General features: G+C 64.2%; 53 protein-coding genes (2 of these 53 cut by a window edge). 23 read left to right on the forward strand and 30 right to left on the reverse strand.

The window, feature by feature from the left end; translation table 11 throughout:
* Positions 1-640, forward strand: partial view of a succinyldiaminopimelate transaminase gene (gene dapC / locus M2395_RS15745; protein ID WP_123430122.1) — the 3' portion only. Its footprint begins 560 nt before the window's first position; the window shows 640 of its 1,200 coding nt (coding positions 561-1,200); the start codon falls outside the window, past its left edge; it ends in the stop codon at positions 638-640.
* Between the two features lie 55 nt (positions 641-695).
* On the opposite strand, the gene M2395_RS15750 is transcribed toward dapC, so the two are convergent.
* Positions 696-2,342, reverse strand: coding sequence for a Na+/H+ antiporter (locus tag M2395_RS15750; RefSeq protein ID WP_041116206.1), 1,647 nt, complete (start codon positions 2,340-2,342; stop codon positions 696-698).
* A gap of 237 nt (positions 2,343-2,579) precedes the next feature.
* Here M2395_RS15750 and M2395_RS15755 point away from each other — a divergent pair, with 237 nt between their 5' ends.
* The 4 genes from M2395_RS15755 (at position 2,580) to M2395_RS15770 (ending at position 5,699) form a co-directional block, all read left to right on the forward strand.
* The gene (locus tag M2395_RS15755; RefSeq protein WP_011059519.1) at positions 2,580-2,942 is read left to right on the forward strand and encodes an ArsC family reductase; all 363 of its coding nucleotides are present in this window, start codon (positions 2,580-2,582) and stop codon (positions 2,940-2,942) included.
* Positions 2,943-2,975: 33 nt separating this feature from the next.
* Positions 2,976-4,010, forward strand: a complete 1,035-nt coding sequence (gene dapD, locus M2395_RS15760) for a 2,3,4,5-tetrahydropyridine-2,6-dicarboxylate N-succinyltransferase (protein WP_015634328.1) — start codon at positions 2,976-2,978, stop codon at positions 4,008-4,010.
* Positions 4,011-4,086: 76 nt separating this feature from the next.
* On the forward strand, positions 4,087-5,292 hold the full coding sequence (locus tag M2395_RS15765; RefSeq protein ID WP_123430121.1) for an aminotransferase class V-fold PLP-dependent enzyme: 1,206 nt from the start codon (positions 4,087-4,089) through the stop codon (positions 5,290-5,292).
* Positions 5,289-5,699: a SufE family protein gene (locus M2395_RS15770; RefSeq protein WP_065364552.1), complete on the forward strand. Its 411-nt coding sequence runs from the start codon at positions 5,289-5,291 to the stop codon at positions 5,697-5,699. The genes M2395_RS15765 and M2395_RS15770 overlap by 4 nt, the downstream gene beginning before the upstream one ends.
* A gap of 82 nt (positions 5,700-5,781) precedes the next feature.
* On the opposite strand, the gene tcdA is transcribed toward M2395_RS15770, so the two are convergent.
* A complete protein-coding gene (gene tcdA, locus M2395_RS15775; protein WP_015634325.1) occupies positions 5,782-6,597 on the reverse strand; it encodes a tRNA cyclic N6-threonylcarbamoyladenosine(37) synthase TcdA in 816 nt (271 codons plus the stop codon).
* A gap of 217 nt (positions 6,598-6,814) precedes the next feature.
* Here tcdA and M2395_RS15780 point away from each other — a divergent pair, with 217 nt between their 5' ends.
* The 4 genes from M2395_RS15780 to M2395_RS15795 all read left to right on the forward strand — a co-directional run bounded on the left by M2395_RS15780 (position 6,815) and on the right by M2395_RS15795 (position 12,015).
* Positions 6,815-9,406 (forward strand): glycosyltransferase, encoded by a 2,592-nt coding sequence (locus M2395_RS15780; RefSeq protein WP_011059514.1) that lies wholly within the window; start codon positions 6,815-6,817, stop codon positions 9,404-9,406.
* 185 nt (positions 9,407-9,591) lie between these two features.
* Complete coding sequence (gene dapE, locus M2395_RS15785) at positions 9,592-10,743, forward strand: succinyl-diaminopimelate desuccinylase (RefSeq protein WP_015634323.1); 1,152 nt, start codon at positions 9,592-9,594, stop codon at positions 10,741-10,743.
* Positions 10,743-11,552 (forward strand): putative RNA methyltransferase, encoded by an 810-nt coding sequence (locus M2395_RS15790; RefSeq protein ID WP_123430120.1) that lies wholly within the window; start codon positions 10,743-10,745, stop codon positions 11,550-11,552. Before dapE ends, M2395_RS15790 begins: the two co-directional genes overlap by 1 nt.
* 85 nt (positions 11,553-11,637) lie before the next feature.
* A complete protein-coding gene (locus M2395_RS15795) occupies positions 11,638-12,015 on the forward strand; it encodes a hypothetical protein (RefSeq protein WP_011059511.1) in 378 nt (125 codons plus the stop codon).
* A 103-nt stretch (positions 12,016-12,118) separates the two neighbouring features.
* Here M2395_RS15795 and M2395_RS15800 read toward each other — a convergent pair whose 3' ends face one another.
* Positions 12,119-12,328, reverse strand: coding sequence for a cold-shock protein (locus M2395_RS15800; RefSeq protein ID WP_011059510.1), 210 nt, complete (start codon positions 12,326-12,328; stop codon positions 12,119-12,121).
* A gap of 247 nt (positions 12,329-12,575) precedes the next feature.
* Between M2395_RS15800 and plsB the strand changes: the two genes are divergently transcribed.
* From plsB to M2395_RS15815, 3 genes are read left to right on the forward strand one after another with little or no spacing between them, the layout of a single operon-like run.
* Positions 12,576-15,080, forward strand: a complete 2,505-nt coding sequence (gene plsB / locus M2395_RS15805) for a glycerol-3-phosphate 1-O-acyltransferase PlsB (RefSeq protein ID WP_011059509.1) — start codon at positions 12,576-12,578, stop codon at positions 15,078-15,080.
* A 51-nt stretch (positions 15,081-15,131) separates the two neighbouring features.
* On the forward strand, positions 15,132-15,530 hold the full coding sequence (locus M2395_RS15810) for a YbaY family lipoprotein (protein ID WP_123430119.1): 399 nt from the start codon (positions 15,132-15,134) through the stop codon (positions 15,528-15,530).
* A 24-nt stretch (positions 15,531-15,554) separates the two neighbouring features.
* Complete coding sequence (locus M2395_RS15815; protein WP_011059507.1) at positions 15,555-16,244, forward strand: DUF4197 domain-containing protein; 690 nt, start codon at positions 15,555-15,557, stop codon at positions 16,242-16,244.
* Between the two features lie 122 nt (positions 16,245-16,366).
* Here M2395_RS15815 and M2395_RS15820 read toward each other — a convergent pair whose 3' ends face one another.
* Both M2395_RS15820 and M2395_RS15825 read right to left on the reverse strand, forming a co-directional pair.
* Complete coding sequence (locus tag M2395_RS15820; RefSeq protein WP_011059506.1) at positions 16,367-19,423, reverse strand: efflux RND transporter permease subunit; 3,057 nt, start codon at positions 19,421-19,423, stop codon at positions 16,367-16,369.
* Between the two features lie 6 nt (positions 19,424-19,429).
* Entirely contained in the window at positions 19,430-20,518 is a 1,089-nt protein-coding gene (locus M2395_RS15825) for an efflux RND transporter periplasmic adaptor subunit (protein WP_011059505.1), read from the reverse strand.
* Positions 20,519-20,612: 94 nt separating this feature from the next.
* Here M2395_RS15825 and M2395_RS15830 point away from each other — a divergent pair, with 94 nt between their 5' ends.
* Entirely contained in the window at positions 20,613-21,248 is a 636-nt protein-coding gene (locus M2395_RS15830; RefSeq protein ID WP_123430118.1) for a TetR/AcrR family transcriptional regulator, read from the forward strand.
* Between the two features lie 98 nt (positions 21,249-21,346).
* On the opposite strand, the gene M2395_RS15835 is transcribed toward M2395_RS15830, so the two are convergent.
* A complete protein-coding gene (locus tag M2395_RS15835; RefSeq protein ID WP_011059503.1) occupies positions 21,347-22,129 on the reverse strand; it encodes a class I SAM-dependent methyltransferase in 783 nt (260 codons plus the stop codon).
* A gap of 94 nt (positions 22,130-22,223) precedes the next feature.
* Between M2395_RS15835 and M2395_RS15840 the strand changes: the two genes are divergently transcribed.
* The gene (locus tag M2395_RS15840) at positions 22,224-22,841 is read left to right on the forward strand and encodes a hypothetical protein (protein WP_015634318.1); all 618 of its coding nucleotides are present in this window, start codon (positions 22,224-22,226) and stop codon (positions 22,839-22,841) included.
* Between the two features lie 8 nt (positions 22,842-22,849).
* On the opposite strand, the gene M2395_RS15845 is transcribed toward M2395_RS15840, so the two are convergent.
* From M2395_RS15845 to ppc, 7 genes are all read right to left on the reverse strand, one after another.
* The gene (locus M2395_RS15845) at positions 22,850-23,548 is read right to left on the reverse strand and encodes an extensin family protein (protein ID WP_015634317.1); all 699 of its coding nucleotides are present in this window, start codon (positions 23,546-23,548) and stop codon (positions 22,850-22,852) included.
* Between the two features lie 13 nt (positions 23,549-23,561).
* Positions 23,562-24,392 carry an oxaloacetate decarboxylase gene (locus tag M2395_RS15850; RefSeq protein ID WP_015634316.1) on the reverse strand — a complete coding sequence of 277 codons (831 nt, stop codon included), beginning with the start codon at positions 24,390-24,392 and terminating at the stop codon, positions 23,562-23,564.
* A gap of 33 nt (positions 24,393-24,425) precedes the next feature.
* On the reverse strand, positions 24,426-25,286 hold the full coding sequence (locus M2395_RS15855; protein WP_026020060.1) for a DUF72 domain-containing protein: 861 nt from the start codon (positions 25,284-25,286) through the stop codon (positions 24,426-24,428).
* The gene (locus M2395_RS15860; RefSeq protein ID WP_011059498.1) at positions 25,283-25,585 is read right to left on the reverse strand and encodes a hypothetical protein; all 303 of its coding nucleotides are present in this window, start codon (positions 25,583-25,585) and stop codon (positions 25,283-25,285) included. The genes M2395_RS15855 and M2395_RS15860 overlap by 4 nt, the downstream gene beginning before the upstream one ends.
* 186 nt (positions 25,586-25,771) lie before the next feature.
* Positions 25,772-26,446: a tRNA (adenosine(37)-N6)-threonylcarbamoyltransferase complex dimerization subunit type 1 TsaB gene (gene tsaB / locus M2395_RS15865; protein WP_019093910.1), complete on the reverse strand. Its 675-nt coding sequence runs from the start codon at positions 26,444-26,446 to the stop codon at positions 25,772-25,774.
* A gap of 90 nt (positions 26,447-26,536) precedes the next feature.
* Positions 26,537-27,184 carry an adenylate kinase gene (adk, locus tag M2395_RS15870; RefSeq protein ID WP_015634313.1) on the reverse strand — a complete coding sequence of 216 codons (648 nt, stop codon included), beginning with the start codon at positions 27,182-27,184 and terminating at the stop codon, positions 26,537-26,539.
* A 289-nt stretch (positions 27,185-27,473) separates the two neighbouring features.
* A complete protein-coding gene (gene ppc, locus M2395_RS15875) occupies positions 27,474-30,104 on the reverse strand; it encodes a phosphoenolpyruvate carboxylase (RefSeq protein WP_011059495.1) in 2,631 nt (876 codons plus the stop codon).
* Positions 30,105-30,308: 204 nt separating this feature from the next.
* Between ppc and M2395_RS15880 the strand changes: the two genes are divergently transcribed.
* From M2395_RS15880 to M2395_RS15890, 3 genes are all read left to right on the forward strand, one after another.
* On the forward strand, positions 30,309-30,653 hold the full coding sequence (locus M2395_RS15880) for a hypothetical protein (RefSeq protein WP_015634311.1): 345 nt from the start codon (positions 30,309-30,311) through the stop codon (positions 30,651-30,653).
* A gap of 288 nt (positions 30,654-30,941) precedes the next feature.
* Entirely contained in the window at positions 30,942-31,355 is a 414-nt protein-coding gene (locus M2395_RS15885) for a DUF4398 domain-containing protein (RefSeq protein WP_011059493.1), read from the forward strand.
* Between the two features lie 53 nt (positions 31,356-31,408).
* Positions 31,409-32,197 (forward strand): OmpA family protein, encoded by a 789-nt coding sequence (locus M2395_RS15890; RefSeq protein ID WP_011059492.1) that lies wholly within the window; start codon positions 31,409-31,411, stop codon positions 32,195-32,197.
* A gap of 112 nt (positions 32,198-32,309) precedes the next feature.
* Here M2395_RS15890 and M2395_RS15895 read toward each other — a convergent pair whose 3' ends face one another.
* The 7 genes from M2395_RS15895 to prfB all read right to left on the reverse strand — a co-directional run bounded on the left by M2395_RS15895 (position 32,310) and on the right by prfB (position 39,157).
* Positions 32,310-32,636, reverse strand: coding sequence for a hypothetical protein (locus M2395_RS15895; RefSeq protein WP_011059491.1), 327 nt, complete (start codon positions 32,634-32,636; stop codon positions 32,310-32,312).
* Positions 32,633-33,559, reverse strand: coding sequence for an alpha/beta hydrolase (locus tag M2395_RS15900; protein ID WP_053156526.1), 927 nt, complete (start codon positions 33,557-33,559; stop codon positions 32,633-32,635). Before M2395_RS15900 ends, M2395_RS15895 begins: the two co-directional genes overlap by 4 nt.
* A gap of 118 nt (positions 33,560-33,677) precedes the next feature.
* Positions 33,678-34,955, reverse strand: a complete 1,278-nt coding sequence (locus M2395_RS15905; RefSeq protein WP_011059489.1) for a flavohemoglobin expression-modulating QEGLA motif protein — start codon at positions 34,953-34,955, stop codon at positions 33,678-33,680.
* A 35-nt stretch (positions 34,956-34,990) separates the two neighbouring features.
* Complete coding sequence (locus tag M2395_RS15910) at positions 34,991-35,536, reverse strand: hypothetical protein (protein ID WP_015634309.1); 546 nt, start codon at positions 35,534-35,536, stop codon at positions 34,991-34,993.
* A gap of 88 nt (positions 35,537-35,624) precedes the next feature.
* Complete coding sequence (locus tag M2395_RS15915; protein ID WP_065364558.1) at positions 35,625-36,341, reverse strand: TetR/AcrR family transcriptional regulator; 717 nt, start codon at positions 36,339-36,341, stop codon at positions 35,625-35,627.
* Positions 36,342-36,446: 105 nt separating this feature from the next.
* Positions 36,447-37,949, reverse strand: coding sequence for a lysine--tRNA ligase (lysS, locus tag M2395_RS15920; RefSeq protein ID WP_011059486.1), 1,503 nt, complete (start codon positions 37,947-37,949; stop codon positions 36,447-36,449).
* Positions 37,950-38,061: 112 nt separating this feature from the next.
* Positions 38,062-39,157, reverse strand: a protein-coding gene (gene prfB / locus M2395_RS15925) for a peptide chain release factor 2 (RefSeq protein ID WP_100255254.1) whose coding sequence is annotated in 2 segments (ribosomal slippage) — positions 38,062-39,084 and positions 39,086-39,157 — 1,095 coding nt in all. Because the reading frame shifts where the segments join, the coding sequence is not laid out codon by codon here.
* Positions 39,158-39,345: 188 nt separating this feature from the next.
* Between prfB and M2395_RS15930 the strand changes: the two genes are divergently transcribed.
* The gene (locus tag M2395_RS15930) at positions 39,346-39,861 is read left to right on the forward strand and encodes a hypothetical protein (RefSeq protein ID WP_123430117.1); all 516 of its coding nucleotides are present in this window, start codon (positions 39,346-39,348) and stop codon (positions 39,859-39,861) included.
* Positions 39,862-39,866: 5 nt separating this feature from the next.
* On the opposite strand, the gene M2395_RS15935 is transcribed toward M2395_RS15930, so the two are convergent.
* The 8 genes from M2395_RS15935 to M2395_RS15970 all read right to left on the reverse strand — a co-directional run bounded on the left by M2395_RS15935 (position 39,867) and on the right by M2395_RS15970 (position 49,299).
* Positions 39,867-40,868, reverse strand: coding sequence for a PleD family two-component system response regulator (locus M2395_RS15935; protein ID WP_011059483.1), 1,002 nt, complete (start codon positions 40,866-40,868; stop codon positions 39,867-39,869).
* Between the two features lie 48 nt (positions 40,869-40,916).
* Positions 40,917-41,927: a chemotaxis response regulator protein-glutamate methylesterase gene (locus M2395_RS15940; protein ID WP_011059482.1), complete on the reverse strand. Its 1,011-nt coding sequence runs from the start codon at positions 41,925-41,927 to the stop codon at positions 40,917-40,919.
* The gene (locus tag M2395_RS15945; protein WP_123430116.1) at positions 41,924-44,248 is read right to left on the reverse strand and encodes a hybrid sensor histidine kinase/response regulator; all 2,325 of its coding nucleotides are present in this window, start codon (positions 44,246-44,248) and stop codon (positions 41,924-41,926) included. The genes M2395_RS15940 and M2395_RS15945 overlap by 4 nt, the downstream gene beginning before the upstream one ends.
* Entirely contained in the window at positions 44,245-44,931 is a 687-nt protein-coding gene (locus M2395_RS15950; RefSeq protein ID WP_015634305.1) for a chemotaxis protein CheW, read from the reverse strand. Before M2395_RS15950 ends, M2395_RS15945 begins: the two co-directional genes overlap by 4 nt.
* Positions 44,928-46,202: a protein-glutamate O-methyltransferase CheR gene (locus M2395_RS15955; RefSeq protein ID WP_123430115.1), complete on the reverse strand. Its 1,275-nt coding sequence runs from the start codon at positions 46,200-46,202 to the stop codon at positions 44,928-44,930. The genes M2395_RS15950 and M2395_RS15955 overlap by 4 nt, the downstream gene beginning before the upstream one ends.
* Entirely contained in the window at positions 46,199-46,735 is a 537-nt protein-coding gene (locus M2395_RS15960; RefSeq protein ID WP_123430114.1) for a chemotaxis protein CheW, read from the reverse strand. Before M2395_RS15960 ends, M2395_RS15955 begins: the two co-directional genes overlap by 4 nt.
* The gene (locus M2395_RS15965; RefSeq protein ID WP_011059477.1) at positions 46,735-48,357 is read right to left on the reverse strand and encodes a methyl-accepting chemotaxis protein; all 1,623 of its coding nucleotides are present in this window, start codon (positions 48,355-48,357) and stop codon (positions 46,735-46,737) included. Before M2395_RS15965 ends, M2395_RS15960 begins: the two co-directional genes overlap by 1 nt.
* A 216-nt stretch (positions 48,358-48,573) precedes the next feature.
* Positions 48,574-49,299 (reverse strand): tellurite resistance TerB family protein, encoded by a 726-nt coding sequence (locus M2395_RS15970; protein WP_015634302.1) that lies wholly within the window; start codon positions 49,297-49,299, stop codon positions 48,574-48,576.
* Positions 49,300-49,571: 272 nt separating this feature from the next.
* Here M2395_RS15970 and M2395_RS15975 point away from each other — a divergent pair, with 272 nt between their 5' ends.
* The 4 genes from M2395_RS15975 to M2395_RS15990 all read left to right on the forward strand — a co-directional run bounded on the left by M2395_RS15975 (position 49,572) and on the right by M2395_RS15990 (position 52,829).
* A complete protein-coding gene (locus tag M2395_RS15975) occupies positions 49,572-49,982 on the forward strand; it encodes a hypothetical protein (RefSeq protein ID WP_053156518.1) in 411 nt (136 codons plus the stop codon).
* Positions 49,972-50,415, forward strand: coding sequence for a hypothetical protein (locus M2395_RS15980; protein ID WP_053149225.1), 444 nt, complete (start codon positions 49,972-49,974; stop codon positions 50,413-50,415). The genes M2395_RS15975 and M2395_RS15980 overlap by 11 nt, the downstream gene beginning before the upstream one ends.
* Before the next feature lie 50 nt (positions 50,416-50,465).
* Positions 50,466-51,488: a hypothetical protein gene (locus M2395_RS15985; RefSeq protein WP_233447049.1), complete on the forward strand. Its 1,023-nt coding sequence runs from the start codon at positions 50,466-50,468 to the stop codon at positions 51,486-51,488.
* Between the two features lie 147 nt (positions 51,489-51,635).
* Positions 51,636-52,829, forward strand: coding sequence for a DUF418 domain-containing protein (locus M2395_RS15990; protein WP_053149219.1), 1,194 nt, complete (start codon positions 51,636-51,638; stop codon positions 52,827-52,829).
* Here the strand turns inward: M2395_RS15990 and M2395_RS15995 are convergent.
* Entirely contained in the window at positions 52,826-53,359 is a 534-nt protein-coding gene (locus tag M2395_RS15995) for a GNAT family N-acetyltransferase (protein ID WP_041116160.1), read from the reverse strand. The genes M2395_RS15990 and M2395_RS15995 overlap by 4 nt on opposite strands.
* A 200-nt stretch (positions 53,360-53,559) precedes the next feature.
* Between M2395_RS15995 and M2395_RS16000 the strand changes: the two genes are divergently transcribed.
* On the forward strand, positions 53,560-55,179 hold the full coding sequence (locus tag M2395_RS16000) for a glucan biosynthesis protein D (RefSeq protein ID WP_011059470.1): 1,620 nt from the start codon (positions 53,560-53,562) through the stop codon (positions 55,177-55,179).
* A gap of 163 nt (positions 55,180-55,342) precedes the next feature.
* On the opposite strand, the gene M2395_RS16005 is transcribed toward M2395_RS16000, so the two are convergent.
* Positions 55,343-55,999, reverse strand: the 3' portion of a protein-coding gene (locus tag M2395_RS16005) for an NADH:flavin oxidoreductase/NADH oxidase (protein ID WP_077933403.1). The gene runs 450 nt beyond the window's last position; only the last 657 of its 1,107 coding nucleotides appear in the window; its start codon lies off the right edge, out of view — the gene reads right to left on this strand; it ends in the stop codon at positions 55,343-55,345.

Genomic DNA, 55,999 nt, shown 5'->3' on the forward strand with positions numbered 1-55,999 from the left:
CACCCTGAAGAAGCTGATCGCACTGGCCGACGAGCACGACTTCGTGATCGCCGCCGACGAGTGCTACAGCGAGCTGTACTTCGACGAACAGACACCGCCCCCGGGCCTGCTCAGCGCCTGCGTCGAACTGGACCGCAAGGACTTCAAGCGCTGCGTGGTGTTCCACAGCCTGTCCAAGCGCTCCAACCTGCCGGGCCTGCGCTCGGGCTTCGTCGCCGGTGATGCCGAGATTCTCAAGGGCTTCCTGCTGTACCGCACCTACCACGGCTGCGCCATGCCGGTGCAGACCCAACTGGCCAGCGTCGCCGCCTGGAACGACGAAGTGCACGTGCGCGCCAACCGCGCCTTGTACCGGGAGAAATTCGACGCGGTGCTGGCGATCCTTGCGCCCGTGATGGATGTGCAGCGCCCGGACGGCAGCTTCTACCTGTGGCCGAACGTGGCCGGGGATGACGCAGCCTTCTGCCGCGACCTGTTCGAACAGGAGCATGTGACCGTGGTTCCGGGCTCCTACCTGTCGCGGGATGTGGACGGCACCAACCCGGGCGCCGGCCGGGTACGCATGGCGCTGGTAGCGCCGCTGGCGGAATGCGTGGAAGCCGCGGAACGGATTCGCGATTTCGTGCTGCGTCGCGCTTGAGGTCTTTCGCCGGCAAGCCGGCTCCCACAGCAGGAGCCGACTGCCGGCGAACGCCTCACTTCACCTGCCCCAGATTGGCCTCGCTCATATCCAGGTCTGCCAGTACTTCGCGTAGCACATCGTCGCCAATCTGATGCTGGCGGCTCAGCCGATACAGCTCCAGCCGTTGCGCTCGCAGGGCCTTGATCCGCAGGCGCCGCTCCAGCAAGTCCATCTGGAACGCCAGGGCCTGGGCCTCGGCGGAATCGTTGTAGACCTCCAACTGATGCCGGTACTCGGCCATCAAGCGCCCCTTGAGCTCGGTAGCCAGGGCCGCCTGGGCAGCATCCGGGGTTTCACCGGTGTCAGCCACCTCTTCGGCCTCCAGGGCATGGATCGCCGCTTCGGCAGTCTTGCGCCAGGCATCCCGCACTTCCCCACGGCGCTTGTCGTCAGGGCTCTTCACAATGCCGCGCAGCAGCAGCGGCAGGGCAATGCAGGCCGCCACCAGGGACAGCAGGATCACCCCGGCAGCGATGAAGATCAGCAGGTCGCGCTCCGGAAAGGCTTCACCGGCACCGAGAAACAACGGTACCGACATCACACCGGCCAGGGTTACCGCTCCGCGCACTCCACCCACGGTCAGCAACCAGCAGGAACGGGCGGTCGGCACCAGGGTCAATTCGCCCTTGCCGCGCCAGCGCCGCAGCAGGCCGGACAGGCGCCAGATGCTCTGCACCCAGATGAAACGCAACACCAGCAGCACCAGGAAAATCGCCACCACATCCAGGCAACGGTAGAACAGGGTCGGCCACAGCGAGGTCTCGTGACTGACCACGGCCTTGATGATGTCCGGCAGCTGCAACCCCAGGAGCAGGAAGATCAGGCCGTTGAAGGCGAACTCCAGCAGTGACCAGACGCTGCGATTGAGCAGCCGGGTGCTGGTCTGGCGCGGTAGCAGGTCGAGCCAGCTCTGCATCATCCCCGCCGCCACCGCCGAGAGAATGCCCGAGGCTCCCAGGCGCTCGGCCAGCACATAGGCGGCGAACGGCAAAAGCAGCATGAACACCACGTGGGTCGCCGGGTCATCCCAGCCTCGGGCGATCATCCAGGCCCGCAGGCGCCCCACCAGCCAGCTCAGTGCCACGCCGACCGCCAGGCCGCCCACCGCCACCAGGATAAAGGTCAGGCTGGCGTTGGCCAGGGAGAACACCCCGGTCACCGCCGCTGCCAGGGCGAACTTGAAGGTCACCAGGCCCGAGGCGTCATTCATCAGCGCCTCCCCCTGGAGCATGTGCATCAGGGGCGTGGGCAAGCGGTTCTGGGAAATCGCCGATACCGCCACGGCGTCGGTGGGCGAAAGCACGGCGGCCAGGGCAAAGGCCACCGGCAACGGAATGCTCGGCAGCAGCCAATGGATGAAGTAGCCGGCACCCACCACGGTGAACAGCACCAGCCCTACTGCCAGGGTCAGGATCGGCCCGCGCAGGCGCCAGAATTCGCGCTTGGGCATGCGCCAGCCATCGGAAAACAACAGCGGCGGCAAGAACAGGAAGAGAAACAGCTCCGGGTCCAGGGCCACGTGCAACCCCAGGGTCGGCCAGGCCAGCAAGGCGCCGGCGGCAATCTGCACCAGGGGCAGCGGCAGTGGAATCACCCGTCCGACAAGACGCGAGAGGCTCACCAGCATCAGCAGGATGAGGACGGTATAGGCGGTTTGCATAAAGCGGGCTTCCCGATCTGAAACTTCAAAGCAGACACACAACGGCGGCAGGAATTCACCGCAGAAGTGCCATATTAGCCGCTTAAGCTGCGTTTACGCCGCTGCACAAAAGTCGCAACGGCGCCCGGGCGTGGAAACACAATGCGACAAAGCCCCGCAGCAGCCGACGCCGAATCGGCGCGGTCGTGGCATAATCCGTGACCTTTCATCTCCAGCATCTCCAAAGGGGGCAATTCCTTGACCGCTTCAAGCAAAACGTTGCACCTTTTCGGCATCAAAGCCTGTGACACCATGAAAAAGGCGCGCACCTGGCTCGATGAACACGCTGTCAGCTATGACTTCCATGATTACAAAACCTCCGGCATTGACCGTGAGCACCTGAATCAGTGGTGCGACGAGCACGGCTGGCAGGTGGTGTTGAACCGCGCGGGCACGACCTTTCGCAAACTCGATGACGAAAGCAAAGCCGATCTCGACCAGGCGAAAGCCGTTGAACTGATGCTCGCGCAACCTTCGATGATCAAGCGCCCGGTGCTCGACCTCGGAGACAAGACCCTGATTGGCTTCAAGCCAGACCTTTACGCAGCGGCGCTCAAGTAAGCCTGCTCACTCTATTTCGCAAGAGGTAACTGCATGTCCACTACTCTGTTCAGCCTGGCATTCGGTGTCGGCACCCAAAATCGTCAAGGCGCCTGGCTGGAAGTATTCTACGCATCGCCACTGCTCAACCCTGCCGCCGAAATCGTTGCCGCTGTCGCACCGATCCTCGGTTACAGCGAAGGCAACCAGGCCATCACCTTCACCACCGCCCAGGCCGCGCAAATGGCCGACGCGCTGAAGAGCATCGACGCCACCCAGGCGGCCCTGCTGACCCGCCTGGCCGAAAGCCACAAGCCGCTGGTAGCGACCCTGCTGGCCGAAGATGCCCAGCTGACCTCCACTCCAGAGGCCTACCTGAAGCTGCACCTGCTGTCCCACCGCCTGGTCAAGCCGCACGGCCTGAGCCTGGCCGGCGTGTTCCCGCTGCTGCCGAACGTGGCCTGGACCAGCCAGGGCGCCATCGACCTCGGCGAGCTGGCCGAGCGTCAACTGGAAGCGCGCCTGCGCGGCGAGCTGCTGGAAGTGTTCTCGGTGGACAAATTCCCGAAAATGACCGACTACGTGGTGCCGAGCGGCGTGCGTATCGCTGACAGTGCGCGGATCCGCCTGGGCGCCTACATCGGCGAAGGCACCACCGTGATGCACGAAGGTTTCGTCAACTTCAACGCCGGCACCGAAGGCCCGGGCATGATCGAAGGCCGGGTTTCCGCAGGCGTGTTCGTCGGCAAGGGTTCGGACCTGGGCGGCGGTTGCTCCACCATGGGCACCCTGTCGGGTGGCGGCAACATCGTGATCAAGGTCGGCGAAGGTTGCCTGATCGGCGCCAACGCCGGTATCGGCATCCCGCTGGGCGACCGCAATACCGTGGAGTCGGGCCTGTACGTGACCGCCGGCACCAAGGTGGCGCTGCTGGACGAGAACAACCAACTGGTCAAAGTGCTCAAGGCCCGGGAACTGGCCGGCCAGCCGGACCTGCTGTTCCGTCGCAACTCGGAAACCGGCGCCGTGGAGTGCAAGACCCACAAGTCGGCCATCGAGCTGAACGAAGCGCTGCACGCTCACAACTAAGCAGCGATTCGGTTTCACTGGAACCGGCCAGGCGCTTATCATCGGCGCCCGGCCTGTTCAAACGAGTTCTGCCACCATGCTTGTAGCCTCCCCCTGGCGCGCCGACTTCCCGGCCATCGCCGCCCTGCATCGCCAGGACCAGACGTACCTGGACAACGCCGCCACCACGCAAAAACCCCAAGCCCTGCTGGACGCGCTGGCGCACTACTACGCCAATGGCGCGGCCAATGTGCATCGTGCGCAACACCTGCCCGGCGCCCACGCCACCCAAGCGTTCGAAGACAGCCGCAGCAAGGTCGGCCAATGGCTGAATGCCGGTGACAGTGGGCAGATCGTCTTCACCCACGGCGCGACCTCCGCGCTGAATCTTCTGGCCTACGGCCTGGAGCACCAATTTTCCGCGGGCGATGAAATCGTCATCAGCGCCCTGGAGCACCACGCCAACCTGCTGCCCTGGCAGCAACTGGCCCAACGTCGCGGTCTCAAGCTGATGGTCCTGCCCCTGGACCCGGACGGCCTGATCGACGTCGACGCGGCAAGCCGCTTGATCGGCCCGCGAACCCGTTTGCTGGCGGTGAGCCAGCTGTCCAACGTGCTTGGCGCCTGGCAACCCTTGACCCCACTGCTGGCCATGGCCAGGGCCCAGGGCGCACTGACGGTGATCGACGGCGCCCAGGGCGTGGTCCATGGCCGCCACGATGTACAGGCCCTGGGCTGCGACTTCTATGTGTTCTCCAGCCACAAGCTGTACGGCCCGGATGGGGTCGGCGTGCTGTTTGGCCGTCATGCAGCACTCAAGGGCCTGCGCCACTGGCAGTTCGGCGGTGAAATGGTCCAGGACGCCGATTACCAGCACGCCAGCTTCCGCCCCGCCCCCCTGGGGTTCGAGGCCGGTACGCCGCCGATTGCCGGGGTCATCGGCCTGGGGGCCACCCTGGATTATCTTGCCGGCCTGGATCAACAAGCACTGGCCGACCATGAAGCAGCGCTGCACGCCTACCTGCTGCACGGCTTGCAGGCGCGCAATGGCATCCGCCTGCTGGGCTCGCCGCAAGTGGCCCTGGTCAGTTTTGTCGTGGATGGGGTGCACAACGCCGACCTGGCGCACCTGCTGACCGAACAAGGCATTGCCGTACGCGCCGGGCATCACTGCGCCATGCCGCTGATGAAGAGCCTGGGGTTGGCCGGAGCGATTCGCGTGTCATTGGCGCTGTACAACGATTCCGAGGACCTGGAGCGTTTCTTCGAAGCCCTGGATCAGGCCCTGGAACTGCTGCGATGAGCCTGCCGGCGGATGCCGTCGCCGCCCTGGAGATTTTCCAGGGGGCTGCCGGCTGGGAACAGCGTGCGCGCCTGCTGATGCAATGGGGCGAGCGCCTGCCGCCCCTGAGCGAGGCCGACCGGGTCGAGGCCAACCGGGTGCACGGCTGTGAAAGCCAGGTCTGGCTGGTGGCGGCCCTGGAAAACGGTCATTGGCAGTTTGCCGCGGCCAGTGACGCGCGGCTGATTCGCGGGCTGGTGGCCCTGCTCCTGGCGCGGGTCAATGGCCTGACGGCACAGCAGTTGCGGGAAGTGGACCTGGCCGACTGGTTCAACCAGTTGGGCCTGTCGCGCCAACTCTCGCCTTCACGCAGCAATGGCCTGAACGCCGTCTTGCAACGCATGAGCGAACTGGCCAGCGCCCCCTAACTCCGTAGGAGCCTGCTTGCTGGCCAACAGGCCCATAAGCCTTGCACCCTCCTCGCGGCCCTCTTCTCTGGCAAGCCAGCTCCTACGGGGCGGCGGGTTTGCTGCGTTCCGACGGGCGGCGCACGCCGGCGACAATCTTGTCCACCGCCTTGGTCGCCGCCACCATGCCGAAGGTCGCGGTCACCATCATCACCGCGCCAAAGCCGCCGGCACAGTCGAGCTTGACGCCATCGCCGACAAAACTCTTCTGCAGGCAGATGCTGCCGTCCGGCTTCGGATAACGCAGCTGTTCGGTGGAAAACACGCAAGGCACGCTGTAGTGCCGGGTTACGGTGCGCGAGAAACCGTAGTCGCGGCGCAGGGTGGAACGCACCTTGGAGGCCAACGGGTCATTGAAGGTACGGTTCAGGTCGCAGACCTGGATCAGCGTCGGGTCGATCTGCCCCCCCGCGCCGCCGGTGGTGATGATCTGGATCTTGCGTCGCTTGCACCAGGCAATCAGCGCCGCCTTGGCATTGACGCTGTCGATGCAGTCGATCACGCAATCGATGTCTGGGGTGATGTACTCGGCCATGGTCTCGCGGGTGACGAAGTCCGGCACCGCGTGCACCTTGCAGTCCGGATTGATGCCGCGCAGGCGTTCGGCCATGACCTCGACCTTGGGCTTGCCCACAGTGCTGTCCAGCGCGTGCAACTGGCGGTTGCTGTTGCTGACGCAGACGTCATCGAGGTCGAACAGCGAGATCTCGCCCACCCCGCAACGGGCGATGGCTTCCGCCGCCCAGGAACCGACCCCGCCGACGCCGACGATCGCCACATGGGCCGCCCGCAGCCGCTCCAGGCCTTCAATGCCATACAAACGGGCGACGCCGGCAAACCGTGGATCTTCTGTACTCATGACCATCACCTAAAAAACCGGCGCGCATTATAGGGCCTCAACGCGACAAGTTTTAACCTTGAAGCTACAAGTAAAGAACTTAAACCCGAATACAGTGCCCAAGGTCTGGCTTTCCTCTGTGCGCTGTACGCTCAGTTGAGGGCCGGTGTAGGATGCCCGCCGTTTGGCGCCTGCCAACCCTTCCCTCGTTCCACACCTTTTGGAACCCGAAATAGCTATGTCATCGCGTAAATTTGGACTCAACCTGGTGATAGTGCTGGCCATTGCCGCGCTGTTCACCGGTTTCTGGGCGCTGATCAATCGCCCGGTCTCGGCCCCCGACTGGCCGGAACAGATCTCCGGTTTTTCCTACTCGCCTTTCCAGCAGGGCCAGTTCCCGCAGAAGGACCAGTACCCGTCCGACGATGAAATGCGTCGCGACCTGGAGATCATGAGCAAGCTGACCGACAACATCCGTACCTATTCGGTGGACGGCAGCCTGGAAGACATCCCGAGGCTCGCGGAAGAGTTCGGCCTGCGCGTGACCCTGGGGATCTGGATCAGCCCGGACCTGGAGCGCAACGAGCGGGAAATCATGCGTGCCATCGAACTGGCCAATACCTCCCGCAGCGTCGTGCGGGTGGTGGTGGGTAACGAGGCGATCTTCCGCAAGGAAATCACCGCCGACCAACTGTCGGTGATTCTCGACCGGGTGCGTGCCGCGGTAAAAGTTCCGGTCACCACCTCGGAGCAATGGCACGTCTGGGAGGAAAACCCGGGGCTGGCCAAGCACGTCGACCTGATCGCCGCGCACATCCTGCCCTACTGGGAGTTCATCCCGGTGGACAAGGCCGAGCAGTTCGTCCTCGACCGCGCCCGGGACCTGAAGAAGATGTTCCCAAAAAAACCGCTGCTGCTGTCCGAGGTCGGCTGGCCGAGCAACGGCCGCATGCGTGGTGGCGCCGACGCCAGCCCGGCGGACCAGGCGATCTACCTGCGTACCCTGGTCAACAAGCTCAACCGCCAGGGCTACAACTACTTTGTCATCGAAGCCTTCGACCAGCCGTGGAAGGCCAGCGACGAAGGTTCGGTGGGCGCCTACTGGGGCGTGTTCAACGCCGCGCGCCAGCAGAAATTCAACTTCGAAGGCCCGGTGGTCGCGATCCCGCAATGGCGGGTGCTGGCCATCGGCTCGGTGGTGCTGGCGCTGCTGTCGCTGACCCTGCTGATGATCGACGGCTCGGCCCTGCGCCAGCGCGGCCGGACCTTCCTGACCTTTATCGCGTTCCTCTGCGGTTCGGTGCTGGTGTGGATCGGCTACGACTACAGCCAGCAATACAGCACCTGGTTCAGCCTGACGGTGGGCTTCCTCCTGGCCCTCGGCGCGCTGGGGGTGTTCATCGTGCTGCTGACCGAGGCCCATGAACTGGCCGAAGCGGTGTGGATCCACAAGCGCCGGCGCGAATTCCTGCCGGTGGAGGGGGACTCCAGCTACCGGCCGAAAGTCTCGATCCACGTGCCCTGCTACAACGAGCCGCCGGAGATGGTCAAACAGACCCTCAATGCCCTGGCCAACCTCGATTACCCGGACTTCGAAGTCCTGATCATCGACAACAACACCAAGGACCCGGCGGTCTGGGAACCGGTGCAGGCCTATTGCGAGACCCTCGGCCCGCGCTTCAAGTTCTTCCACGTCGCGCCCCTGGCCGGCTTCAAGGGCGGTGCGCTGAACTATCTGTTGCCGCACACCGCCAAGGATGCCGAAGTGATCGCGGTGATCGACTCCGACTACTGCGTCGACCGCAACTGGCTCAAGCACATGGTGCCGCACTTCGCCGATCCGAAGATCGCCATCGTGCAGTCGCCCCAGGACTATCGCGACCAGAACGAAAGCACCTTCAAGAAGCTCTGCTACGCGGAATACAAAGGCTTCTTCCATATCGGCATGGTCACCCGCAACGACCGTGACGCGATCATCCAGCACGGCACCATGACCATGACCCGGCGCACAGTGCTCGAAGAGCTGGGCTGGGCCGACTGGTGTATCTGCGAAGACGCCGAGCTGGGCCTGCGGGTGTTCGAGAAAGGCCTGTCGGCGGCGTACCACCACGAAAGCTACGGCAAGGGCCTGATGCCCGACACCTTCATCGACTTCAAGAAGCAGCGTTTCCGCTGGGCCTATGGCGCGATCCAGATCATCAAGCGCCACACCGCCAGCCTGCTGCGCGGCAAGAACACCGAGCTGACCCGTGGCCAGCGCTACCACTTCCTCGCGGGCTGGCTGCCGTGGGTAGCGGACGGCATGAACATCTTCTTCACCGTCGGTGCCCTGCTGTGGTCGGCGGCGATGATCATCGTGCCGCAACGGGTCGACCCGCCGCTGCTGATCTTCGCCATCCCGCCGCTGGCGCTGTTCGTGTTCAAGGTGGGCAAGATCATCTTCCTCTACCGCCGTGCGGTGGGGGTCAACCTCAAGGACGCGTTCTGCGCGGCCCTGGCGGGCCTGGCCTTGTCCCACACCATCGCCAAGGCGGTGCTGTACGGCTTCTTCACCAGCAGCATCCCGTTCTTCCGCACCCCGAAGAACGCCGACAACCACGGCTTCTGGGTGGCGATCTCGGAAGCCCGGGAAGAGTTGTTCATCATGCTGCTGTTGTGGGGCGCGGCGCTGGGGATCTTCCTGGTGCAGGGCCTGCCGAGCAACGACATGCGCTTCTGGGTGACCATGCTCCTGGTGCAGTCTTTGCCTTACGTGGCAGCGCTGGTCATGGCCTTCCTTTCGTCGCTGCCAAAACCGGCGGAAGAAAGCCAGCCGGCTCCCGCAGCCTAAATCGATCCAAAGCACTAAACGGCGGCCTCTGGCCGCCGTTTTGCTTTAAGATATCCGCCATTTTACGCGCCCCGCCCAACCCTGTAGGAGCTGGCTTGCCAGCGAACCAAGCAACGCGGTGTATCGATTAAACCGCCCTCGCCGCCCCGCCGGCTCCTGCACAATGCCTTGCACCGGAGTTACCCATGACGGCCCATGCCGAGCTTTCGCCGACCCTGCAACTTGCCTGTGATCTGATCCGTCGCCCCTCGGTGACGCCGATCGACGCCGACTGCCAGAAGCTGATGATGCAGCGCCTGGGGGATGCCGGCTTCAAGCTGGAACCGATGCGCATCGAGGACGTGGACAACTTCTGGGCCAGCCATGGCCAGCATGAAGGCCCGGTGCTGTGTTTTGCCGGCCACACCGACGTGGTGCCTACCGGCCCGGTCCAGGCCTGGCAGAACGACCCGTTCGACGCTCTGATCGACGAGCACGGCATGCTCTGCGGCCGTGGCGCAGCGGACATGAAGGGCAGCCTGGCGGCCATGCTGGTGGCCGCTGAGCGTTTCGTCGCCGACTACCCGGACCACAAGGGCTCGGTAGCCTTCCTCATCACCAGCGACGAAGAAGGCCCCGCGCACCATGGCACCAAGGCCGTGGTGGAGCGCCTGGCGGCACGCAAGGAGCGCCTGGACTGGTGCATCGTCGGTGAGCCTTCGAGCACCAGCCTGGTGGGCGACGTGGTCAAGAACGGCCGCCGCGGCTCCCTCGGCGCCAAGCTCACCGTGCGCGGGGTACAGGGCCACGTGGCCTACCCGCACCTGGCGAAGAACCCGATCCACCTGGCGGCCGCAGCCCTGGCGGAGCTGGCGGCGGAGCACTGGGATGACGGCAACGCCTTCTTCCCACCCACCAGTTTCCAGATCTCCAACCTCAATTCCGGCACCGGCGCCACCAACGTGATTCCCGGTGAACTGACCGCGCTGTTCAACTTCCGCTTCTCCACCGAATCCACGGTGGAAGGCCTGCAGCAGCGGGTCGCGGCCATCCTCGACAAGCACGGCCTGGACTGGCATGTGGAGTGGGCCCTGTCCGGGCTGCCGTTCCTCACCGAACCCGGCGCCCTGCTGGACGCGGTATCGGCCAGCATCAAGCAGGTCACCGGGCGCGACACCAAGGCCTCCACCAGTGGCGGCACCTCCGACGGGCGCTTCATCGCCACCCTGGGCACCCAGGTGGTGGAACTGGGCCCGGTCAACGCCACCATCCATCAGGTCAACGAGCGGGTACTGGCCAGCGACCTCGATGTGCTGACCGAAATCTACTACCAGACCCTGATCAAGTTGCTCGCCTGATGCTTGCCTGTCCTCTCTGCAGTGCCCCGCTGAACGCCGTGGACAACGGCGTGGTCTGCCCGGCCGGGCATCGCTTCGACCGTGCACGCCAGGGCTACCTGAACCTGCTGCCGGTGCAGCACAAGAACAGCCGTGACCCGGGCGACAACCAGGCCATGGTCGAGGCCCGCCGCGACTTTCTCAACGCCGGGCACTACGCCCCGGTGGCCCGGCGCCTGGCGGAGCTGGCGGCAGAACGCGCGCCCCAGCGCTGGGTCGACATCGGCTGTGGCGAGGGTTACTACACCGCGCAACTGGCCCAGGCCCTGCCCGCTGCCGATGGCTACGCCCTGGATATTTCCCGGGAGGCGGTGAAGCGCGCCTGCCGTCGTGCCCCGCAACTGACCTGGATGGTCGCCAGCATGGCGCGCATCCCCCTGGCGGACGCCAGCTGCCAGTTCCTGGCCAGCGTCTTCAGCCCCCTCGACTGGCTGGAGGCCAAGCGCCTGCTCAGCCCCAGCGGCGGCTTGATGAAGGTAGGTCCCACCAGCGGCCACCTGATGGAACTGCGCGAACGCCTGTACGACGAAGTGCGCGAATACACCGACGACAAGCACCTGGCCCTGGTGCCCGAAGGCATGGCCCTGGCCCACAGCGAAACCCTGGAGTTCAAGCTGCACCTGGAACGCCCGCAAGACCGCGCCAACCTGCTGGCCATGACGCCCCATGGCTGGCGCGCCAGCGCCGAGCGCCGCGCCGCGGTGATCGAGCAGGCCGAGCCTTTCGAGGTCAGCGTATCGATGCGCTACGATTACTTCGTGCTGCAATAACCCACTAAAACCCAAGGCCCCGAGCCTGTGCTCGCGGCCGAAGAAATCCGCGAATGGATTTTTCAGACCGGCAATGAGGACATCCATGCGCCAGCCCGATATCGAGATTTACCTGAAAGACGCCGACGTCGACTACAAGGCCATCGCCGCCTGGCTGGGCGCCGTGCTTGGCCCGTGCAGCGACTGGGTACAAAAAGGCCAGACCTACAAATGCACCGCCGGCCAGGTGCCCGTGACCTGGCTGCCCAAGGCCGTGGGCAAGTGGAACAGCCTGTACCTGGAAAGCGACCAGACCCCGTGGGATGACGACATCGCCTGCGCCCGCGCCGCCTTTGCCGCGTTGAATGTGGAGGTGCGCTGCGCACCGGGCAGCTGGGTCGAGGAAGAGGGTGAAGAGTCCGCCGATCGCTGGATTCGCATCAGCGCCGACGGTGAAGAAGAGATTACCTGGCGCACTGCCTGAACAGTGCATACCCGTAGGAGCCGGCTTGCCGGCGAAGAGGCCTTCAAGACTTGCGTTCGATAGACGGGCGCCTTCGCTGGCAAGCCAGCTCCTACAGGGTGGGTTACAGGCCGACGACGTCTTCGGCTTGCAGACCTTTCTGGCCTTCGACCACAGCGTATTCCACCTGCTGGCCTTCGGTCAGGGAGCGGTGGCCTTCGCCACGGATCGCCCGGTAGTGGACAAATACGTCCGCCCCGCCTTCACGCTGGATAAAACCGTAGCCCTTGGCGTCGTTGAACCACTTCACGTTGCCTGTCTCACGAGTAGTCATGAATCCATACCTCATTTTTTTATTATTGGATTGGCGCACTGCAACCAAACCCTGAGAACTTTCCCCCAGCCTGCCTCTCTATGAGTGAAAGCGATACGACCGCGGGAGAGTCGGCCGAGTATATGACAGGCGTAAAAACTCTCAACTCAATCTTGTTTCGGCGCTTTTTTGCCGATTTTCGGCGAATCCGGCACACTACCGGCCCCGAGCAGTTGCTCGGTTTTCTACTCACTCACGCAGAAGCCGTATGACCCGCTCCCCGATCCGCCGTCTTGTGTTTGGCACCTTGCGCCGACTGCTGTACCTCTGGGTCCGCTCGGAAACCATCAACCAGTCGTCCTTCACCCTCGACCTCGACCGCAGCCGACCGGTGTTCTACGTCCTGCAAAACCCGTCCCTGACCGATCTCGCCGTGGTCGATACCGAATGCACCAAGGCCGGGCTGCCACGTCCGGTACTGCCGGTGTCGGTAGGCAACCTGCTGGAACCGGCGGCCTTCTTCTACCTGACCCCGGAGCCCGACTGGCTTGGTCGCCAGGACAAGCGCGGGGCGCCACCGACCCTGACCCGGCTGGTCAGCGCCCTGACCCAGAATGCCGCCGAAGATGCACAGATCATTCCGGTCAGCGTGTTCTGGGGCCAGTCGCCGGACAGCGAATCGAGCCCGTGGAAGCTGCTGTTCGCCGACAGCTGGGCGGTCACCGGGCGCCTGCGCCGGCTGCTGAGCATCATGATCCTGGGACGCAAGACCCGGGTGCAGTTCTCCGCACCGATCAACCTGCGCGAGCTGATCGAGCACAACAAGGGCCACGAGCGCACCGTGCGCATGGCCCAGCGCATCCTGCGGGTGCACTTTCGCAACCTCAAGGCTGCGGTCATCGGCCCGGACATTTCCCACCGGCGCAACCTGGTCAAGGGCCTGCTGAACCAGCCCCTGGTGAAACAGGCGATCCTCGACGAGGCCGAGCGCGAAAAGATTTCCCCGGAAAAAGCCAAGGCCCAGGCCCTGCGCTACGGCAACGAGATCGCCTCGGACTACACCTACACCGCGATCCGCTTCCTGGAAGTGGTGCTGAGCTGGTTCTGGAACAAGATCTACGACGGGATCAAGGTCAACCACCTCGAAGGCGTGCAGAAGATCGCCCAGGGCCACGAAGTGATCTACGTGCCCTGCCACCGCAGCCATATCGACTACCTGCTGCTGTCCTACCTGCTGTTTCGCAACGGCCTGACCCCGCCGCACATCGCCGCCGGGATCAACCTCAACATGCCGGTGATCGGCGGCCTGCTGCGTCGCGGCGGGGCCTTCTTCATGCGCCGCACCTTCAAGGGCAACCCGCTCTACACCTCGGTGTTCAACGAATACCTGCACACCTTGTTCACCAAGGGTTTCCCGGTGGAGTACTTCGTCGAGGGCGGCCGTTCGCGCACCGGGCGCATGCTGCAACCCAAGACCGGGATGCTGGCAATCACCCTGCGCAGCTTCCTGCGCTCCTCGCGCATGCCCATCGTCTTCGTACCGGTGTACATCGGCTATGAAAGGGTGCTGGAAGGCCGGACCTACCTGGGCGAGCTGCGCGGCGCGAGTAAGAAGAAAGAGTCGATTTTCGACATCTTCAAGGTCATCGGCGCCCTCAAGCAGCGCTTCGGCCAGGTGGCGGTGAACTTCGGCGAACCGATCAAGCTGGCGGAATTCCTCGACCAGGAACAGCCGGACTGGCGGACCCAGGAGCTGGGCCCGCAGTACCGCCCGGCCTGGCTCAATGAAACCACCAACCGTCTCGGCGAGCGGGTGGCCCAGCACCTCAACGAAGCCGCGGCGATCAACCCGGTGAACCTGGTGGCCCTGGCCCTGCTTTCCACCACCCGCCTGGCCCTGGACGACCGCGCCATGGCGCGGGTCCTGGACCTGTACCTGGCACTACTGCGTCGCGTGCCCTACTCGCCCCACACCACCTTGCCCGAAGGCGACGGCCGGGCTCTGATCCAGCACGTCAAGGACATGGACCTGCTGGCCGAACAGAGCGACGCCCTGGGCAAGATCCTCTACCTGGACGAGCAGAACGCCGTCCTGATGACCTACTACCGCAACAACGTGCTGCACATCTTCGCCCTGCCGGCGTTGCTGGCGAGCTTCTTCCAGAGCTCGTCGCGCATGAGCCGCGAACAGATCCTGCGTTATACCCGCGCGCTTTATCCCTACCTGCAATCGGAGCTGTTCATCCGCTGGCCGCTGGATGAGCTGGACGCGGTGGTGGACCAGTGGCTGGAGGCCTTTGTCGAACAGGGCCTGCTGCGCTTCGAGAAGGACCTGTACCAGCGTCCGGCCCCGAGCTCGCGGCATTTCGTCCTGCTGACCCTGCTGTCCAAGAGCATTGCCCAGACCCTGCAACGCTTCTACATGGCTATTTCCCTGTTGCTCAACAGCGGCCAGAACAGCATCAGCGCCGAGGAGCTGGAAGACCTGTGCACGGTCATGGCCCAGCGCCTGTCGATCCTGCATGGCCTCAATGCCCCGGAGTTCTTCGACAAGAGCCTGTTCCGCCACTTTATCCAGACCCTGCTGGACCAGGGTGTGCTGCGCCGCGACGAAGCCGGCAAGCTGAGCTACCACGAAGCGCTGGGGGAGCTGGCCGAAGGTGCCGCCAAGCGCGTGCTGCCGGCAGAAATTCGCCTGTCGATCCGCCAGGTCGCCCTGCACCGCAGCGAAGACGCCGCCGACCAGCTCGCGGCACCTGCGCAAAACGACTAGATTCTTACGGGCGCCGGAGCAGCTGCGGCGCCCTCGATACGGAGATCCGCGATGAAAAAGCTCAGCCTGCTGGCCGCCACCGCGCTGCTCGGCGCTTGCCAGTCCATGAATCCCGCTGCCAAGGCCAGCCTCGACGGCGAAGTCTTCTACTTGCAGCGCATCGCCCTGCCTCCGGCCGCCACCCTGAGCGTGAGCCTGCAGGACGTGTCACTGGCCGACGCCCCTGCCGTGGTCCTGGCCGAGCAGAGTGGTCCGGTCAAGGGCCAGGTGCCGCTGCCCTTTCACCTCAGCTACGACCCGGCCCAGGTCAAGCCCGGCCACCGCTATTCGGTCAGCGCGCGGATTGAAGTGGCTGGCCAGCTGGTCTTCATCACCACCGAAAACAACACCGTTAAACTCGACGGCAGCGACCCGCAGCCCTTGAAGCTGCGGGTCGACGCTGTTCGTTAATTCTTATTGCACAAGGAAGCCGCCATGCTCCGTACTTCGCTTCGTTTCACCAGCCTGTGCGCTGGTCTGTTGATCTCCGCCAGCGCCCTGGCCCTGTCCCTGAGCGACCTGTCCCAGGGTGACGCCAGCGGTGGCCTGAAAGATGCCCTGACCCAGGGTGCGCAGATCGCCGTCAAACAGCTGGGCACCCCAGGTGGTTTCAGCAACAACCCCGAGGTGCGCATCGAGCTGCCAGGCAACCTGGGCAAGGTCGCGAAAAAAATGAAACAGTTCGGCATGGGCGACCAGGTCGATCAGCTTGAAACCAGCATGAACAAGGCTGCCGAGGCCGCTGTCCCGCAAGCCCAGGCCCTGTTGGTGGATGCCGTGAAGAAGATGACCGTGGCTGACGCCAAGGGCATTCTTGCCGGCGGCAAGGACTCCGCCACCCAATACCTGGACAAGAGCAGCCGCGAGCAGATCCGCGCCAAGTTCCTGCCGATCGTCAAGCAGGCCACTGACCAGGTCGGCCTGGCCAAGCAGTACAACTCCTTCGCCGGCCAGGCTGCGACGCTCGGCGTGCTGGATGCCAAGAGCGCCAACATCGAGAGTTACGTGACCGAACAAGCCCTCAATGGCCTGTTCGAAATGATCGGCAAGCAGGAAGAAACCATTCGCCAGAACCCGGCGGCAGCCGCCACCAGCCTGGCCAAGAAAGTCTTCGGCACCCTGTAAGCCTCCCCGCTACCTGTAGGAGCCAGCTTGCTGGCGAAGACGTCGCCAGGACAAGCGCCTGCCCCAAGGGCCTCTTCGCCGGCAAGCCGGCTCCTACAGGATGTATTCCCGCATACCGGTTCCTAGGTTTTCTTGACCCTGAACCAGGCCGCATACAGCGCCGGCAGGAACAACAGGGTCAGCGCCGTCGCCACGATCAGCCCACCCATGATGGCCACTGCCATCGGCCCGAAGAACACACTGCGCGACAGCGGGATCATCGCCAGCACCGCCGCCAGGGCGGTCAGCACGATGGGCCGGAAACGCCGCACCGTGGCTTCGATGATCGCATCCCAGGGCTTGTGCCCCGCCTTGATGTCCTGCTCGATCTGGTCCACCAGGATCACCGAGTTGCGCATGATCATCCCCGACAGGGCAATGGTCCCGAGCATGGCCACGAAGCCGAAGGGCTGGCGGAACACCAGCAGGAACAAGGTGACCCCGATCAATCCCAGGGGCGCCGTGAGGAACACCATGGCCGTGCGCGAGAAACTGCGCAGCTGGATCATCAGCAAGGTCAGCACCACCACGATGAACAGCGGCACGCCGGCCTTCACCGAGTTCTGGCCCCGGGTCGAGTCCTCGACCGTGCCACCCACTTCCAGCAGGTAACCATCGGGCAGCTCGGCGCGAACCGGCTCCAGGGTCGGCAGGATCTGCTGCACCAGGGTCGCCGGCTGCTCCTTGCCGTAGATGTCGGCGCGCACGGTGACGTTGGGCAGGCGGTTGCGGTGCCAGATCACCCCTTCCTCGAAGCCGTACTCCAGGGTCGCCACCTGGGACAGGGACACGCTCTGGCCATTCTCGGTAGGCACCGCCAGGCTCGGCAGCAACGACAGTTCGGTGCGTTCCTCGCGGGTACCCCGCAGCAGGATCTCGATCAACTCGTTGTCTTCCCGGTACTGGCTGACGGTGGAGCCGATCAGCGAACTCTGGAGGAATTTCGACAGGTTGGCGGTGCTCACTCCCAAGGCCCGGGCCCGGTCCTGGTCGATGTTCAGGTAGACCACCTTGCTGGGCTCTTCCCAATCCAGGTGCACGTTGACCACATGGGGGTTCTCTCGCACCTTGGCCGCTACCTTGCGCGCCAGGGCGCGGACTTCCTCGATGTGCTCGCCGGTGACCCGGAACTGCACCGGGTAGCCCACGGGCGGCCCGTTCTCCAGGCGCGTGACCCGCGAGCGCAGCGCCGGGAACTGCTCGTTGAGGGTTTCGATCAACCAGCCGCGCAGCTCTTCACGCTCCTCGATGCTCTTGGCCAGCACCACGAACTGGGCAAAGCTGGTGGCCGGCAGTTGCTGGTCCAGCGGCAGGTAGAACCGCGGCGAACCGGTGCCCACGTAGGCCACGTAGTTGTCGATGCCCGCATGCTCCTTGAGCAGGGCTTCCAGGCGCTTGACCTCATCGGCGGTGTTGCTCAGGGACGCGCCTTCCGCCAGCTTCAGGTCGACCATCAGTTCCAGGCGACCCGAGGCCGGGAAGAACTGCTGGGGAACGAAACGGAACAGCATCACCGAGCCTACGAACAGCAGGATGGTCAGGACGATCACCGTCTTGCGCCGCTCCACGCACCAGCCCACTACCCGCCGGACCCGCTGGTAGAAGGGTGTACCGTGGGGATTGGATTCGGCGCCGTGCTTGGCGGCGTGGATCTTCGCCAGGTCCGGCAGCAGTTTTTCCCCCAGGTACGGCACGAACACCACGGCTGCAATCCACGAGGCCACCAGGGCAATGGTCACCACCTGGAAGATCGAACGGGTGTATTCGCCCGTGCCGGACTGGGCCGTGGCGATCGGCAGGAAGCCCGCCGCAGTGATCAGGGTGCCGGTGAGCATGGGGAAGGCGGTACTGGTCCAGGCGAAGCTGGCGGCCTTGATCCGGTCGAAGCCCTGCTCCATCTTGATCGCCATCATCTCTACCGCAATGATCGCGTCGTCCACCAGCAAGCCCAGGGCCAGCACCAGCGCCCCCAGGGAAATCTTGTGCAGGCCGATCCCCAGGTAGTACATGGTGGCGAAGGTCATCGCCAGCACCAGGGGAATCGCCAGGGCCACCACCATCCCGGTCCGCACTCCCAGGGAGAAGAAACTCACCAGCAGCACGATGATCAGGGCCTCGGCCAGCACCCGGACGAACTCGCCCACCCCAGTCTTCACCGCCGCCGGCTGGTCGGACACCTTGCGCAGTTCCATCCCCGCCGGCAGGCTTTTCTGCAGGCGCGAGAACTCGCCTTCCAGGGCCTTGCCCAGCACCAGGATGTCACCCCCCTCCTTCATCGCCACAGCCAGGCCGATGGCGTCTTCACCCATGAAGCGCATGCGCGGCGCGGGCGGATCGTTGAAACCACGACGCACGTCCGCCACATCACCGATGCGGAAGGTACGACCGGCGACGCGGATCGGGAAATTGCGGATCTGCTCCACGGTCTGGAAATTGCCCGACACCCGCAGTTGCACCCGCTCGCTCGGAGTCTCGAAGAACCCGGCGGTGGACACTGCGTTCTGTTCTTCCAGGGCCTGCTGCACCGCCGCCAGGGGCAGGCCCAGGGTCGCCAGCTTGACGTTGGACAGCTCGATCCAGATTTTCTCGTCCTGCAGGCCCAGCAGGTCGACCTTGCCCACGTCCTTGACCCGTTGCAGCTGGATCTGGATGCGGTCGGCGTAGTCCTTGAGTACCGCGTAGTCGAAGCCCTGCCCGGTCAACGCATAGATATTGCCGAAGGTGGTGCCGAACTCATCGTTGAAGAACGGCCCCTGGATACCGGGCGGCAGGGTCTGCCGGATATCGCTGATCTTCTTGCGTACCTGGTACCACAGCTCGGGAACCTCGTTGGAGTGCATCGAGTCCCGGGCGATGAAGGTCACCTGGGACTCCCCCGGCCGCGAGAAGGACACGATGCGGTCGTACTCGCCCGTCTCCATCAGCTTCTTTTCAATGCGCTCGGTGACCTGGCGCGAGACTTCCTGGGCCGTGGCCCCGGGCCAGTTGGTGCGGATCACCATGGCCTTGAAGGTGAAAGGCGGATCCTCGCTCTGCCCCAGCTTGGTGTAGGACAGCGCACCGACAATGGCCAGCAGCAGCATCAGGAACAGAACGATCTGGCGATTGCGCAACGCCCAGGCGGAAAGGTTGAAACCCATCGGGGATTACTCCTTGGCCGCCAGATTGACCACGCGGTTGGAGCGATCCACCGGGCGCACCTGCAAGCCCTCATGGAGCACATGCACCCCCGCGGCCACCACCCAATCGCTGGCGCTCAGCCCTTCCAGCACCGGCACGCTCTTCTCGCCGAAGGCGCCGACCCGCACCGGGGTCTTGTGCAGGGTATTGTTGGCATCCACCCGCCAGACATAAGTCGCCCCGCCTTCCGCGGACAACGCCGACAGCGGCACCGACAGCGGCACCGCATCGCCGCTCTGGATGAACACCCGAGCACTCTGGCCCAGCTCGGCGGGAACCTTGCCGGCAGTGAAGGCAATACGCGCGGCGAAGGTCCGGGACTTGGGATCGGCAGCAGGCGACAGCTCGCGGATGCGCCCGTCGAAACGCTGGCCCGGCTGGGTCCAGAGCTCCACCGATACCGGCTGGCCGACCTTGAAGCGGCCGTAGTTCTGCTCGGGGAAGCTGATCAGCACCTCACGCTCGCCATCGGTGGCCAGGGTGAAGACCGTCTGCCCGGCCGCCACCACCTGCCCCACTTCCACCGCACGCTTGGCCACCACGCCGTCCTGCGGCGCGCGCAGCACCGCGTAGCCGGCCTGGTTGTTGGCCACATCGAACTCGGCCTTGATCTGCTTCAGGCGCGCTTCGCCGGAACGGTAGAGGTTCTCGGCGTTGTCGTATTGGGAATGGCTGACCATCTGCCGCTCCAGCAGGGTCTTGTAGCGATCACGCTCGGCGCGCACCAGGTTGAGGTTGGCGCTGGCTGCAGTGACCTGGGCCCGGGTGGCTTCAAGTTGCAGGCGCACGTCCTGCGGGTCGAGCTCCGCCAGGGGCTGGTTGGCCTTGACCCGCTCGCCCTCCTCCACCAGCCGTCGGCTGACCTTGCCGCCGATACGGAATGCCAGGTCCGGCTCATAGCGGGCGCGCACCTCGCCCGGGTAGCTGTCCGAAGCTCTTGCCGAAGGCTCTGGCTGGACCACCATGGCCGGCCGGATGCCAATTTGAACGGGCTCTTCGTGCCCACAAGCAGACAGAAAAAAAGCCAGGCTGACTGGCAAGGCATAGCGGAACATGGCGGCGACCTTTCGCTAATGGTGCTTGGAATATTTATACTGGCCGGTATGTTATTAATAGCAAACTCACCAGTCCAGTATTAACAGCGAAAAAATGTCCGACAATATTTCCGCAAACGTTGGGCCAGGCAGGCCCAAGGATCTGGCCAAGCGCCAGGCCATTCTCGAAGCAGCCAAAGTCCTGTTCTTGAGCAATGGCTACGCCAGTACCAGCATGGATGCGGTCGCCGCTGAGGCCGGGGTTTCAAAGCTCACGGTCTACAGCCATTTCAATGACAAGGAGACCTTGTTCACCGCCGCTGTGGTGGCCAAGTGCGAAGAACAGCTGCCCACGCTGATCTACGAACTGACCCCCGAAACGCCGGTGGAGAATGTCCTGCTGAACATCGCCCGGGGCTTTCACCATCTGATCAACAGCGACGAGTCGGTGAACCTGCACCGCCTGATCATGACGCTGGGCAGCCAGGACCCCAAGCTCTCGCAGATCTTCATCGAGGCCGGTCCCGAACGGGTGCTGCAGGGCATGGAGCGGCTGCTGGCGAAGATCAATCAGCTGGGCACCCTGCGCATCGACAAGCCGCGCAACGCCGCCGAGCACTTTTTCTGCATACTCAAGGGCGGGGCGAATTTCCGCCTGCTCTACGGCTGCGGCGAACCCTTGAGGGGCGCCGCCGCAGAGGAGCATGTGCAGGAAGTGGTGGCGCTGTTCATCCGCGCCTACCGGCCGTAGAAACCGGCAGGTGCAGGAGCTGGCTGATGTAGGAGCGGGCTTGCCAGCGAAGCGGACTGAAGACCGCCTTCGCCGGCAAGCTGGCTGCTACAGGGGGCTCAGGCCTTGAGGGCCTTCTTCGGGTAGATGTCGTAGCGGCTGGATTTGCCCTCCAGTCCATGGCTGGGCTTGGGCCCTTCGATGCACGGCGCCTTGCGCGGACGCTTGACCACCACCCGGTGGCTGGCCAGGGCCAGGGCCGCGGCGAGCAGGGCCGGGGCGTCGTTGTCATCGCCCACCAGTGGCCGGAACAAGCGCATTTCCTTCTTCACCAGGGCACTTTTCTCCCGATGGGGAAACATCGGGTCGAGGTAGATCACCTGGGGCGGTTCACCCTGCCAGTTGCGCATCAGCTCGATGGAATTGCCCTTGAGCAGGTGCATGCGGGCCACGATAGGCCCTACCTCGGCGTCCTGCGCAGCGCGGGCCAGGCCGTCTTCCAATAGCGCACCAATCAATGGCTGGCGCTCGATCAGGCTCATCTCGCAACCCAGGGTCGCCAGCACGAAGCCATCCTTGCCCAGACCGGCCGTGGCATCCAGCACCCGTGGTCGCACGCCCTGGGCCACGCCCACCGCCTTGGCGATCATCTGCCCGCTGCCGCCGCCGTACAGCCGCCGATGGGCTGCACCACCCTCGACGAAATCCACCCGTACCGGCCCGGGCGCGTCCGGTCCCAATTGCTGCAACTGCAGGCCCTGTTCACCCACTTGCAAGGCGAACTCGGCCTCATCGACCTGCAGCGCCAGCCCCAGGCGCTCGGCCCATTGCTCGGCCGCTGGGGCGAATCCGGCGCCCAGGGCCTCGACTTTGATGCGGCAGGCTGCGGGTTGCTCATTCATCTGAAAACACACTCAAAAAATTAATGATCGGCAAAAACTGCCGATAACAGGACTATCGGCCATTTTGCCAGAGCTCAAGCGTCGACCGAGAGCAATGTCAGACATTCAACGCACATCGATAGGTTATATCTCGCCCCACGGCGACTATGGCCTGCGCAACTCCCAGGCACTGAGCGGCGTCAGCCATCTGTGGCAGGACTTCTTTGCCCAGGCCCTGGCCGAGCAACGGGGTGAAGGTGCGAGCGTTGAATCGGTACCGGCGGTGGCCATCGATGGCCCGGTTGAACCGGCTGGCGGCAGCGATGTGCTGGCGCAGATCGTCAATCAGCGTCATTGCGACGTGCAAGACACCGAGGTCCGCCCGCCGGAGCCGCTGTTCCTGCCTATCGCCGAGTTTGAAATGGACCTGCTGGATAAACCCGCCCCACCCTTCCCGCCAGAAGAGATCGTGGCCCAACAGCGCCAGCAGGATTTCGAAAGTGGCTGGGTACGCCCGATCGTGCTCAACGCCGGCCAGCCGATTCCTGCTCCAGGCCCTGCGCCGGAGCCCCGCCCACTGCACCTGCCGATCGCCGAATTCGAACTGGACCTGCTGGACAAACCCGCCGAGCCGTTCCCGCCTCAGGAACTCATCGAGCAACAGCGGGCGATGGACTTCGATATCGGCTGGGCCCGCCCGCTGATCCTGCAGAACCTACGCATCGCCGCCTGAGCCCAGCCTCAGCGACACACCCACCAAGGCCCTACATCCAGATGAAAGTGGTTGCGATGGGCATTGTTGTAGTCCGGCCCCAGCACCACGTTGAACGCGTCACAGGCGCCATCCCGGGCCAGGCGCAGAAATCGGCCTTCATTGCTGTCCTTGGGCCAATCCCGGAGCACGCTGATGCTGCGCCCATCCCCCAGGCGAAAGCCGGCGATGTCCAGGGCATTGGCACTGGCATGCTGGCTGCGGGCACCGCTCTCGCGGCTGTACATGTTGCGGCAGGCGAAACTGCCCAGGTGATCGACTCGCGCCACCCGCTGGCCGTACACCGCCTGCGCGGCCGACTGCAGGCCGTGGCGCTCATACAGGGCAAAGGCCACCGCCAGCGGGCAACTGGCAAGAAAGCTGCTGCTCAGGGCCACGTCGCCACCCTGTACACGCAGGGTATTGCTCAATGGGCAAGCGACGTCCGTGCGGCTGTCGAGCTGGCGGCTGGTACGCAAACCCGAGCCCGCCAGCACCTGGTCGCACAGTTGCGGGTCATCCCGCAGCCGCGCCAGCTTGAAACGGGTCAACAGGTTGGGCTTGGCCCGCACGTCCAGCGGCGCCCAGGGATTCCAACTGTCCGCGACGGGCAACCAGCCCAGGCGAACACCGATCAACAACAGGGCGCCCAGCAACAACAAGGCGCCCAGGACTTTCACTACCCGCACAGACACTCCCGTTTCACGGCTGCTTGAACATTTGATTGATCTGCCCGAACGGCATCGCCCGGTCGGCAAAATCGAAACGCCCGTGGCTATGGATATCTAGCGCAGCCCGGTAGAAGGCTCCGTAAGCGGCCCGCGCCAGGGCCGAACCGACACTGATGCGCTTGACGCCCAGCTCCGCCAGTTGCGCCACGCTGAGGTTGAGGCCTCCCGACATCAGCACGTTCACTGGCTTGGGCGCCACCGCTCGCACCACCTGCTGGATATCCTCGGCACTGCCCAGGGCCGGGGCATAGAGCACATCGGCACCGGCCTCGGCAAAAGCCTGCAAGCGGCGAATGGTGTCTGCCAGATCATCACGCCCGTGCAGCAGGTTTTCCGCCCGGGCGGTCAGGGTAAAGGGAAAGGGCAGACTGCGAACGGCCGCCACGCAGGCCTCGATGCGTTCCACCGCCAGCTGGAAATCGTAGATCGGCTGCTCGGCATGGCCCGTGGCGTCCTCGATCGAAGCACCGACCACACCGCTGGCCGCCGCAAGAAGCAGCGCCTGGGCACAGCCTTCGGGGCTGTCGGAAAACCCGTTTTCCAGGTCCGCCGCCACCGGCAGGCTGCTGGCGCCGACGATGCTGCGCACGTTGTCCAGCGTGTCCTCCAGGCTGAGTGCACCTTCGGCATCCGGGCGCCCCAGGGAAAAGGCATAGCCGGCGCTGGTGGTGGCCAGGGCCTCGAAGCCGAGGCTGGCGAGCATCTTCGCCGAACCGGCATCCCAGGGGTTGGGAATGACGAAGGCTCCGGCACGTTCATGCAGGGCCCTGAAGGCAGTGGCTCGAAGGGTTTGCGCGTCCATTGGCTCGCTCCTGAAGAAGGCCGTGAAGGCGCTTCAGAGCAAGCCGAGTTGCTCCGCAGCGGGCTCTCTGTATAACTCAGGCAATGCGGGCAAGCCAGGCAAACGTTGCATCAGCCGGGCGTGAAAACGCCGCGCCAGTTCGGCCGCCAGACGGTTGTCCGAAGTGTGCAGGAACACGTAGGGCGTACGCCCTTCTTCGATCCAGCCGGCGACCTTGTCGATCCAGGGTTCAAGGAAAGGATCGTTGGCCTCAAGCTCCGGATGACCGATGAAGCGCACCTGGGGAAACTGGGTGAAGGCTGCGGGGCGCGGTGGCACCTTGGGCTTTTTCGACTGCGCATGCAGCACCGCAGGAGCGGTCGACGTGCAACTGAACAGGGCCCGCGGGTCGAGGCAGATGCGTTCCACGCCACGCTCGCGCAGCAGCCGGTTGAGCATGCGCTCGGCATCGCCCTTGGTGAAGAACTCCGGGTGCCGCACTTCCACCGCCAGCGGCCGCTCCAGGCCATCGATGAACCCGGCCAGTTCCGCCAGACGCTGGGGCGCGAAGCTGGCCGGCAATTGCAGCCACAGCGGCGACACCCGCTCACCCAGGGGGCTGAGCAGCTGGATAAAGGACTCAGCGGCGCTCAACTGCTCGCGCAGGTCGCCGCCGTGACTGATGTCACCGGGGAACTTGGCGGTAAAGCGAAAGTGCTCGGGCATGATCTCGGCCCAGCGCTGCACGGTTCCGGGCGCCGGCCGTGCATAGAAGGTGGTATTGCCTTCGACGGCGTTGAAGACCTGGCAATACAGGCCGAGGAAATCATTGGGCCGGGCGTCTTCCGGGTACAGGTACTCACGCCAGGCGTTTTCGCTCCAGGAAGGACAACCGAGGAAATAAGGCAGCATCAGATATGCAGGTCGAGACCCACCACTTCCATATCCCAATCGACAAAGCCGGCGGTGGTCAGGTAGCTGGCCAGGGCGTTGGCCACGCTCTTTTTCATCGCCCGCTGGAAGATCATGTCCTGGGGGCGGGCGGGAAGATTGCCGGTACGTGGGGAAGAAGCCTGGGAACGGCTCTGGGTCGAAGGCTCGGGCTGCACTTCAATGGCGTCGGCATCGTCCAGGGACTCGTCTACCAGCGCACGGCCTTTGCGAGGCTTGCGCTTGATGGGGTAGGACTGAGAGGAGATGCCGTCTATACGCATACAGAAAAGCCCGGGGTCGATGATGGCAATTTAGCGGCACCGCTTCGACTTAGCAAATGCCCAAGTGATAACTAGAACACAGAAAAGCCAAAAGGTTTAAAACCGGGCAGGTTCAGGCTGAAAAAACGGACGATTGGCGGGCGTATGCGGGAGTTATCCGCATAACCGTGCACATTTGTTCTGGGTTCAACGGGCCTTGGGAGTAGCGACCTTGTCCCGCAGATAGACAGGTTGGGCCTGGTCGGCAACGATCGCCTCGCCGCGCTCCCAGGCAAATTGCGCCAGGGTCAGCAGGTCGACCGCATGCGGCAGCATGCCGGCGTCCTGGCCGCTGAGTTCGACGGCAATGCGCTCGCCATACCCCCAACCGGTGCCCGCACCGAACCAGTCGCCGCTGGAACCTTCGGGCAGGGCCGCGACTTCCGGCGGCAATACCGCTTCCGCGCCCACCAGGCGCATCTCGCCGGCAACTTCCTGGTAGCAGCCCCAATAGACTTCATCCATGCGCGCATCGATGGCCGAAGCCACCTGGGTCGCGCCATGCTCGCGCAGAGCCCGCTGGGCCAGCACCGCCAGGTTGGATACCGGCAGCACCGGGCGCTCCAGAGCAAAGGCCAGGCCCTGCACCACGCCGATGGCGATGCGCACCCCGGTGAAGGCACCCGGCCCACGGCCAAAGGCAATGGCCTCGACCTGTTGCAAGGTCACCCCGGCATTGGCCAGCAGCTCCTGGATCATCGGCAACAGCTTCTGCGCATGCAGGCGCGGGATCACCTCGTAATGGCTCGTGACCTTGCCGTCATGCAGCAAAGCAACGGAGCAAGCTTCAGTCGCGGTGTCCAGGGCCAGCAAGGTGCTCATTCGGGGTTCCATAGGCATTGAAAAAAGTGACGCATTATAAACAGCAACGGCCCGCAAGCGGGCCGTTCAACGATCAAACGCTCAGGCAACTCAGCTCAGGGCTTCGAGTACCTTGCCGGTGATCACTTCCACCGAACCGACGCCAGGGATATGGCTGTACTTAGGCTTGCCCTGGGTGGCAGCCAGTTGCTGGTAGAACTCCACCAGCGGCTTGGTCTGCGAGTGGTAGACCGACAGGCGATGACGCACGGTTTCCTCGGTGTCGTCCTTGCGCTGCACCAGGTCTTCACCGGTGATGTCATCCTTGCCGGCGATCTTCGGCGGGTTGTAGACGGTGTGGTAGACCCGGCCCGAAGCCTCGTGCACACGGCGACCGGCGATGCGCTGGACGATCTCTTCGTCGTCGACGGCGATTTCCACCACGTTGTCCAGCTCGACACCGGCCTTCACCAGCGCTTCGGCCTGGGGAATGGTGCGCGGGAAGCCGTCGAACAGGAAGCCATTGGCGCAGTCGGCCTGGCTGATGCGTTCCTTGACCAGGTTGATGATCAGGTCATCGGACACCAGGCCACCGCTGTCCATCACGCTCTTGGCCTTCAGGCCCAGCTCGGTGCCGGCCTTGACCGCAGCACGCAGCATGTCACCGGTGGAGATCTGTGGAATACCGAACTTTTCGGTGATGAACTTTGCCTGAGTACCTTTACCGGCCCCGGGAGCTCCCAGCAGAATTACGCGCATCGATGTGCTCCTCAATTTTTTATTTAGAAACGCTCGGATTCGCCTCGTGGGGCCAATCTCAAAAATGGGGGTGTGGCCGCCCAAACGGCCAAAGGCTGATCAAGATACACAGCCGACACAGCGCACACAAGCAGTCGAAAGTCGGAGGAACCCGGCCCTTTTGTGCCCCATTGGCCGGGTAGAACAAGTCGCAACCCGACAACAAAGTGTCGCCAGATGAACCAGAACGACACCTCGCAATTGCCTTGATCGGGGCTGCCGCGCAGCTGGCCGGCAGCCCTCTCGCACCTCAGCCGGTATTGCGCAAGCCAGCGGCGATACCGGCCACGGAGACCAGCAACGCCTGTTCCACGGGGCTTCCTTGCGGCGCCTGCTGCTTGCGCGAGCGCGCCAGGAGCTCGGCCTGCAACAGATGCAGCGGGTCGAGGTAGGTGTTGCGCAGGCGGATGAACTCCAGGGTATCGGGGCTGTGCGCCAGCAGTTGCGACTGCCCGGTCAGGCCCAGGACCACCGCGCAAGCCTGCGACAATAGGTCGCGTAAATGCTCGCCCAACGGCAACAGTTCGGCCTCCACCAGGCGCTCGTCATAGGAGCGGGCGATATCCGCGTCGGCCTTGGCCAGCACCATCTCCAGCATGTCGATGCGGGTGCGGAAAAACGGCCATTGCTCACGCATCTGCCCCAGCAGGTCACCCTCGCCACGGGCCAGGGCCTTGCTCAAGGCCGCTTCCCAGCCGAGCCAGGCGGGCAACATCAGGCGGGTCTGGGTCCAGCCGAAGATCCAGGGGATCGCCCGCAGGCTCTCGATGCCCCCGGCACGGCGCTTGGCCGGGCGGCTGCCCAGCGGCAGGCGGCCCAGCTCCTGTTCCGGAGTGGACTGGCGGAAGTACTCGACGAACTGCGGATTGTCCCGCACCACCTCGCGGTAGGCCCGGACGCCATCGCTGGCCAGCTCGTCCATCAGGTGACGCCAGGCCGGCTGCGGTGGCGGCGGCGGCAACAGGGTCGCCTCCAGTACCGCGGCCAGATAGAGGTTGAGGTTCTGCTCGGCGATGTCCGGCAGGCCGAATTTGAAGCGGATCATTTCCCCTTGCTCGGTGGTGCGGAAACGCCCCGCCACCGAACCCGGCGGCTGCGACAGAATGGCCGCGTGGGCCGGGCCGCCGCCACGCCCAACGGTGCCACCGCGGCCGTGGAACAGCAGCAGTTCCACCTGTTGCTCGCGGCAGATGTCCACCAGCCGCTCCTGGGCCCGGTACTGGGCCCAGGCCGCAGCCGTGGTGCCGGCATCCTTGGCCGAGTCGGAGTAGCCGATCATCACTTCCTGCGGCCCTTGCAGGCGCGAACGATAGCCCGGCATGTGCAGCAGTTTTTCCATCACCGGGCCGGCGTTGTCCAGGTCCGCCAGGGTCTCGAACAGAGGCACCACGCGCATCGGCCGCAGCACACCGGATTCCTTGAGCAGCAACTGCACCGCCAGCACATCGGAGGCCGCGCCGGCCATGGAAATCACATAGGAACCCAGGGACGCCGCTGGCGCACCAGCGATTTCGCGGCAGGTGGCGAGCACTTCGGCGGTGTCCGCCGAGGGCTTGAAATAGCCTGGCAACAACGGCCGACGGCTGCTCAGTTCGCGCATCAGGAAGGTGATGCGATCCTCCTCGCTCCAGTCCTCGTAACGCCCCAGGCCCAGGTAATCGGTGATTTCGGTCATGGCCGAGGTATGCCGGCTGGAATCCTGGCGTACATCCAGGCGCACCAGGAACAGACCGAAGGTCACTGCCCGGCGCAGACAGTCGAGCAGCGGCCCGTCGGCAATCACTCCCATGCCGCACTCGTGCAACGACTGGTAGCACAGCTGCAGCGGCTCCAGCAGGTCACGGTTGTTGTGCAACACCTCGGCGCCCGCCGGCACCGCCGCGCTGAGCGCCGCGTGGGCCCAGTTGCGGGTGGCCCGCAGGCGTTCACGCAATTGCTTGAGCAGCGCCCGATAAGGCTCGGCGCTATCTCCGGCCCTGGCCAGGAGCGCCGGGCTGGCCTGCTGCATGGACAGCTCGGCCGCCAGGTGGTCGATGTCCCGCAGGTACAGGTCGGCGGCCATCCAGCGCGCCAGCAGCAGCACTTCGCGGGTTACCGCAGCGGTGACATTGGGGTTGCCATCACGGTCGCCGCCCATCCACGACGCAAAGCGGATCGGCGCCGACTCCAGCGGCAGGTGCAGCCCGGTGGCCTCGAACAAGGCCTTGTCGGCCTTGCGCAGGTAATTGGGGATCGCCTGCCACAGCGAATGCTCGATCACCGCAAAGCCCCACTTGGCTTCATCCACCGGAGTGGGTCGGGTCCGACGGATTTCCTCGGTGTGCCAGGCCTCGGCGATCAAGCGTTGCAGGCGCTCCTGGATCTGCCCGCGCTCGGCGCTGGTGAGGTCACGGTGGTCCTGGGCCGCCAGTTGCCCGGCAATCGCATCGTATTTCTGGATCAGGGTGCGGCGCGCCACTTCGGTGGGGTGAGCGGTCAGCACCAGCTCGATTTCCAGGCGCCCCAGTTGCCGGGCCAGAGCATCGGCGCTGTGCCCTTCGGCGCGCAGGCGAGCCAGCAGCTCCGGCAGCACCCGAGCCTCGAAGGGTGCCGGCTGCGACTCGTCGCGGCGGTGGATCAACTGATACTGCTCGGCGATGTTCGCCAGGTTGAGGAACTGGTTGAAGGCCCTGGCCACCGGCAGCAGTTCGTCCTCGCTCAACTGGTCGAGGCTGGCGCTCAGCTCGGCCCCCGGCGAGCCCCGGCGATCGGCCTTGGCGCCTTTGCGAATCTGCTCGATCTTGTCGAGGAAAGCCTCCCCGTACTGGTCGCGAATGGTATTGCCCAGCAGTTCCCCCAAGAGGTGAACGTCTTCGCGCAAGCGCGCATCAATATCGGTCATCGAGGTGTTCTCCAGCGGACTCAAGGCGGCACGGAAGGCTCAAGAGTGCCGCCTGCACACCTCGCTTAGCAAGCGTGGGGCAAAGCGCACCAAACCTTCGGCGATGCAGCTAGTCTCAAGCATAGGCCGCACGAGGGCCGCCTACCGGCCCCGGCCGGTCCACTCAACCCAGCCTGCCACGAGCAGGTGTTCATTGAGGTCATCATGAAAATCCGTGAACTTGCGCAACACTGGGAAGAAAACGCCAAGGGTCGCCTGACCCGGACCGGCTACCGGATTCACCTGGATGTGGAAGCCGCCGCACGCCTGGCCGCCCTTTCCGAGATGTACCCCAAACGCCAGACCGAAGAACTGCTCGGCGAACTCATCGGCGCCGCCCTGGAAGAGCTGGAGGCGAGCTTCCCCTACATCCAGGGCCAGCACGTCGTGGCCACCGATGAAGAGGGCGATCCACTGTACGAGGATGTGGGACCCACCCCTCGTTTCCTGGCATTGTCGCGCCAGCATCTGCACCTGCTGGCGAGCCAGTCCGACAAGCCCAAGCACTGAACTTCCACACTCCCGCGCACACCTGACAATCATCCTTCCCGGCCCTGCAAAGGGTCGGGGATACCCCTGCGCACGGCAAAAGTTCCCGATCTAGAGCCCTGTCCGATGCGTCAGATTTTTTTCCGGCCAATCGCCATCTTTCTCTGAACTATTCAAAAAAGCCTCGGGTCACACCCATTAGCCATCACTGGAACGGCCGTTTCAAATTTTGCCATCAGCGCTCGTCGTCACTGAAGCGTCACGGCGCCAGAACCAGGATGGATTTTGATGTTTTCCAGGAGTTACCCAATGGAGTTGAAGACCATGAAGATCAGCACTGCCAAATCCTCGTTCACCTCTCTGCGCGGGCTGAAGCTGGCCGCGCTGGCCCTCGGTAGCAGCATGGTTCTGGCCGGTTGTGCCGGGAACCCGCCCACCGAGCAGTACGCGGTCACGCAATCTGCGGTCAATAGCGCAGTGAGCGCAGGCGGTACCGAATTTGCTGCCGTGGAAATGAAGTCGGCGCAGGACAAGCTCAAGCAAGCCGAGATTGCCATGCACGACAAGAAGTACGACGAAGCCCGCCGCCTGGCTGAACAAGCCGAGTGGGACGCCCGCGTAGCAGAGCGCAAGGCCCAGGCCGCCAAGGCCGAGCAGGCGCTCAAAGACTCGCAGAAAGGCGTTCAGGAACTGCGTCAGGAAGGCATGCGTAGCGTGCAATAAGAAGCCGCCGCCGATTCCCACGTACTCGTATTTGATTGAAAGGACGAACCATTATGCGCAAACAATTGATGATCCCAGCCCTGTTGGCCATGAGCGTAGCCCTGGCGGCCTGCTCCACCCCGCCTAACGCCAACCTGGAAAACGCCCGCACCAACTTCTCCGCCCTGCAGGCCAACCCGCAGGCCAGCAAGGTCGCCGCCCTGGAAACCAAGGACGCCGCCGACTGGATGGACAAGGCCGACAAGGCCTACCTGAACAAGGACGACGAGAAGAAGGTCGACCAACTGGCCTACCTGACCAACCAGCGGGTCGAAGTGGCCAAGGAAACCATTGCCCTGCGCACCGCCGAAGCCAAGCTCAAGGACGCCGGCGACCAGCGCGCCCGCGCCATCCTCGATGCCCGCGACGCGCAGATCAAGCAACTGCAGGACAGCCTCAACGCCAAGCAGACCGACCGCGGCACCCTGGTGACCTTCGGTGACGTGCTGTTCGCCACCAACAAGTCCGACCTGAAATCCAGCGGCCTGGTGAACATCAACAAGCTGGCGCAATTCCTCCAGCAGAACCCCGATCGCAAGGTGATCGTCGAAGGCTACACCGACAGCACCGGCAGCGATTCCTACAACCAGTCGCTGTCCGAGCGCCGTGCCGGCTCGGTGCAGATGGCTCTGATCCGCATGGGTATCGACCCGGCGCGCATCGTCAGCCAGGGTTATGGCAAGGAATATCCGGTGGCCGATAACGGCAGTGTTTCCGGCCGCGCCATGAACCGTCGCGTGGAAGTCACCATCTCCAACGACAACCAGCCGGTAGCACCACGTTCGTCGGTCAGCCGCAACTGATCGGGCACCCTGCCTATATAGGCAGGTAAGATAAAACGCCGCCGACCTCTTCAGGTCGGCGGCGTTTTTTTATGCCGTTATCCATGTAGGAGCCGGCTTGCCGGCGAACAGATCACTGCTCCAGTTGCGGGGTTTCCTGCCCCATGCAGCGCACGGCCTGCTTCTTCTTGTTCACCAGCACCCCGGTCAGGCCTTTCTGCTGGGTGTCGAACAGCACCAGTACACCGTCGATGCATTGGGCCACTTCATCGGCCGGTTGCAGGGAGATCTTGTAGTCCTCGCCGGGCACGGTCTTGAGCATGGTGAAGTCGCTGAGCAGCAATGCATCCTCCGGTTTGGCGAAGTGCAGGTAGCCGTAGTACCACAGGCTGCCCACGGTGACGATGATGCTGCAGATACCGGTGATGATCATGGGAATGGCGTTGCGTTCTTCACTCATTGCGGACTCTCTGGAGGTTCAACTGCTGAATTCGGGGGCGTCGGGTAATTGGGGATCTCCCCCAGGCGGCGCAACCCGTCGAAATGCTGCGGATCATCGAGGTAGCGCAGCATCACGCGGCGCCAGGTCGGATCGGCAAAGGTTTGCACATGGCCGCCGCGGGTCAGTTGCAGGACCCTGGGCGGGGGCGCAGCTTGATACACACGGATGCCATTGGAAAGGGGCACGATGGGATCGTCGATGCTGTGGTAGATCAGTTTCGGTACCCCGGTCAGGCGCGGCATCGAGTGAATCGCGCTGTCGGTGTCCGGCACCAGCCACGACAACGGCACCTGCAACGGCCAGGTCAGCCAGGAAGTGCTCAGGGCATAGCGCCCGACATCGCGATAACTGGCCGGTACGCCATCGAGGACGATGGCCTTGAGCTGGGCCTGACGTTCGGGGTGCTGTACCAGGTAGTGGATGGCCAGGGCGCCGCCCAGGCTTTGCCCCAGCACGATCAATGGCTTGCCCTGCACTTCGGGTGCCTGGTCCAGCCACTTGAACGCGGCATCCAGATCCTGATAGATCGCCGGCAGGCTCGGTGCACCTTCGGACAGGCCATAACCGCGATAGTCCACCAGCAGCACCTGATAGCCCTGCTCCGGCAGCCACCAACTACCCCCCAGGTGCCAGGCCAGATTGCCGCCGTTGCCATGCAGGTGCAGCACCGTGCCCTTGACCGCCACTCCGGGTTTGGCCGGCAGCCACCAGCCGTGCAGCTTGAGGCCATCGGCGGTGGTCAGGGTCACGTCACGGTATTCAAGCCTGGCCCGCTCAGGGGTGAAAGGCAGCCCGGGTTCGGGATAGAACAGCAACGAACTGCAGCCCTGCAGGCCCAGCAGCAGGGCAAATACCGCGCAATACTTCAGTAGCCGGCTCATCCGCAGCCCCCTGGCCTGTACCCGGATGGGCGCTGAAGGCTCTGCGGGCCTTGTCGCAGCCTGTGCCAGTGGCTACAGCTGTCTGTGGATACGTCCATGTGCGCCCCCCCGGCAGAAGTCAAAGAATGTTGGAGTAGTCCGCCTCGATCCGGTCCAGGCTCAGATGGTTGAGGAAGTTGGAGAAACACATCCAGGCCGACAGCGCGTTCATGTCGCGAAACTGTTCGGGCAGGTACTTGGGTGCCACCACCAGCCCTTCGTCCACCAGCTGGCGCAGGGTGCGCATGTCCTCGAGGGTGGTCTTGCCGCAGAACAGCAGCGGCACCTGCTCCAGCTTGCCCTTGCGCACAGCCAGCTGAATGTAGTTGTAAACCATGATGAAGCCCTTGAGGTAGGACAAGTCTTTGGTAAACGGCAGCCCCGTGGGCACCGACCCGCGGAACACCCGGCTGGCATTGCCGTAGCTCTCGGCCATCTCGAAGCCCTGCTCGCGGAAGAACTCGAACACCTGCAGGAAGTCCGCGCCCTCCTCCACCATATGGATGGCCCGGGTGCGGTTGGTCAGCTTGCGCAAGCGGCTGGGGTAAGAGGCAAAGGTGATGATCTCCATCAGGATCGCCAGCCCCTCCTGGGTCACTGTGGACGAGGGCGGGCCCTTGGCCAGGAAGGTGCAGATCGGCTGGTTGAGGCCGTTCAGGGTGGTGCCCACGTGCACCAGCCCCTCATGGACTTCCAGGGCTCGCACGTCACGGTTGTTGAACATCGCATCGCTGCGGATCTTGATGTAGTCGGCGCCCGCCGCGGCGTCGGCAACGATACCGTCGGACTCGAACACCCGGATGGTTTCCTCCGCCTCGCCGAACACCTTGTTCAGGCGGCTCTGCAGCAGGCTCACGGCATCCTTGGCACTCAGGGTCTTGGGTTCGTCCTTGAGATCGCCCCGACCGTCGATGTTGTTCAGGTAATCGGACATCATCAGCCCCAGGTCCGCCAGGGTCGGGTCGCCGGCATGGAAGGCATCGGATGCGGCGCCGTACAGCTCCTGCGAGATCAGGCCGAAGTCGCCGGTACCCCGTGCTTCGAGCATGCGCACCACCATGCGGTATTCCTTGCACATGCGGCGCATGATCTGCCCCACCGGGTTGAACTGGCCCAGTTGGCGGGTGATGTCGCGCTCGATGTTCTGGAATTCCAGCTTCACTGCGCCAGAATCGAAAGACAGTGGCCGCCCCTCGTAATAGGCGCGGTCCACCGCCGGCATTTCCTTGCCCTTGGCCTTGAGAAAGCCTTTGCGGACGTTCTCGTCCCACTTCACCGCATCCAGCACGCGGATCGGTGTCTGGGCCAGCACTATGCGATCGGACAAGGTGCGTATCGTCTGCTGGTAATCGTCCACCAAAAGCTCCTATTGAATGGGTCTGTAGCGCGGGGTCACTTGCCCACGCGCTTGAAGCGCGCCGCCTCGACGAACAAGTCGGAATTGGCGGGGTCGTCAAGGTAGGCGAAGACCTCGGGCAAGGGGCTGCTGATCAGCACGCCATCGCCTTCGGCCGTGGCCATGGGCTCACCGTTCAAGGCCTTTTGACCCAGGGCCTGGCGAATCTGTTCCAGGTCCAGGGTGTAAAGCACCAGTTCGTGCCTTGCCGTCAACTCGAAGCCGGCAATGCTGTAGTGCCCGCCAAAGGCCTGGGGCACCGCCGCCGACAGGTACCAGCGGTTGCCATGCCGGGAAACGGTGAAATCATAGGTGTCTCGCGGGCGCGCCGTGCCGCCTGGGTAACTCGAGGCACGGTAGCGGTTGGCGCCGATCTGGCTGAGCTGGATGTTCAGCGGCTCGCCCCAGGCATTCTTGCTGGCCCACTTGCCCAGCAATTGGGCAGGCGCCGCCTGCGCAGCCGGCAGCGGCTCCTTGAAGGCCACCAGGCAACCGCTGAGCAGCAGGAACGACAGGGCAATCAGGACGCGCCAGGCTTGCATGCAACTCTCCCATGAACACCAGAATCACTGTAGTCGCTGGCGCGGGCCACGACCGCCAGGCCGCAGCCGGCAAGCCAGGCCGGGCGGCTCAGACCGAAGCCAGAACCAGGTGCATGTAGCGCGTGAGGATGCCGAGCATCTCTTCTTCCACCAGCGGCTCGGCGCCGTTGAGCAGGCCCTGATATTCCATCCGGCCGATTATCGACGTCAATACCTTGGCATCCTGCTGCGGCTCCCGCGAGCCCAGGACCTGGAAAAACTGGCAAGTGCCGTGCAGCAGGATCTGCTGGTGCGAGCGCACCAGCTGCGCCAGGCGCGGGTTGAGCAAGGCTTCCTGGCGGAAGGCCTGTTCGGCCATCAAGTGTTCACGACGGGTATTCAACTGGCGCCGTACGTAATCGGCGGTCATACGCGCGATATCGTCGGCCAGTTGCGAGCGCGAGGCGGCGCTGCCGTCGCCATAGGCGACCATTTCCCGCAGCAGCCCCTCGTTGCTGGCCCACAGCTTGGCCATGAACGCCGCGCTGCGCTCCACGTACTGGGCAAAGGTATCGGTGAGCAGGTCATCGATATCCTTGAAGTAATAGGTGGTGGCCGACAAGGGCACACCGGCTTCGGCGGCCACCGCACGATGGCGCACGGCCCGCACGCCGTCACGCACGACAATGCGCATGGCGGCATCGAGAATATCCTGTCTACGCTGCTCACTGCCTTGGCGGCTGGCCTTGCGGCCCTGGTACTGAACACTTTCAGCCACCGCAGTGGCGATGCCAGCTGCACCTTCTTGAGCAATTGCGCGGTTCACGACAGGTATTCCCTCTTAAAAATCACACAGAATTAGAAGCGGTACGTCAGTTCCAACCAGACAATAAAAAGCCGCCTGATAAAGGCGGCTGATTATTCAGAGCACTTAAGCTTGCGGCCGCATGTGCGGGAACAGGATCACGTCGCGAATCGACGGCGAGTTGGTCAGCAACATCACCAGGCGGTCGATACCGATGCCCTCGCCGGCGGTGGGCGGCATGCCGTATTCCAGGGCACGGACGAAGTCGGCGTCGTAGTGCATGGCTTCGTCATCACCGGCGTCCTTGTCCGCCACCTGGGCCATGAAGCGCTCTGCCTGGTCTTCCGCGTCGTTCAACTCGGAGTAGGCGTTGGCGATTTCGCGACCACCAATGAACAGCTCGAAACGGTCGGTGACGTTGGGGTTATCGTCGTTGCGACGGGCCAGCGGCGACACTTCGAACGGGTACTGGGTAATGAAGTGCGGCTGCTCCAGCTTGTGCTCCACCAGTTCCTCGAAAATCATCACCTGCAACTTGCCCAGGCCTTCGAAGCCCAGCACCTTGGCACCGGCCTTCTTGGCGATGGCGCGAGCCTTGTCGATGTCGTTCAGGTCATCAGCGGTCAGTTCGGGGTTGTACTTGAGGATCGAGTCGAACACCGACAGGCGCGCGAACGGCTCGCCGAAGTGGAACACCTTGTCGCCGTACGGCACGTCGGTGCTGCCCAGGACCAACTGCGCCAGTTCGCGGAACAGTTCTTCGGTCAGGTCCATGTTGTCTTCGTAGTCGGCGTAAGCCTGGTAGAACTCCAACATGGTGAATTCAGGGTTGTGACGGGTCGAAACGCCTTCGTTACGGAAGTTGCGGTTGATCTCGAACACTTTCTCGAAACCGCCAACCACCAGGCGCTTCAGATACAGCTCAGGGGCGATACGCAGGAACATTTCCATGTCCAGCGCGTTGTGGTGGGTTTCGAACGGCTTGGCCGCCGCGCCGCCAGGGATGGTCTGCAGCATCGGCGTTTCGACTTCGAGGAAGTCGCGCTTCATCAGGAAGCTGCGGATGTGGGCGATCACTTGCGAACGCACGCGGAAAGTCTGGCGTACTTCTTCGTTGACGATCAGGTCGACGTAGCGCTGACGGTAGCGCTGCTCGGTGTCGGTCAGGCCGTGGTGCTTGTCCGGCAGCGGGCGCAGCGACTTGGTCAGCAGGCGCACATTGGTCATTTCAACGTACAGGTCACCCTTGCCGGAACGGGCCAGAGTGCCTTCGGCAGCGATGATGTCGCCCATGTCCCAGGTCTTGACGGAGGCCAGGGTTTCTTCGGACAGGGTTTTACGGTTGACGTAGACCTGAATGCGACCGGTCATGTCCTGGATCACCATGAACGAGCCACGGTTGAGCATGATGCGACCGGCAACCTTGACCGGGATTGCAGCCTCTGCGAGCTCTTCCTTGGTCTTGTCCGCGTATTTCTTCTGCAGATCTTCGCAGTAGTTTTCGCGGCGGAAGTCGTTCGGGAAGGCATTGCCCTTGGCGCGCTCGGCAGCAAGCTTTTCCTTGCGCAGGGCGATCAGGGAGTTTTCTTCCTGTTGCAGGGCTTGCGGGTCGAGTTGTTGGTCGCTCATGTCTTTTGAAATTCCATCACAGGTTCATTGCCCCCAGGCCTTCGGCCTGGAGATCGCCGGCAAGCCGGCTCCTACGGGATCGCACCGTGTCAGCCGATCCCGTATTGCAGTATTACAAGCCCGATTTCAGGCTGGCTTCCAGGTATTCGTCGATGTCGCCGTCGAGTACCTTGTCGCAGTCGCTGCGTTCGATGTTGGTGCGCAGATCCTTGATCCGCGACGCATCGAGCACGTAGGAGCGGATCTGGTGACCCCAGCCGATGTCCGACTTGGTGTCTTCCAGCGCTTGCGACGCGGCGTTGCGCTTCTGCATTTCCTGCTCGTACAACTTGGCCCGCAGCATTTTCATGGCGGTGTCCTTGTTGGCGTGCTGGGAACGTTCGTTCTGGCAGCTGACCACGGTGTTGGTCGGTACGTGGGTGATACGTACGGCCGAGTCGGTGGTGTTTACGTGCTGACCACCGGCACCGGAGGAACGATAGGTGTCGATCCGCAGGTCTGCCGGGTTGATTTCGATTTCCACCTTGTCGTCGATCTCGGGCGAGACGAAAACGGCGGAAAACGAGGTGTGGCGACGGTTGCCGGAGTCGAACGGGCTCTTGCGCACCAGACGGTGCACGCCGATCTCGGTGCGCAGCCAGCCAAAGGCGTATTCGCCCTTGATGTGCACGGTCGCACCTTTGATACCGGCGACTTCACCGGCCGACAGTTCCATGATGGTCGCGTCGAAACCGCGTTTGTCGGCCCAGCGCAGGTACATGCGCAGCAGGATGTTGGCCCAGTCCTGGGCCTCGGTGCCGCCGGAGCCGGCCTGGATGTCCAGGTAGGCGTTGTTCGGGTCCATTTCGTGGCTGAACATGCGGCGGAATTCGAGCTTGGCGAGGTTTTCCTCGAGACGGGCCAGCTCGGCGACGACATCGCCCACCGCGCCTTCGTCCTCTTCCTCGACCGCCATGTCCAGCAGATCGCGGCAATCGGCCAGGCCGCCGTTCAGTTCGTCCAGGGTCTCGACGATCTGTGCCAGCGCTGCGCGCTCGCGGCCCAGTTCCTGGGCGTATTCGGGTTTGTTCCAGACACTCGGATCTTCAAGCTCGCGATTGACCTCGGTCAGACGCTCATGCTTTTGATCGTAGTCAAAGATACCCCCGAATAGTTTCGGAGCGCTCGGACAGGTCCTTGATGGTGTTCAGGATCGGGTTGATTTCCATGGGGGGCGGCACTCGTTGGCGAACTTTTGAAAGCCGGAGATTATAACGGAATCACTGATTCACGGCAGCCCGCTTAGCGGCTTTAAGCGCAATTAGACCCGCTAATTTAAGCGCCAGGACCTATACAATCCGAGCGTGAATGCCACTTCTCGCACTCGATTGCCAGCAGAACCAGGAAACAGGCCGCCATGGAGAGAACCCTCAGCGACTCGCAAATCCGCTACATCAAGGCCCGCGAGCGTCGCAATCTCAGGGGAGCACAGGCATTCATATGCCTGTTCCTGAGCCTGTTCGTGCTGATCCTGCTGCAAGGGGTCTGGCTGTTGATCTCCCCACAGCTGGCCTGCGCCCTGCTGGTGCCGTGGGCGATCTTCCTGTGGTGGTGGGTCTTGCATCGTCTGAAAGGCCAGCAAAGCGAGGTGGCAGCCCGGACCCAGTGGCTGCAAGGTCAATTCAGCGCCACCTGGGTCTCCAGCCACAGAAATGGCCACTTCAGCTACAGCTTCGGTGACTACCCCATCGCCGCCTGCTGCCGGCTGAACAACCTCTTCAACGAGAAAAGGCTCGACCTGCACACCCGATACAGGGTCGAAGCCGCCCTTCTCACCTGCTCGCAAACCACAAGCCACAGCTACTACCTGTTCGGCGACACCCTGGTGCCCGTCACTCGGGCCCCGGAGACCGACGAGCAGCCTGGAAGCTGAGGCGGTTACTCGATCCCGACCTGGTTGCGACCGTTGTTCTTGGCCAGGTACAGCCCCTTGTCCGCCGCCGAAATCAACTGCCGGCAATGGCTGTTGGGCTGCGGCGTTACGGTGGAAAGACCGATGCTGATGGTCAGGCTCGCGCCCTCCACCGGCGCGATATGGGGGATTTTCAAGGCTTCCACCGTCTGGCGCAGCTTCTCGGCCACCAATCGCGCCCCGCCCGGCGAGGTATTGGGCAGCACCAGCACGAACTCTTCGCCGCCGTAGCGGGCCGGCAGGTCGGAAGGCCGGCTGCTGGCCTCGCGAATCGCCGTGGCCACCTTGCGCAGGGCTTCGTCGCCCTCCAGGTGGCCGAAGGTGTCGTTGTAGGTCTTGAAGTAGTCGACGTCGATCATCAACAGCGACAGCTGGCTCTGTTCACGCATCGCCCGCCGCCACTCCAGCTCCAGGTACTCATCGAAATGCCGGCGGTTGGACAGCCCGGTCAGGCCGTCGGAGTTCATCAGCCGTTGCAGCACCAGGTTGGTGTCCAGCAGTTGCTGCTGGCTGACCCGCAGGGCGCGGTAAGCCGCGTCACGCTGCAACAGGGTCATGTAGGAACGGGAGTGATAGCGAATGCGCGCCACCAGCTCGATGTTGTCCGGCAGCTTGACCAGGTAGTCGTTGGCCCCGGCGGCAAAGGCCGCGCTCTTGATCAGCGGGTCTTCCTTGGTGGAGAGAACGATGATCGGGATGTTCTGGGTCGCCGGGTGGTTGCGGTACTCGCGCACCAGGGTCAGGCCGTCCAGGCCCGGCATCACCAGGTCCTGGAGAATCACCGTGGGCTTGATGCGGATCGCCTGGGCAATGGCCTGGTGCGGATCGGCGCAGAAGTGGAAATCGATGTTTTCCTCGTTCGCCAACCCACGCCGCACCGCTTCGCCGATCATGGCCTGGTCGTCCACCAGCAACACCATGGCGGCATTTTCGTCGGTCTTGAATTCGTCGAGCTGTAAGTCATTCATGGGTTGTCACCTGAATTGCTACCTGGCCAGGACAGCTGCGTTTATCAGTCATTTGGCAAATATCTCCAGCAAACGTGGAGCAATCTTGTCCAGCGGGCGAATCTCTGAGGCGGCGCCGATGGCAGCGGCCGCCTTGGGCATGCCATACACCGCACTGCTGTTCTGGTCCTGGGCGATGGTCAGATAACCCTGATCACGCATCAGCTTCAAGCCCTGGGCGCCGTCACGGCCCATGCCGGTCAGCAGCACCCCCACCGCATCGCCATTCCAGAAACTGGCAACGCTCTCGAAAAACACATCGATGGAGGGCCGGTAGATCTCGTTCACCGGCTCGGCGGTATAGGCCAGGGTGCCGTTCTTCAATAGACGGATATGATGGTTGGTGCCCGCCAGCAGGACCTTGCCGCTTTGCGGCGGCTCGCCTTCCCGGGCCAGGCGCACCTCCAGGCCGGAGGCACTGCTGAGCCATTCGGCCATGCCTGCGGCAAACACCTGATCAACGTGCTGGACCAGCACGATGGCGGCGGCAAAGTCCTTTGGCAAGCCCTTGAGCAACACTTCCAGAGCCGCCGGCCCACCCGCGGAGGAGCCAATGGCCACCAGGCTCTGGCGTGGCGCACCGCTGCGCAGTGGCTGGGGCGCGGAACGCACCCGGCTGCCGCGCTGGCCGATCAGCCAACCGATATTGAGGATCTTGCGCAACAGTGGCGCCGCCGCTTCCTGGGCATTGCCCGCGCCCAGGGCCGGGGTGTCCACCACATCCAGCGCGCCGTGGCCCATGGCTTCGAACACCCGGTGCACATTCTGCTGGCGATCGACGGTGACGATCACGATGGCGCACGGCGACTCGGCCATGATCCGCCGCGTGGCCTCGACGCCATCCATCACCGGCATGATCAGGTCCATGAGAATCAGGTCCGGGGTCAGTTCGGCACAGTACTTCACAGCTTCCGCACCATTGGTGGCGACCCACACCACCTCGTGGCTGGGGTCGAAGGCCAGGGCACGGCGCAGGGCCTCCACGGCCATGGGCATGTCATTGACTATCGCTATCTTCATGCCCGCGCTCCTCCAATCAGTTCCACCACTGCATCCAGCAGGGCGTCGTCATGGAAACTGGCTTTGGCTAGATAATAGTCGGCACCGGCATCCAGTCCACGGCGCCGGTCTTCCTCACGGTCCTTGTAGGACACCACCATCACCGGCAGGGACTGCAGGCGATTGTCACGACGCAAGAGTGTGACCAATTCAATTCCATCCATTCGCGGCATGTCGATGTCGGTGATCAACAGGTCGAAGCTTTCCGAACGCAAGGCATTCCAGCCATCCATGCCATCCACTGCCACCGCCACGTCGTAACCGCGGTTGATCAGCAGCTTGCGTTGCAATTCACGCACCGTCAGCGAATCGTCCACCACCAGAATACGCTTGCGCGCGGCCTGTGCGTGCTGCTGATGGTTGCGCGCAATGCGCTCCAGACGCCCGGTATTGAGCAGTTTGTCCACCGAGCGCAGCATGTCCTCGACATCCACGATCAGCGCCACCCGGCCGTCATCGAGCAGGGCTCCGGCGGAGATGTCCTGAATCTTGCCCAGGCGGTCGTCCAGCGGCAGCACTACCAGGGTGCGCTCGCCGATGAAACGCTCCACGGCGATCCCGTACACCGCATCGCGCTCGCGGATCACCACCACTTTCAGAGTTGGCGCGCTTTCCTGGGTTGCCGGCCGCTGCAGCAACTGGCTGGCGGCGACCAGGCCGACATGCCGGCCTTCGTGCCAGAAATGCTGGCGCCCTTCCACCTGGACGATGGCCTCGGGCTCCAGGTCGCACATGCGTTCGATATGGGCCAGCGGGAAGGCGTAGGCCTCGTCGCCGACCTCCACCACCAGGCTGCGTACCACCGACAGGGTCAGCGGCACCTCCAGGTGGAAACGGCTGCCCTGGCCAGTGTCCTGTTCCAGCACCACCGCCCCGCGCAGCTGACGCACCATGTGCTGCACCGCATCCAGGCCGACGCCGCGACCGGAGACCTCGGTGACCTTGTCCCGCAGGCTGAAGCCCGGCAGGAACAGGAAGGTCAGCAACTCTTCCTCACTGAGCTGGGCCGCGGTCTGCGCCGGCGACAACTGGCGCTCGACAATACTCTGGCGCAAACGCTCCAGATCGACCCCATTGCCGTCGTCACTGAGTTCCAGCACCAGCAGACCGGCCTGGTGGGATGCCCGCAGGCGAATCACCCCTTCCGCCGGCTTGCCCGCCAGCAGGCGCTGCTCCGGCAGTTCGATGCCGTGATCGACAGCGTTGCGCAGCAAATGGGTCAGCGGCGCTTCGAGTTTCTCCAGCACATCGCGGTCGACCTGGGTCTTCTCCCCCTCGATCTCCAGGCGTACCTGCTTGCCCAGGCTGCGACCCAGGTCGCGAACCATGCGCACCTGGCCGGTAAGTACGTCGGCAAAGGGCCGCATGCGGCAGGCCAGCGCGGTGTCGTAGAGCACCTGGGCGCGCTGGCTGGCCTGCCAGCCGAATTCGTCGAGCTCGGCGGTTTTCTCCGCCAGCAACTGCTGGGATTCGGCCAGCAGGCGCCGCGCATCCGCCAGGGCCTCCTGAGCCTCCAGGCTCAAGGCATGTTCCTTGAGGTGCAGGTTGAGGTTTTCCAGGGCGGTCAGGCTGTTGCTCTGGATCCGCCGCAGGCGCTGCAAGGTGGCCAGGTAGGGCTTGAGCCGCTGGGTTTCCACCAGGGATTTGCTCGACAGGTCCAGCAGGCTGTTGAGACGTTCGGCCGTGACCCGCAGCACCCGCTCGCCGCCTTCGGTCATGCGCTTGCCCGGGCGAGCGGGCTCATGGGCGGGTTCGCTGGCAGCCAGCAGCACGGGCTCGGCCTCGGGCTCGCCCAGGAACGCTCCATGGGCTTGCACCGGGGCTTGCGGTTGTGCGATTGGCAGCTCCGGTACTGGCGGTTCCGGCATTTGCGCCGCCGGCATCGCGGCCCCTGGGGTCAACAGGCGCTCCATCAGGGCCACGTACAACGGGATGTCCGCGGCGACCAGCTCCGCACCGCCCGGGGTGGCGATGCGCATCAGCAGGTCGGTGCCCTGCAGCAGGGCATCGATATGCTCGGGCTGCAGGTACAGCCGCCCTTCCTGGGCGCTCACCAGGCAGTCTTCCATTACGTGGGCAACGCTGACCCCGGCATCGACCCCGACAATCCGCGCCGCGCCCTTGAGGGAATGGGCTGCGCGCATGCAGGCTTCCAACTGGTCGGCCTGGGTCGGGTTGCGCTCCAGGGCCAGCAGCCCGGTGCTGAGCACCTGGGTCTGGGCTTCGGCTTCCAGGCTGAACAGCTCCAGCAGCGAGGCGTCGCGCATCTGATCGGGGGTCATGTCAGGCTCCGGGTCACGGCCGCGAGCAATTGCTCTTCGTCCAGCAGGCGCAGGCTGCGCCCCTGCCATTGCAACACGCCACGGGTGTACTTGGCATTGGCCTGCTCGCCGGAGGCCGAGGCGCCGTTGAGGATGCGCTCGTCGATGGCGTGGATGCCGTGCACTTCGTCCACCGGCACCACCACCGGGCCTCCGGCGGCGCCGATGATCAGCATGCGCGGCATCACCCGTCCTCCCGCCGGCGCGGCCGGGGAAGGATCCAGCCCCAGAAGCTCGGTCAGCGACAGGCAGGCCACCAGCGCCCCGCGGACATTGGCCACCCCCAGCAGGGCGCGCGAACGCTGGTGCGGCAAGGAATGAATCGCCTGCTGCGGTGCCACTTCCAGCAGGCAGCGGGTCGGCAGGCCCAGCCACTCTTCGCCGAGGCGGAACATCAGCAGCGAGCGAGTGACCACATCGCTGTCGGCCTCCAGCACCACCGAATGCTCGCGGTCCTCCTGGCGCAACGAATAGCGGTCCAGCAGGCGGGTGGCGGCGGCCGAATACACCGAGCAGTTGCGGCAATGAATGTGCTCGGCCAGCAACGGGCAGGACTTGTCGCCATGGATACCGATGCGGTTCCAGCAATCATCAATGGCCTGCGCATCTTCACGGGTGACGTCCAATGAATAGGGATGGCTCATCGTTTCAACTCACTGTCGGCAGAGCGAACGCTGCGGGCCGCGCGCTCCTGCAATCGTTGGGCCCCGGCCACATCACCCTGGGAAGCCAGCAGCGCGCCCAAGTGCGCCAGGGCTTCGGGGTGCTGGGGCGCCAGGTACAGGGCCTTGCGGTAGTAACCCTGGGCTTCCATGGCGTTGCCGGCCACATCGCTGAGCAGGCCCAGCCAGTAGAACACCTGGGCCACCGGCTCGTGCTGCTGCAAATAACGCTCGCAGGCGGCACGGGCCTCGGCGCTCTTGCCCTCGTTGGCCAGGGCGGCAATGGTGGCCAGCAGGCTGGCGGCATCGCTTTCCATCAGCGCGCCGTCGCTCAACGGCGCCGCTACCGGGCGCCTGGCGAACGGCCGTGGGCGCGGCGCCGGGGGCACCACGCTGCGCACGGGAACCGGCAGCGGCAAGGGTTGCGGCACCACCACCGGGGCCGGCTCGGGCTCATGGTGGCGGCTGAAGGCGAAGGACTGCGGGATGCCGATGGAGCGCATGCCCAGGCGGCCCAGGAGGCTGCCTTCGGCGGGGCCGATGAACAGCACGCCCTCTTCATGGGTCAGGCGCTTGAGCACCTCGAACACCTGGCGCTGGGTCGGCTGGTCAAAATAGATCAGCAGGTTGCGGCAGAACACGAAATCGAAGGCCGGTTCACTGGCCAGCAAGCCCGGATCCAGGACATTGCCCACCTGCAACCGCACCTGCTCACGAACCCGCTCGCTCAGGCGATAACGCTCGCCTTCTTCAGGGTTGAAGTGCCGCTCGCGAAACTCGATGGGTTGGCCACGAAAGGAATTCTTGCCGTACAGCGCAGCCTTGGCCCGCTCCACCGACAACGGGCTGACGTCCAGGCCGTCGACCTTGAACTGATGCGGCGCCAGGCCGCCATCGAGCAGGGCCATGGCGATGGAATAGGGCTCCTCGCCGGTGGAGCACGGCAGGCTCAACAGGCGCAGGGCCCGCATGCCCTTGATCTGCGCCAGCCGCGCCTTGGCCAGCTTGACCAGGGTAGCGAAGGATTCCGGATAGCGGAAAAACCAGGTTTCCGGAACGATCACCGCTTCGATCAGGGCCTGCTGCTCATCCCGCGAGCCTTGCAGTTTCTGCCAGTACTCATCGCTGCTGCGGGCATACAGGGCATTGCAGCGCTGGCGTACCGCGCGCTCGATGATCGCCGGCCCCACGGAGGCGACATCCAGGCCGATACGTTCCTTGAGGAAATCGAAAAATCGTTGCTCCTCGCTCATCGAGGCTCCTCAAGCGATGCCGGATCCAGGGGCACGGCGGGAAACAGCAGCTCACGCACCTTGAGGGGCAGCAGGTCGTCGACCCGCACCCATTGCAGCAGGCCCTGGGCGTCTTCGCGCACCGGCCCCAGGTATGGCGCCTGGCAGTTGTCCAGGCCATAGGGCTGGAACTGCGCCGGGTCGCAGCGCAGGGTGTCGTTGGCCTGTTCCAGCAACAGCCCGAGAATCCGCGCCGGCTGCCCGGCATCGCCACGGTAGTGCACCAGCACCAGCCGGGTACTGGTGCGCAACTGCGCCGGGCGGCCGAAGGTCAGCTCGCACAGGTCGATGACTGGCACCACCACGCCGCGATAGGCAAACACCCCGGCCACCCAGGACGGCGCCTGGGCAATGGGCTTGAGCTGCAGGCGCGGCAACACCTCCACCACATCCACGGCCTGCAGCGCATAGCGCTCCTGGCCGATGCGGAACACCAGGAACAGAGCATTCTTGGCACCAGTTGCGCCGTTGCGCTTGTGCGCGAGCTCATCCATCAGACTTTGAAACGCGAAACGCCGCTGCGCAGCCCCACCGCCACCTGGCTCAGCTCGTCAATGGCAAAGCTGGCCTGGCGCAGGGACTCGACGGTCTGGCTGCTGGCATCCCCCAGTTGCACCAGGGCATGGTTGATCTGCTCGGCACCCGTGGCCTGGGCCTGCATGCCCTCATTGACCATCAACACCCGCGGAGCCAAGGCCTGGACCTGATGGATGATCTGCGACAGCTGTTCACCCACCTGCTGCACCTCGGCCATGCCGCGGCGCACCTCCTCGGAAAACTTGTCCATGCCCATGACCCCCGCCGACACCGCCGACTGGATCTCACGGACCATCTGCTCGATGTCATAGGTGGCCACTGCGGTCTGATCCGCCAGGCGCCGCACTTCAGTGGCGACCACGGCAAAACCACGGCCGTACTCGCCGGCCTTCTCGGCCTCGATGGCGGCGTTGAGCGACAGCAGGTTGGTCTGGTCGGCGACCTTGACGATGGTCACCACCACCTGGTTGATGTTGCCGGCCTTCTCGTTGAGGATCGCCAGCTTGGCGTTCACCAGGTCTGCCGCGCCCATCACCGAGTGCATGGTGTCTTCCATGCGCGCCAGGCCCTGCTGGCCGGAGCCGGCAAGCACCGAGGCCTGGTCGGCGGCGCTGGACACTTCAGTCATGGTGCGCACCAGGTCCCGGGAGGTCGCGGCGATCTCCCGCGAGGTGGCGCCGATTTCCGTGGTGGTGGCGGCCGTCTCGGTGGCGGTGGCCTGTTGCTGCTTGGAGGTGGCGGCGATCTCGGTCACCGAGGTGGTGACCTGCACCGAGGAGCGCTGGGCCTGGGACACCAGGGCGGTGAGCTCGGTCATCATGTCGTTGAAGCCGGTTTCCACGGCGCCGAACTCGTCCTTGCGGTCCAGGTTCAGGCGGCCGCTCAGGTCACCGGTGCGCATGATTTCCAGAATGCTCACGATGCGGTTCATCGGCGCCATGATTGCGCGCATCAGCAGCAGGCCGCAGAGCCCGGCAGCCAGCACCGCCAGCAGCAACGACACGCCCATGCTGACCTTGGCCGCGGCCACTGCATCGTCGATGGCGGCGGTGGCGGAGTCGGCCACGGCCTTGTTTTCGCTGATGATGTCGTTGAGTTTCATCCGCCCGGCGGTCCAGGCCGGGGTCAGTTGCTCATTGAACAGGCGGATTGCCTCGGCCTCCTGGCGACGCTGGTGCAGATCGAGCACGGCGGCCTGGATGCGGTTGAACTCTTGAAGATCCTTCTCGAAGGCATCGAACTCGCTCTGGTCCTCGCGGCTGTTGATGGTCTGCTTGTAATTGGTCATCTGGGTCTGCAGGCGTTCTTCGAAGGCCTTGAAGTCCGCCTTGTCCTCGGCGCTGATGTCCTGATTCTGCTTGAGGCCGATGATTTCCTGGGTCTGCAGGTAGGTGTCGACCCAGGCGCTGCGGATCATCGAACTGAAATAGACCCCGGGCACCGCGTCATTGCGCATGCGCTCTTCACCGGATTCGATCTTCAACAGCCGCGAGTACGAGACGACGACCATCAACAGCATGATGGCGATAATCACCGCAAAGCTCGCCAAAATGCGTTGGCGCAACGTCCAGTTCTTCACAGTCAGTCCTCGAGGCCATTCAAAAATGTGGGGAGTATAGCCGAGGACGATGCAGGTTTTATGGGTGGTTTAGCACCACGGTTGGCACTTTCGATAAATTTGTGCACCCGCTCTGGATGGCGGCTCAGCGGCGGTTTTATCACCCCAGCCAAGGCAATTCGGCAAATCCATCCGGCAGAACCGCCATCCGTGGCGAACGGCACTCCCAGCGCCGCTTCAGAGATTGTTCTGGCGCACCTGGTTCTCCAGTTCGGCCTTGAGCCCCGGCGCCAGTTGCAACTGGCGCGCCAGCTCGTCCAGGTAGGCTTTTTCCATGAAGTGCTCTTCATCCACCAGCATCACGCTGGCCAGGTACATTTCCGCGGCCATTTCCGGCGTGCTCGCGGCCCGGGCGACATCCGCCGGGTCCAGGGGCTTGTTCAGTTCACTGTGCAGCCACTGCTGCAATTGCGGGTCGTTGTCCAGCTTGCGGAACTCGCCCTCGATCAGCGCCCGCTCGCGCTCGTCCACATGGCCGTCGGCCTTGGCCGCAGCCACCAGCGCCTTGAGGATCGCCTGGCTGTGCAATTCCACCTGCTGCGCCGGCAGGCGGTCCAGGGTCTGGGGTTCGTTGCGCGGCGCGGCGCCCTGCTGCGCCTGCCAGTTGCCGTAGGCTTTGTAGGCCAGCACGCCGAGGGCCGCGAGACCGCCGTAGGTCAGGGCCTTGCCGCCGTACTTGCGGGCCTTCTTGTTGCCCAGCAGCAGGCCCATGGCCCCGGCTGCCAAGGCACCGCCACCGGCGCCGGAAAGCAGCCCACCGAGGCCGCCGGACTGGCCACCGAGCAAGCCGCCGAGGCCGCCCTGGGAGCCCTTGCCGTGCTCCGCCGGCGCTGCGCCTGCCTTGTTCTGCAGCATTTCCTGGCCGGACCTGAGTAATTGATCGAGCAATCCACGGGTGTTCATCTGCTGCCTCCGGAAAATAGGTGTCATGTCGACACATAAGGCTGTAAGCCTAGAGAGAAGTGCCCGGGTCGATGCGGCGATAGTGCTTCTGAATGTTGCTTTGCCCGGCCTGGAACACCGGCGTCGCCCCACTGGATTGGCGCCCCGAGTTACGGCACTATCCGCCTCCTGAAAAGCACCGGCGCCACTGCCCGGGCTCACCCCATACCTTCCGGCAGCAAGGATGCGCCCATGCCCCGTGACAACCCCGCCACCGCCTGCGAGTGCCGCCCATGAGCCTGGACGCTGCCAGCCGTTATCAGGTGACGCGAATCCTCACCGGCCTGGTGCCCCATTGCCTGCCACCGCTGCTGTTCTACTACGCCCATGTCTGGGGCATACCGGTGTACCGCAGCCACTTCGGCGCTCTCGCCAAGGGCTTCGGTCTGGGGATGATGGTGGAACTGCTGCTGCAACTGCTGATCGTCGTCAGCTTCCTGCAGGTCTTGGTGCCCCAGCTCAAGGTCAAGCTGGTCCTGATTGGCACCCTGGCGCTGTTCACCGCCTGGGCAATGTTTCCCGACCATCCGATACGCGGCTACGTCTACTGCTTCCTGATGACCGTGCCGCCATTGCTGGCGATCTGGCTGGCGCAGGGTCTGTGCCGGCTGTGCCTGCCCAGGGAGCAGTTGCATGCCCAGTAGAAACACCCCAATTGCGCGCTTCTGGCTGGCGCTTGTACTGCTGATCATTGGCCGCCCCTGCCTGGCCATGAGCCTGGAGCAGCAGTTCGCCGGGCTTGCCGACTGCTCCATGGAAAACGTCTACCTGGACGCCAGCGACCACCAGCCCCGGGGCGCGTACTTCAGCGAACGCCAACTGCAGCCCTGCGAGCTGGACGAAGCCGCCCGCTATTGCGTCGACGACCAGTACCACGGCCTGGCAGTCAGCGCGGTGATGATTCCCTATCGCGGGCCGTTCTCGGTCCACGCCCTGTATCTCAAGGACAGTGTCGACAGCGTGCGCCAGCACCTGGGAACCGCCTTCTTCGGTGATGGCCGGGAACGCCCGCTGCTCACCGAAGACCGCCATACTCCCGGCAGCTCGGTGCTGTATTGCGACCCGCAAAGCCAATGAGCCTGCTTGCCCACATGCCTGTTCTGTATCGCCCCCGGATGACCCTGCCGATGCCCACCCCCCGTCGCTGTTTGCACCTGATCGCCCTGAGCCTGATGCTCGGTGCCGCCGCCCAGGCCGCCGCCGCACCTGCCTGCCCGTCCAGCGACCTGAAGGTCTTTGCCCAGGCCTTTGCCAGCAGCCCGGAACTGCAGCAGGCATTCACTGCCGTGCCACTGGTCGAGCAACGGCCGATCACTGACGAGCGCGGCCGGGAAGTCACCGCGCGCTACAAGCTCACGGGCGACACCCACCACCTGCTGACCCGGCTCGCCCCCAAGGCCCAGGCCGAAGCTGGCCTGCAGACCTTCTGGGAGGGCAATACCCTGGTGGTCAACGATCCCCTGGGCGATGTGGTGCAAGCCTTCGTCTTTGAACAGGGTGCCTGCTGGCAACTGGTGCGCGTCGAGCAATGGTCCATGGACGAATTGCTCACACACAACGCCCCCGCAGGCGAAAGCGCCCTGCAGCGACAGATGCGCAAGGCTGACCTGTTCCTGGGCTACGGCGGACGCGAGCAGTACCCGCTGACCGCGTACTTCTTCGAGCTCGGGCAACGCATCCTGCTCGATGCCGCCCGCCACGGCTCACCCAAGGCCGCGGTGCAGGCGGTCAGCCTCGGCTACTCGGGCATGGCCCCGGCGCTCAAGCCGGGGGAGCCGGAAGAACTGCTGCTGCCCTACGCCAAGACCGATGCCGAGGCGGCGCTGATGCTGTCCATGTACTACTGCGACCCAGTCGGCGATGGCTCGATCACCCAATGCCAGCAGCCGCGCAAGTCCGAAGAGCTGGTGCTGCGCACCGCCAGGGAACTGGATTCAGGCAGCGCCTTCTACTACCTGGGCAGTGGCTATGCCGATGGCCAGTGGGGCGTCACCGACAGACCCAGGGCCCTGGCCTGTCACCAGGAAGCACTCAAGCGCGGTGACCTGCATAGCCTCTGGCCGCTGACCTGGTGGAGCAAAAAGAATGAGATGCCGGCCAGCGGCGCCCAGTGCCTGGAACCTTCAGCGCCCGCCCAGGCGGGAAGCTGAGCCCGCATCTTGACGCTTTTTAACAAAATCCCCATAGCTGCGCCCCGGCCTGATCGGGTTAATTGAGCCTCTGGCTCGATCCACCCCGGAGGTCCGTTCCATGCGCTGTACCCCGCTTTCACCACCGCTGTTGCCGGTACCCCGCAGATGACGGCCTCCGGAGCGACGCAAGCAGCGCGCCTGGAGCAGGTGGACGCCCTGCGCGGTTTCGCCCTGCTGGGCATCCTGGCGGTGAATATCTGGTCCTTCGCCGATCCGTACTACGCCTCGTCGGTGAGCAACCCGGGCTACGCCAGTAGCCTTGACCACCTGGTTCGCTGGCTGGTGTCGGTGTTCTTCGAGACCAAGTTCTACCTGCTGTTCTCGTTCCTGTTCGGCTATAGCTTCACCTTGCAGATGACCTCCGCCGAACGCTCGGGGGAGCGCTTCGTGCCGCGCATGTTGCGCCGGCAACTGGCCTTGCTGGTGATCGGCCTGATCCACGGCGCCCTGCTGTTCTATGGCGAAATTCTCTCGCTGTACGCCGTGCTGGGGCTGGTCCTGCTGATGCTGCGCGGCTTGTCGGTCCGCTGGGCGGCGGCCCTGGCCGCACTGTTGATCAGCGGCACGGCGGCGCTGTTCCTGCTGTTCGGCATCACCCTGCTGGAGGCCGGCCTCTACACCGGCGCCGCCGATGGCGGGCCGGTACTCAAAGACCTGGCCCTGAGCGGCAGCGCCCTGCAAACCCTGGCCTACAACGCCTCGCACCTGCTGGAAACCGCCTCGGCGCTGTGGCTGCTGCAGGGCCCCTGCACCCTGGCAATGTTCCTGCTGGGCTATGTGGCGGGGCGCAACAAGCTGCTGGTGGCGCCCTACGCCTTCGAACCGCACCTGGCACGGCTGCTGAGGATCAGCCTGCCGCTGGGCCTGGGTGGCGCCCTGCTCTACGGCTACTGGGCGGCCTATGCGCCTGGCGGCGGCCTGGAAGTGCTCGGCTACGGCATCAGCCAACTGACCGCACCACTGCTCTCGGCCAGCTACGCCATGCTGCTGCTCAAGGCCTTCGGCTCGGCCCCGGGCCAACGCCTGTGCCGACGGCTGGCGCCTCTGGGGCGCATGTCCCTGAGCAACTACCTGCTGCAATCGCTGATTCTGGGGCTGCTGTTCACCGGCTACGGGCTGGGGCTGGTCAACCAGTTGCCGCCGCTGTGGATTGTGCTGCTGGTGGTTGCCATCTACCTGCTGCAGATGCAGCTCAGCACCCTGTGGTTGCGCAGCCACCAGTACGGCCCCTGCGAGTGGCTGCTGCGGGCCGTGACCATCGCGGCCTGGCCAAGCTGGCGCAAGCGCCTGGCGGCCTAGGCCAGGCGCAGGTACAGGTGGATGTCCTCGGGCTCGATGCGCAGCAGTTCCGGGTCAGGCGTGGCCAGCAGTTCGCAGCCCAGGCTCCTGTAGAAATCCACCGTATGCCGCGACGGCGTGGCCGACACATACAAGCCCTGCCCCCCCAGGACCAGGGCCTGCTCCCGGGCCAGGGCAAACAACTGCCGGCCCAGGCCAAGGCCGCGATAGGCCTGGCTCACATGGAGGAATTTCAACTGCCGCAGATCCAGCCCGGCACAGGCGATCGGCAGGCAATCCACCACCACCGCGGCCACCAGCGCCGGGCCGTCGAACACCCCGTACAGCCAACCGCCACGCCGGTAACACTGCTGCAAGATCAGCGCATCATGCTCGGCCTCGCCCTCCGGCCAGCCCTGCACCACTTCATGCTGGGCGTAGCAGCTCAATTGCCCATTGCACAGGCGGTAGAACTCATCGATGACCTCGGCGCGGTCGATCCATTTGAGCAAGGGGATATCGTCTTCGCCGAGCAAGCGCGGGTGCAGCATGGGAGCAGTTCCTAAAGGGGATCGGGCGGTTACCAATGGACACAAGCTAATCATTTTTCTGCCCCTGGCGAACCGTTTATTCTATCCGGCGTCTGTTTATAGTCCGTTGCGTTTGGCCGATGGCATGACCGAACCACCCCTCGCGATCCCCCCACGCAGCCAGGAACGGCTTGGGATCTTTCTCTGATCAAGGTTCAACCATGCACCGCAGGAATCTCCTCAAAGCCTCCATGGCCCTGGCGGCCTATACCGGCCTCTCGGCCAGCGGCCTGCTGGCCGCCCGCGCCTGGGCCGGCGCCGCTGATGGCCAGGCCCAGGCGTTCGATTTCGAGCAGCTCAAGGCCCAGGCCAAGCAACTTGCCGCCAGCCAGTACGTGGACACCAAGCAGGTGTTGCCGCCCACCCTGGCGAAGATGACCCCGCAGAACTTCAACGCCATCCAGTACGACAGCAAGCACTCGCTGTGGAACGAGTTGAACGGGCAGTTGGACGTGCAGTTCTTCCACGTCGGGATGGGCTTCAAGCAGCCGGTGCGCATGCACAGTGTCGACCCCAAGACCCGCCAGGCGCGGGAGGTGCACTTCCGTCCGCCACTGTTCAACTACCAGAACACCAGCGTCGACACCGCCCAGCTCAAGGGCGACCTGGGCTTTGCCGGGTTCAAGCTGTTCAAGGCCCCGGAACTGGACAAGCACGACGTGGTGTCCTTCCTTGGTGCCAGCTACTTCCGCGCAGTGGACGCCACCGGCCAGTACGGCCTCTCGGCCCGTGGCCTGGCCATCGACACCTACGCCAAGCGCCGCGAGGAATTCCCCGACTTCACCCAGTTCTGGTTCGAGACCCCGGACAAGGACAGCACCCGCTTCGTGGTCTACGCCCTGCTGGACTCGCCGAGCGCTACCGGTGCCTACCGTTTCGACATCGACTGCCAGGCCGAACGCGTGGTGATGGACGTCGACGCCCACATCAATGCCCGCACCGCCATCGAACAACTGGGCATTGCACCGATGACCAGCATGTTCAGCTGCGGCACCCATGAACGGCGCATGTGCGACACCATCCACCCGCAGATCCACGACTCCGACCGCCTGGCCATGTGGCGCGGCAACGGCGAGTGGATCTGCCGCCCGCTGAACAACCCGGCGAACCTGCAATTCAACGCTTTCGCCGACAAGGACCCGAAAGGCTTCGGCCTGGTACAGACCGACCACGAGTTCGCCAGCTACCAGGACACCGTGGACTGGTACAGCCGCCGCCCGAGCCTGTGGGTCGAGCCCACCACTGCCTGGGGCGAAGGCAGCATCGACCTGCTGGAAATCCCCACCACCGGCGAAACCCTGGACAACATCGTGGCCTTCTGGACCCCGAAAAAACCGGTGGCCGCCGGGGACTCGCTGAACTACGGCTACAAACTCTACTGGAGCGCCCTGCCGCCCGTGGGCACGCCCCTGGCGCGAGTACACGCCACCCGCTCCGGCATGGGCGGTTTCGTCGAAGGCTGGGCCCCGGGCGAGCATTACCCGGAAGTCTGGGCGCGGCGCTTTGCCGTGGACTTCACCGGCGGCGGCCTCGACCGCCTGCCAGCGGGCACCGGCATCGAGCCGGTGGTCACCGCGTCTAACGGCGAGGTCAAGGACTTCAACGTGCTGGTGCTGGACGAGATCAAGGGCTACCGCATCACCTTCGACTGGTTCCCCACCAACGACAGCGTCGAACCGGTGGAGCTGCGGCTGTTCATCCGCACCAACGACCGAACCCTGAGCGAGACCTGGCTGTACCAGTACTTCCCGCCGGCGCCGGACAAACGCAAATACCCGTGACCCGCTGACAGCCCCGGCCCGCCCTACGGGCCTCTTCGCCGGCAAGCCGGCTCCTACAGATCGGCGGCGTCCGTGTAGGAGCCGGCTTGGCCGCGAAGGCGGCCTGACGCCAGACACAAAAAAACCGGCCCACAGAGGCCGGTTTTTTTACGCCTGAACGAGCTTAATCCCGCAGGTCCGACTCATGAATCGGCTGGTCCCTGTGGGTCGCCCGCTGGTACTGCGCCGGCCAGATCGCCTTGCGCCCGCCCAGGTCATCGTCGGCATGCAGCGGCCAGTAAGGATCACGCAGCAGCTCACGGGCGAGAAAGATGATGTCCGCCTGACAGGTACGCAAAATATGCTCCGCCTGGGCCGGTTCGGTGATCATCCCCACGGTCCCGGTGGCAATCCCCGACTCCTTGCGCACTCGCTCGGCAAAGCGCGTCTGATAACCCGGCCCGGTGGGAATCTCGGCATTGGCCGCGGTACCGCCGGACGACACATCGATCAAATCCACCCCCAGGTCCTTGAGCCGCCGCGCCAGCTCCACGGTTTCATCCGGGTTCCAACCGTCCTCCACCCAGTCGGTGGCCGACACCCGCACGAACAGCGGCAGTTCTTCAGGCCATACCGCCCGCACCGCTTCGGTCACCTGCAACACCAGGCGAATGCGGTTTTCGAACGAACCACCGTATTGATCCTGGCGCTGGTTGCTCAGGGGCGAGAGGAACTGATGCAGCAGGTAGCCATGGGCAGCATGCACTTCCACCACCTTGAAACCGGCCACCAGGGCGCGCTTGGCGGCCTCGACGAAGGCCTGGATGATCTCGCCGATCTG

The organism is Pseudomonas sp. BIGb0176, assembly GCF_024810175.1.
Lineage (GTDB): Bacteria > Pseudomonadota > Gammaproteobacteria > Pseudomonadales > Pseudomonadaceae > Aquipseudomonas > Aquipseudomonas protegens.

Excerpts from the sequence above, each read along its gene's own strand:
- dapE (WP_015634323.1), top strand. The coding sequence starts at position 9,592 with ATGACGGCCCATGCCGAGCTTTCGCCGACCCTGCAACTTGCCTGTGAT.
- M2395_RS15985 (WP_233447049.1), top strand. The coding sequence starts at position 50,466 with ATGCCCACCCCCCGTCGCTGTTTGCACCTGATCGCCCTGAGCCTGATG.
- M2395_RS15810 (WP_123430119.1), top strand. The coding sequence starts at position 15,132 with ATGAAAAAGCTCAGCCTGCTGGCCGCCACCGCGCTGCTCGGCGCTTGC.
- lysS (WP_011059486.1), bottom strand. The coding sequence starts at position 37,949 with ATGAGCGACCAACAACTCGACCCGCAAGCCCTGCAACAGGAAGAAAAC.
- M2395_RS15945 (WP_123430116.1), bottom strand. The coding sequence starts at position 44,248 with ATGACCCCCGATCAGATGCGCGACGCCTCGCTGCTGGAGCTGTTCAGC.
- M2395_RS15815 (WP_011059507.1), top strand. The coding sequence starts at position 15,555 with ATGCTCCGTACTTCGCTTCGTTTCACCAGCCTGTGCGCTGGTCTGTTG.
- M2395_RS15830 (WP_123430118.1), top strand. The coding sequence starts at position 20,613 with ATGTCCGACAATATTTCCGCAAACGTTGGGCCAGGCAGGCCCAAGGAT.
- M2395_RS15800 (WP_011059510.1), bottom strand. The coding sequence starts at position 12,328 with ATGACTACTCGTGAGACAGGCAACGTGAAGTGGTTCAACGACGCCAAG.
- M2395_RS15770 (WP_065364552.1), top strand. The coding sequence starts at position 5,289 with ATGAGCCTGCCGGCGGATGCCGTCGCCGCCCTGGAGATTTTCCAGGGG.
- M2395_RS15950 (WP_015634305.1), bottom strand. The coding sequence starts at position 44,931 with ATGAGCCATCCCTATTCATTGGACGTCACCCGTGAAGATGCGCAGGCC.
- M2395_RS15790 (WP_123430120.1), top strand. The coding sequence starts at position 10,743 with ATGCTTGCCTGTCCTCTCTGCAGTGCCCCGCTGAACGCCGTGGACAAC.
- M2395_RS15980 (WP_053149225.1), top strand. The coding sequence starts at position 49,972 with ATGCCCAGTAGAAACACCCCAATTGCGCGCTTCTGGCTGGCGCTTGTA.
- M2395_RS15995 (WP_041116160.1), bottom strand. The coding sequence starts at position 53,359 with ATGCTGCACCCGCGCTTGCTCGGCGAAGACGATATCCCCTTGCTCAAA.
- M2395_RS15960 (WP_123430114.1), bottom strand. The coding sequence starts at position 46,735 with ATGGATGAGCTCGCGCACAAGCGCAACGGCGCAACTGGTGCCAAGAAT.
- tcdA (WP_015634325.1), bottom strand. The coding sequence starts at position 6,597 with ATGAGTACAGAAGATCCACGGTTTGCCGGCGTCGCCCGTTTGTATGGC.
- M2395_RS15970 (WP_015634302.1), bottom strand. The coding sequence starts at position 49,299 with ATGAACACCCGTGGATTGCTCGATCAATTACTCAGGTCCGGCCAGGAA.
- M2395_RS15930 (WP_123430117.1), top strand. The coding sequence starts at position 39,346 with ATGGAGAGAACCCTCAGCGACTCGCAAATCCGCTACATCAAGGCCCGC.
- M2395_RS15910 (WP_015634309.1), bottom strand. The coding sequence starts at position 35,536 with ATGCAAGCCTGGCGCGTCCTGATTGCCCTGTCGTTCCTGCTGCTCAGC.
- M2395_RS15780 (WP_011059514.1), top strand. The coding sequence starts at position 6,815 with ATGTCATCGCGTAAATTTGGACTCAACCTGGTGATAGTGCTGGCCATT.
- M2395_RS15890 (WP_011059492.1), top strand. The coding sequence starts at position 31,409 with ATGCGCAAACAATTGATGATCCCAGCCCTGTTGGCCATGAGCGTAGCC.
- M2395_RS15955 (WP_123430115.1), bottom strand. The coding sequence starts at position 46,202 with ATGAGCGAGGAGCAACGATTTTTCGATTTCCTCAAGGAACGTATCGGC.
- plsB (WP_011059509.1), top strand. The coding sequence starts at position 12,576 with ATGACCCGCTCCCCGATCCGCCGTCTTGTGTTTGGCACCTTGCGCCGA.
- dapD (WP_015634328.1), top strand. The coding sequence starts at position 2,976 with ATGTCCACTACTCTGTTCAGCCTGGCATTCGGTGTCGGCACCCAAAAT.
- M2395_RS15895 (WP_011059491.1), bottom strand. The coding sequence starts at position 32,636 with ATGAGTGAAGAACGCAACGCCATTCCCATGATCATCACCGGTATCTGC.
- M2395_RS15795 (WP_011059511.1), top strand. The coding sequence starts at position 11,638 with ATGCGCCAGCCCGATATCGAGATTTACCTGAAAGACGCCGACGTCGAC.
- M2395_RS15880 (WP_015634311.1), top strand. The coding sequence starts at position 30,309 with ATGAAAATCCGTGAACTTGCGCAACACTGGGAAGAAAACGCCAAGGGT.
- M2395_RS15825 (WP_011059505.1), bottom strand. The coding sequence starts at position 20,518 with ATGTTCCGCTATGCCTTGCCAGTCAGCCTGGCTTTTTTTCTGTCTGCT.
- M2395_RS15885 (WP_011059493.1), top strand. The coding sequence starts at position 30,942 with ATGGAGTTGAAGACCATGAAGATCAGCACTGCCAAATCCTCGTTCACC.
- M2395_RS15975 (WP_053156518.1), top strand. The coding sequence starts at position 49,572 with ATGAGCCTGGACGCTGCCAGCCGTTATCAGGTGACGCGAATCCTCACC.
- M2395_RS15850 (WP_015634316.1), bottom strand. The coding sequence starts at position 24,392 with ATGGACGCGCAAACCCTTCGAGCCACTGCCTTCAGGGCCCTGCATGAA.
- tsaB (WP_019093910.1), bottom strand. The coding sequence starts at position 26,446 with ATGAGCACCTTGCTGGCCCTGGACACCGCGACTGAAGCTTGCTCCGTT.
- M2395_RS15860 (WP_011059498.1), bottom strand. The coding sequence starts at position 25,585 with ATGCGTATAGACGGCATCTCCTCTCAGTCCTACCCCATCAAGCGCAAG.
- M2395_RS15935 (WP_011059483.1), bottom strand. The coding sequence starts at position 40,868 with ATGAATGACTTACAGCTCGACGAATTCAAGACCGACGAAAATGCCGCC.
- adk (WP_015634313.1), bottom strand. The coding sequence starts at position 27,184 with ATGCGCGTAATTCTGCTGGGAGCTCCCGGGGCCGGTAAAGGTACTCAG.
- M2395_RS15840 (WP_015634318.1), top strand. The coding sequence starts at position 22,224 with ATGTCAGACATTCAACGCACATCGATAGGTTATATCTCGCCCCACGGC.
- M2395_RS15820 (WP_011059506.1), bottom strand. The coding sequence starts at position 19,423 with ATGGGTTTCAACCTTTCCGCCTGGGCGTTGCGCAATCGCCAGATCGTT.
- M2395_RS15835 (WP_011059503.1), bottom strand. The coding sequence starts at position 22,129 with ATGAATGAGCAACCCGCAGCCTGCCGCATCAAAGTCGAGGCCCTGGGC.
- M2395_RS15900 (WP_053156526.1), bottom strand. The coding sequence starts at position 33,559 with ATGAGCCGGCTACTGAAGTATTGCGCGGTATTTGCCCTGCTGCTGGGC.
- M2395_RS15765 (WP_123430121.1), top strand. The coding sequence starts at position 4,087 with ATGCTTGTAGCCTCCCCCTGGCGCGCCGACTTCCCGGCCATCGCCGCC.
- M2395_RS15750 (WP_041116206.1), bottom strand. The coding sequence starts at position 2,342 with ATGCAAACCGCCTATACCGTCCTCATCCTGCTGATGCTGGTGAGCCTC.
- M2395_RS15940 (WP_011059482.1), bottom strand. The coding sequence starts at position 41,927 with ATGAAGATAGCGATAGTCAATGACATGCCCATGGCCGTGGAGGCCCTG.
- M2395_RS16000 (WP_011059470.1), top strand. The coding sequence starts at position 53,560 with ATGCACCGCAGGAATCTCCTCAAAGCCTCCATGGCCCTGGCGGCCTAT.
- M2395_RS15990 (WP_053149219.1), top strand. The coding sequence starts at position 51,636 with ATGACGGCCTCCGGAGCGACGCAAGCAGCGCGCCTGGAGCAGGTGGAC.
- ppc (WP_011059495.1), bottom strand. The coding sequence starts at position 30,104 with ATGACCGATATTGATGCGCGCTTGCGCGAAGACGTTCACCTCTTGGGG.